This window comes from Streptosporangiales bacterium (assembly GCA_009379825.1).
In the GTDB taxonomy this organism is placed as follows: domain Bacteria; phylum Actinomycetota; class Actinomycetes; order Streptosporangiales; family WHST01; genus WHST01.
The window spans coordinates 1-49,684 of sequence record WHTA01000038.1; the positions used below are offsets into that span (position 1 = coordinate 1).

The window sequence follows — 49,684 nt, forward strand, 5'->3', positions numbered from 1 at the left end:
CCACGTGATCGTCGACCACCACATACAGTGCTGTCAGGAGGGTGTTCAGTTCTTTGGTCACACATCGATCTTGAACACCCTCCGCCCCACGTCTCCGCAGCCGCGCCGACCACACCCTTCAAGGAATCACTCATCTAGATGATCGCGTAGCTGAATATTGCTCCTCCACGGGCGGAGAAGATCATCTCTCCGGAGCCGATCGTGATCGACGCTACGATGGCCCCGGGGCCGAAGACGCGCAGTGCGCCCACGAGACCGAAACGTCGGGTGGCGACGGCGGGATCAGGCTCCGGATAGTCGACGGGCGCGTCCGGCACATCGGAAACTGCGTTGTTCCCCATGGAGTGGGCCCTTCTATGCCATCTACCCCGTCGCACGCACCTCGGCCGCTGCCTGCTGCTCCATCTCGCTGAGCTTGGCGACCCGACGACGGAACTGCTCCTCGGTGCTGAACCGGGCGTTCAGGAAGGCCCGGATGACTTCCTCGGCGATGACCGGCCCGACGATCCACGCGCCGAGGCAGAGTACGTTGACGTCGTCGTGCTCTACCGCCTGCCGCGCCGAGTACATGTCGTGGCATACGGCCGCACGAATTCCTGGGACCTTGTTCGCGGCGATGGCGGCACCGACCCCCGTGCCGCAGAGCATCAGCCCACGGTCTGCGTCGCCCGCCCGAACCGTGCCGCAGACGGCCGCCGCGATGTCCGTAGTCGACGGGCTGCTCGGTATGCGTTCCGTGGTCCAGCACCTCGGCGCCCACGTTGTCGAGCAGCTCCTGCACGTGCGGCTTCAGCGACAGCCCACAGTGGTCGTTGCCGAGCGCGATCCGCATCTCCCGCCCTTCCCTCGACCGTCACGACAGCGCAAGAATGATCGAGATCCGCTCGACCAGTCAACCCCGGATACTTACCGCCTGAGCGGCAAACTATGTCGCAGCCGATGCGTAGAACGGAGGGGACGATGCCACGCACGCCGGCCGTCGAGGTCCGGCGCGTCTACGACGAGCCGGCAGACACCGACGGCGCCCGCGTTCTCGTCGACCGGGTGTGGCCGCGCGGGCTGAGCAAGCAGCGCGCTGCACTGGACCGTTGGTGCAAGGCGGTGGCACCGACCACCGAGCTGCGCAAGTGGTACGGACACGACCCGGACCGCACGGCTGAGTTCGCGCGGCGGTACCGCGCGGAGCTCGACGACCCGGAGCGCGCTGCCGCCCTCGACGAGCTGCGCGCGCTCGCCCGGCGTCGGCGGGTCACCCTCCTCACCGCGACGAAGGACGTAGAGCGCAGCCACGCCGCCGTGCTGGCCGAGCTGCTCGACGGGTAGGACGCGCTACCGCAGGTTGGCCGCGCTGATCGCGGCGACGTGCGGGTGGTCGGTCCCGCAGCAGCCGCCGAGCACCGTCAACCGCGGCAGCGTGTGGCGCAGCTTCTGGTAGTCGGACGCAAGCTCGTCCGGGTCGCCGGCGTCGAGCTCCTCGGCCGCGTCCAGCTCGACGTGGCTGAGCTTGGACGCATTGGCCCGGACACCGTGCAGCCGCTCCGCCCACGGCGCGTCGGGTGCGCGCAGTTGACCATGTAGTAGGCCGGGTAGCCCTCGGTGTCGCGGTCCACGGCAGTGATGGCGGCGCCCAGCGTCTCGCCGCTCGGGAGCGTACCGTCGATCTCCACCGTGAAAGAGATGACCACGGGCACCCCCAGCTCCACCGCCGCGTCGACGATCCCGGTCGCCTCGGCGACGTTCGTCATGGTGATCGCCGTGACGAGGTCGGCGGTGGAGTCGGCGAAGCACTCGATCTGCGGCGCGTGGTAGGCGCGCGCCTCCGCACGGGTCATCAACGTCTCGGGCGCGTAGCCGTCACCCCGCGGGCCGACACAACCGCTGATCACGACCGGCGTTGGTGCGGTCTCGTACCGGCGCCGTACGTCGAGGAGGAGGTCCACTGCGTCGCGGTTGGCGCGCGCGAGCTGCGCGGCGTCGTACCCGCGACGGGCACCCCAGTCGGGGCTGGCCCGCCAGGTCGCCGTCTCCAGCACGATGCCTACGCCGTCGCGGTTGGCGATGTCGGCGTAGCGGTCGAAGTAACGCACCAACGCCGCGCGGCCGGCCGGGTCGGCCAGCAGCGTGAACGCGGCGAAGTCGGGCAGGTCGAGGCCGTCGGCGAAGATGAGCGTGGTCTCGATCCCGCCGTCGGCCAGGAACATGTCGGCCTCGAGCTGCGGCCACCGGTGGCGGTAGATCGACGTGGGCCGGCTCATCTGCGTCCCCATTCTTCGGCACGAGCTTCACCGCCGACGTTTCCTTGGCACGCCCTCAGCCACCAGGGACATGCCCCTGACAGTGCCCCGACAAGGTGACCTACAGGGCAGCACGCACGGTGGCCGCAAACTCGTAGTCGCGGCGGGTGTCGGTGTCGGTCGGTGCGAGGATCACGCGTTCCGCCCCGGCCGCCGCGTAGGCCGCCAACTGTGCAGCCGTGCGCGCCGGGTCGCCGTCAGGCACGGCGACGACGGTGGCCTGCGGAGCCGGCCGCCCGTGCTCGCCGGCGAGGTCGGCGAGCTCACCGAGCCCCGCGGACAGCTCCTCGGGGGACGGTGCGAGCGATATCCAGCCGTCTCCGTACCTGGCGGCGCGCCGGCGCGCGCGTACGCCGTTGCCCGCCACGAACACCGGCGGCAAGGTGGCGCCGGGGCCGAGACGCGTCTCGGTGCCGTCCGGAAGGTGACCGGCTCGCCACGCACGAGGCCGGGCAGCACGTGCAACGCTTCGTCCGTACGCGTGCCGCGGCCCTCGAACGGTACGCCCGCCGCACGCCAGCCCGCGTCCCCGTGCGCCGGGTTCCCGGTGCCGACGCCGAGCAGCAACCGGTCGCCGGAGACGTACTGCAACGTACTGATCTGCTTCGCCGCCCACGCGACCGGCCGCAGCGCCAGGATCAGCACGTTGAACCCGACGAGGATGTGTTCGGTCGCGGCTGCGGCGGACGCCAGCACCACGGTGCTGTCGAGTATCGGCGCGCTCGCCACCAGATGGTCGGTGGACCACACGGACTTCAGCCCCAGCTCCTCGGCGAAGCGTGCGCTTTCCGTGACGTCCCCGAGGATATGGCGACTCGGGTCCGGGGTGGAGGTCGGCAGGATGACTCCGATGTCGAGCATGCTCATGACAACCCGCGCGTCCGGCACCGTGTTCCCCGGAATCTCGGGTCACCCGGTGGCCGGGTACCGCTTCGGCAGCTCGAACCCACGTTCGGTCAGCACGGCGCGCAGCCGGTCCGGGTAGTCGGTGATGATGCCGTCGACACCGTCGTCGATGAGCTTGTGCATGGTGGCGGGATCGTCGACGGTCCACGGCACGACCTCGATGCCGGCGTGGTGCGCGTCGCGCACCATCCGCTTGGTGGTGTACGGCTCGTAGTCGGGATCACCTACCTCGCCGTCCTGCGGGTTGCCGTGCACCGGCGAGAGCCCGCCCGCGCCGAAGGAGTCGACGGCAGCGACCAGATCGCCGTCGAAGTCGTCGATGTCGATACCGCCCAGCCACGGCGACGCGCCGGGTTGGCCGGGCTGCAGGAACTGGTCGCCGTTGGTCAGCGCGACGATCGGCAGCTGAGGCGCGACCGCACGCATCCGCATCAGCGCGCCCCAGTCGAAGCTCTGGATCATCACCCGGTCGGCCAGTCCGGACTCGCCCACCAGCCGGGAGACGATCTGCACGAACTCCTCGCGCGGAGCGGTCTCCTCGGGTGCGCCAGCCTCGACCTTGGTCTCGATGTTCAGCCACACCTTGTCGGCGTGGCGCTCCTCGACCAGGTCGAAGACCTCGGTGAGCAACGGCATCCGCGCACCCGGGCTCGGCCGCTGGCCCGGGTGCTGCGGCAGCGTCTTCGTCCCGCAGTCCAGGGTGCGCACCTGCGCCAGGCTCAGGTTCACGACGTACTTGCCGACGTACGGATACTCCGGGTCCCCGGGGAACGCAGGGGCGGTGTCGGTGCACTTCGCGCCGGAGACCTGCCGGTCGTGCGTGACGACGGCGCGGTGGTCCTCGGTGATCTGCACGTCGAGCTCGAGGGTGCTCACGCCGACCTCGAGGGCGTTGCCGAACGACGCCAGCGTGCTCTCCACCACCAGGCCGAGCCCACCGCGGTGGGCCTGCAGGTCGAAGTCGTCCGGGCCGAGCCCGTCGTCGGGTGGTGCCGCGTGCGCCGGCGACGCGACTAGGAGGAGGAGGAGGAGGAGGAGGAGGGCGCTGCAGACGGCGGCCAGCACAGGGCGCACGGTGTCTCACCTTCGGCGTGGAACGGGACTGGTACGACGACGAGCCTGCGCCATCGACCTGAAAGCCGACCACGTCGACGGTGACCAACCGGCGACGAGTCGGTTAACCGCGGGCCGTGGTGCGGAGTCCGACGTGCCCGCCGACGTCGTCGCCGTGCGCCGCGTCGAGCACCGACTCGAGCAAGCCGGGGAACCGGGTCTCCAGGTCGTCGCGGCGGAGGGTGACGTAGCAGCGGGTGCCTTCCTGACGGGTCCGGGTCAGGCCGGCATCGCGCAGCATCCGCAGGTGGTGGCTCAGCGTCGACTTCGTCACCGGCGTACGCAGCTCGCCCCAGCCACGTTCCTCGCCGTCCGACAGCAACCGGACCAACCCCACCCGGAGCGGATCACTGAGGGCCGCCAGCACGTCGGTCAGCCGGATCTCCCCCACGTCCGGGTGGTACGCCTCTCGCATGCCGGCAATGCTACCTTGTTTGATGTTTCACGAACATCGAACAAGGGAGGCGCGATGCCGCACAGCGACCGAGTCGCCATTGTCACCGGCGCCGGCTCCGGCATCGGCCGTGCGACGGCGTTGGCGTTCGCCGCGGCCGGTGCACGCGTCCTCGGGGTCGGCCGGCGCCGCGACGCCCTGGCCGCCGTCGCGGGGGCCGACGGACGCATCGCCACCCTGCCCGCCGACCTCCGCGCGGACGGCGCACACCAGGCGGTCGTCGACGCGGCCGTCGACCGATGGGGCCGCGTCGACACCGTGGTCAACAACGCCGGCGCCACCGCGCTGATGCCGCTGAGCGAGGCGACGGCGGCACGCATCGCGGACCTGTTCTCCCTCAACGTCACCGCCCCGAGCCTGCTCGCCCGGGCGGCGCTGCCGCACCTCCGCCGCACCCGGGGCTCGATCGTCAACGTCTCGAGCACCTACGGGCACCGGCCGATCCCCGGCGCCGCGCACTACGCCGCGTCCAAGGCGGCCCTGGAACACCTCACCCGCAGCTGGGCGCTGGAGCTCGCGGCGGACCACGTCCGGGTCAACGCCGTCGCCCCCGGCCCGACGGCGAGCGAGGCGCTCGCCGCAGCCGGCCTGCCGCCCGACGCCGTCGCGGCCATCGAGCAGGACGAGACCGCCCGCATCCCGCTCGGCCGCCGCGGCGAACCCGCGGAGATCGCCCGGTGGATCCTGCATCTCGCCGACCCGGCGGCCGACTGGCTCACCGGCCAGGTGCTCACCGTCGACGGCGGGCTGGAACTGACCTGACCGCGGGTCAGCTCGCCGCGAGCAGCAGGTCGTCGCCGCTGGGGAACAGCAGGCCACGACCGGTGTCCACGTCCAGGTCGACGGTGCCGTACGAGACGTCCGCGACGGACACCTCGGTGTCGTCGTAGGCGTAGCGCGGGACGTCGAGGTACTCGGTGAGGTCGATGTCCGTACGCGACCGCTCCTGGCCGGTCGCCGCGTCGTAGACCAGCAACCTGCGCTGTGTCGCCGTCGTCGTCCTGACCGTGTAGAGCAGGTCGCCGGCGAGGTAGGCGCCGGACCACGATCCGCCGCGACCGCGCCTGATGGTCCACGCCAACTCGTCCGCGGCGAGGTCCCAGCCGGCGAGCACGACGCTGCGCGTGCCGACGCCGCCGTCGTAGCTGACCAACGTGTCCCGGGTGCCGGCGACGAACGTGCCGGCGGGCGCACGCACGCTGCCGAGCCGCTCGCCCCGCGCGGCGGAGTGCAACACGGCGGTGCCGTCGCCGCGGGCCAAGGCGACGCGTTCGTCGTCGACGGGGACGACGGCGGTGCGGCCCGCACCCCACGGCCCCCACCGCACGGCGCCGCGCCGGGTGTCGAGCGCGACCGCGCCACAGCTCATGCGCAGGACGAGGATGTGCCCCGCCCGCGCGTCGTGGCGTGCATCGGCGCCTGACCGGCACCCGCGCGGCAGGTCGGCTGCCCATTTCTCCTCCCCGGTCGCCGCGGCGAACGCCCGCGCCTCACCACTGCGCACCACGAGGACGACGTCGCCGGCGAGCCGCAGCCCCATCTCGCCAGCACCGTCGGCCAGCATCCGGTGCCAGACGACCTCGGCCGCCCGCGGGTCGAAGGCCGCGAGCAGCCCGTCGGCCCACCGCACGTAGAGCGCGCCACCGGTCTCCTGCACCTCACGCACCTGTACGTCGGGGCGCGCGTAGCTCCAGAAGCGCTCGCCCGACCGCAGGTCGTACGCGGTCACCGTGTCCGAGGTGCGCGCCGTGTTGCCGACCACGACCCGCAGGCCGTCGACCACCACGTCGGTGTCGCCGCGGGCGACCACCCGTGACGGGTGCACCGGTGAGCCGCCGCCGACCGCTTCGGGGTACGGCCCGCGCCCGCTGCGGATCCGTTCGCCGTAGTCCGGCCACAGCACGACTGCGCTGACACCGGCGGCGGCAGCCACCACCAGCGCGGCTGCCGCCGCGAGCACAACGCGTCGCCGAGGCATCGGCGTCGACCTCAGGAGCCGCTGCCGATGCGGCCGTCCGTGGCCGCCAGTGGCCGGGCCGCTCGCCCGGACTGCGCGGCGACGACCTCGGCGCAGATGCTCACCGCGGTCTCCGCCGGGGAGCGTGCGCCGATGTCCAGGCCCACCGGCGCGTGCATCGCGGCGAGGTCGGCTTCGGTCATCCCGGCGGCGAGCAGCCGCTCCCGGCGCGCCGCCTGTGTACGGCGGGAGCCGAGCGCACCGAGGAAGCCGCGGCCGTGGCGCAGCCCGTCGACGAGCAGGGCGTCGAACTCGGGCGCGTGGTCGAGCAGCACGAGCACGTCAGCGTGCGTGAACCCGGCGACGGCGGCACCTGCCTCGGCCAGTGCCGTGACGCTGCGGGCGCGCCAGCCGAGCAGCTCGGCCTGGGCGGCGAGGGCGTCGCCGATGGCGCCGGTGCCCACCACGAGCAGCGTCGGCACGGGGATCCAGAGGTCGAGCAGCACCTCGAGGTCCGCGACCTGGAGCCGCTCGGTAGCCGTGGCGCCGCGCCGCAGCAGCCGACCCGCGGCGTCGACGGCGGCGTCGTCGGCCGCCTGGTCACCGAGGGTGCCCTGGCGCTGCACCTCAGGCGTCCACGTCACGACCAGCTGGCTGGCGCCGTCGACGGTCGCCACCAGCGAGACCGGGTGACCGGTGGCCAGGGCGTCGCCCAGCGCCGCGGCCTCGCCGGCGGGCAGCGGATGGGCGAGCAGCCGCGCGTGCCCCGCGCACACCAGGCCCGCGTCCAGCGCGGCCCGCTCGGCCACCTGGGCGTCCACCGCCTGTGCCTGGTCGACCGCGGACGCGGCCAACGGGCGGGCGACGTCGTCGACCACGCCGGCGAGCAGGGTGCCCGCGACGTCGCCGTCCGCCGTGCCGGCCAGCACCTGACCGGGCGCGACCGTGCCGAACCCGTGCCGGTCGAGCAGCCGCACCACACCTACGCCGCCACCGGCCCACCGCCGGATCGCCGTGCCGAGCTCGCGCGGGAAGTCATCGTCCATGCGGTGAGGGTAACCCGCACCGCCATGGGTTAGGCTTACCTAACTCATGGCGGCATCGGACGGGTGCAAGGAGCGCCGGTGGGACGATGGCGGCTGGGTGGGCTGATCGCTCTTGCGATCGTTCTCTGCGGCTGCGTGCTGCTCGGCCTGGTACTCGGGTCGCGACCACTCCCCCTCGGTGACGTGCTCGCCGCGCTGCTCGGCAAGGACGTCGGCGACGCGACGATCATCGTCCTCGACCAACGGCTGCCGCGTACGGTGCTCGGCGTCGTCGTCGGGGCGGCGCTCGGCGTCGGTGGCGCGGTCGCCCAGGGCATCACGCGCAACCCGCTCGCCGACCCCGCACTGCTCGGGGTCTCCGCCGGCGCCGCGCTTGCGCTGGTGATCGGCTCGTTCGCGTTCGGCATCGTGACGCTGACCGCCCAGATCCCGGTGGCCAGCCTCGGCGCCGCGCTCACCGGGTGCCTGGTGCTCGGCCTCGGCACGCACGGCCGGGCGGCCATGACCCCCACCGGTCTCGCCCTCGTCGGCCTCGCGCTCTCCGCGATGATCGTGTCGGTCATCTCCACCCTCGTGCTGCTCGACGCGCAGACGCTCGACGAGTACCGGTACTGGCTCGTCGGCGCGCTCGCCGGCAAGGGCTTCCCCACGGTGACGGTGGTCGCGCCGGTCGTCGCGGTCGGTCTGGTGTTCGCCGTGCTCACCGTCCGCGGCCTGGACGCGCTCGCGCTCGGCGACGACGTGGCACGCGGACTCGGCCTGCGGCTGCGGTGGACCCGCAGCCTGGCCGGGCTCGCGGTGGTCGTCCTCACCGGCACGGCGGTGGCCGCCACCGGGCCGATCGCGTTCGTCGGGCTGGTCGTGCCGCACGCCGCGCGGGCGCTCACCGGCCCGCGGCACGGCTGGCTGCTGCCGTACGCGGCAGTGCTCGGCGGCGCGCTGCTGGTGCTGGCCGACTCGGTCGGCCGGGTGATCGCGCTGCCGAACGAGGTGCAGGTCGGGGTCATCACCGCGCTGGTCGGCGCCCCGCTGGTGCTGGTGGTCCTGCGGCATGCGCGGGTCACGGAGCTGACCACATGACGCCGCTGCTCGCCCGCTCCGGATCCGACCTGGTCGCGCGCGCCGGCCGGTTCAGCGTGCTCGTCCAGCCGCGGACCTGGCTGGTCAACCTGCTCCTGCTCGGCGTGGTGGCCGCGCTCTTCGTCGCGGCGGTCACCATCGGCACCACCTGGCTCCCGCTCGGCGACGTCGTGCGCGGCATCGTCGGCGCAGGCGACAGCGCCACCAACCTGATCGTGCAGCGGTTCCGGATGCCGCGCGCGGTCGTCGGCGTGCTCGTCGGCGCGGCACTCGCCGCCGCCGGCGCCCTCGTCCAGACGGTGACCCGCAACCCGATCGCCACCCCGGACGTCATCGGCGTCACGGCGGGCGCGAGCTTCGGCGCGGTCGCCACCTTGCTGGCGTTCGGCGGGGCGACGTTCGGCTACGGCGGCGCGGCCGCCGGGCTGTCCGCCGTCGGCCTGCCGGTGGGGGCGATCGCGGGTGCGTTCCTCGCCGCAGTGCTCGTCCTCGGGCTGGCGACCAACCGCAAGCACGGCGGTGAGCGGTTCAGCACCCGGCGCGTCGTGCTGGCCGGCATCGTGCTGCACTCCGCGTTCATCGGGCTCGTGCACTGGGGGCTGGCCAGTGGCGACGTCGACGAGGCGAGCAAGGCGCAGGTGTGGCTGGTGGGCACCCTGCACGGCCGCGGCTGGGAGCACGTCGCGGGTGTCACGCTCGCCCTCGCCGTCCTGACGCCGGTGGTCGTGCTCCTCGGGCGCAGGCTGCTCGGCCTGCAGCTCGGCGAGACGTCCGCGACGACGCTCGGCGTGCCGGTCGTGCGTACCCAGCTGCTGGTGTTCGCCGTCGCGTTCGCGCTCACCGGCACCGCGGTCGCCGCCGCAGGACCGGTCAACTTCGTGGCGCTCATCGCGCCGCAGATCGCGCGCCGGATCGCCCGCCGGGCGGCCGCGCCGCTCATCTCGTCCGCGCTCACCGGGGCGGCGCTGCTGCTCGCCGCCGACCTGGCCGCGCGGCTGCTCGTGCCCGGCCACGAACTGCCCGCAGGCTCCGTCACCGCGCTCGTCGGTGCCCCGTACCTGCTCTGGCTCGTCGTCCGCTCGGAAGGTCACCGATGATCCCCTCGCACACTGCACCGGCGCTACGCACGGAAGGGCTACGGCTGGCGTACCGCCCGGACCGGATCGTCATCGACGATCTCGACTTCACCCTGCCAGGTGGCGCCGTGACGGCGATCGTCGGCGCGAACGGCTCGGGGAAGTCCACCCTGCTGCGCGCACTCGCCCGGCTGCTCGCACCCACCGCGGGGCACGTGCTCCTCGACGGCCGGGACCTGCATAAGATGCGCACCCGCGAGGTCGCGCGCAGCCTGGGACTGCTGCCGCAGGCACCGGTGACCCCGGAGGGCATCACCGTCCGCGACCTCGTCCGCAGGGGGCGGCTGCCGCACACGTCGCTGTTCCGGCAGCTGTCCGCCGAGGACGAGACCGCAATCGCCGATGCGCTGGCCGCCACCGACCTGACCGAGCTCGCCGACGAACCCGTCGACACGCTCTCCGGCGGCCAGCGCCAGCGCGCGTGGCTCGCCCTCGTCGTCGCGCAGGGCACTCCGCTGTTGCTGCTGGACGAGCCGACGACGTTCCTCGACCTCGCGCACCAGCTCGACGTGCTCGAGCTGGTGCGCAGGCTCAACCGCGACGAGGGCCGCACGGTGCTGATGGTGCTACACGACCTCAACCAGGCCTGCCGGTTCGCCGACCACGTGGTGGCGCTGCGCGAAGGCGCGGTCGTCGCGGCGGGCCGGCCGGACGAGGTGGTGACGGACGAGCTCGTCGAGGCGACCTTCGGCGTCGAGTCACGGGTCGTCCCCGACCCGGTCACCGGCCGCCCGCTCGTCGTCCCACTCGGCCGGTCCTGACCCGCCGCGACATACGGTGCGTCAGGACCGTGCGGGATCCACGTCGAAGATCTTCGCCATCTCGTCCATGGCCAGGTGCGCGCCCTGCGGGCTCACCGACATCATCCAGGTGTCGTCGCGCACGTCGTGCACGTTGCCGGCCTTGACGCCGTCGAGCTCCTTCCACAGCGGGTTGCGCTTGAAGCGCTCCTCGGCGGGTTCGCCGCCCTCGTAGGTCGTCACGAAGATGTAGTCGCCGTCGGCCTTCCTGATCTGTTCCTCACCGATCTCCACGGCGAACTCGTCGACGTCCTGCGGCTTGGGGCGTGCGATCTCCATGTCCTTCAAGATGATGCCGATGAAGGACTCCCTCGCGTACAGCCTGGTGGGACCGTCGAGGAAGCGGACGACGGAGAAGGTCGGGTCGCCGGCCTTCTTGTTGATGGCCTTGCCGAGTGCGGCGGCGCGCTTCTCGTAGTCGCCGATCACCTGGTCGGCCTTCTTCTCCGCGCCGAGCGCGTCGGCCGTCTTGCGCACGTTCGCCTTCCACGTCGGCCCGGTCGTCTCCACGAACACGGTCGGCGCGATCGCCTTCAGCTCGTCGTAGATCGCGTCGTGCCTGATGCTCGCGGAAACGATCAGGTCGGGCTTCAGCGCGGTGATCGCCTCCAGGTCGGGCGACTCGAGCGGCCCGACGTCCTCGGTCTTCTTCACCGCGTCACCGAGGTACTTCGGGAAGCCTTGCTGGCCGACGTAGCTGGAGACGCCGCCGACGACCGGCCGGTCGAGCGCGACGACCGTCTCCACCAGGCTGGGATCCAGGGCGACGATCCGCTTGGGCTTGTGGTCAAGCTCGGCCTTCCCCTTGTGGTGCTTGACCGTACGGGGGAAACCGGCGCCCGGGTCGTCGGTCGACTCGCTGCTGGAGTCTGCTCCGCCACCGCAGGCGGTGAGAGTCACGAGCAGAGCGAGCGCGGGCGCCAACACCGCCGCTGCTCGGCGGGCCGTTCTGTACAAGGGCAACACGAGAACCTCCGAGGGGGATTTAGGTAAGCCTAACTTTAACGTGAGCCACATCGACGGTCCGCACTGGTTCGCCGTCGCCTCTTGCACCTCTGAACCGACCGACATACCGTCTGACAATCGTACGACGGCGTCGAGAGGACAGCCGATCATGCAGAGCGGCAAGGATGCGGTTCAGCAGCGGTCATCGGTCACGAAGGTGGCGACCGCCAGCCTCATCGGGACGACCATCGAGTGGTACGACTTCTTCATCTTCGGCACGGCATCGGCCCTGGTCTTCGGGAAGCTGTTCTTCCCCCAGTTCTCCGAGCTCGCCGGCACGCTCGCGGCATTCGCCTCGTTCGCCGTCGGCTTCGTCGCCCGGCCGCTCGGCGGGCTGGTGTTCGGGCACTTCGGCGACCGGATCGGCCGCAAGGCCATGCTGGTCGTCACCATCACCATGATGGGCGCGGCCACGTTCCTGATGGGCCTGATGCCGACGTACGCGACGATCGGGATCGCCGCGCCGATCGCGATGGCCGTGCTGCGCTTCACGCAGGGCCTCGCCGTCGGCGGCGAGTGGGGTGGTGCCGTCCTGATGGCGACGGAGCACGCCGGTAAGAAGCGGCGCGGCTTCTTCGGCAGCTTCGCCCAGGTCGGCAGCGCGAGCGGCGGCCTGCTGTCCACCGGCATGTTCGTCGCCCTGCAACGCCTCCCCGAGGACGACTTCCTCTCCTGGGCTGGCGGGTGCCGTTCCTCGTCAGCATCGCCCTGGTGGCGTTCGGCCTGTTCATCCGCCTGCGCATCATGGAGTCGCCGGTCTTCGCCCAGATCAAGGAGACCCGCAGCGAGGTCAAGATCCCCGTGGTGGAGCTGTTCCGCGGCGACCTGAAGAACGTGCTGCTCGCGGCCGGCCTGTACCTGGCGCACGGCGTCATCTTCTACGCGCTGACGGTCTACACCGTCGCGTACACGACCAGCCGGTTCGGCATCGCGGAGAACCGCTACCTGATCGGCGTCTCGGCCGCCGCCGCGCTGCAGATCTTCCTCGTGCCGTTCTTCGGCCGACTCTCCGACCACCTCGGCAGACGGCCGGTGATCACGTTCGGCACGATCTTCATCACCGTGTTCGCCGTGCCGCTGTACTTCATGATCAACTCGCAGGTGACGGTGCTCGCCTGGCTCGCGGTGATGATCGGCATCGGCATCGGCCACTCCGCGGTGTACGGGCCGACGGCGGCGTTCTACACCGAGCTGTTCCCGGCCCGGGTGCGCTACAGCGGTGCGTCCATCAGCTACCAGCTCGGCGGCGCGATCGCGGGGTTCGTCCCGCTCATCGCGACGTCCATGGTCGGCGCCGCCGGCGGCGCGTTCTGGCCGATCCCCATGCTGATCGCCATCGCCGCGCTCATCGGCCTGCTGTGCGTCACACTCGCCACCCGCGCCCGCGAGGAGGAGCCGGTCGCCGAGCCCGCCACCAGCTCCTGACCGCTACGAGGCCGCCTCTTCCTCGACGATCGGGGCGGCCACCGTGGCGGCGTGGATGCCGATGACGCTGACGACCTCCAGCACCTCCATGATCTCCGCAGCCGTCGCGCCCAGCCGTACCGCGTTGCGCATGTGCAGCTTCAGCCCAGGCTGGTACAGGTGCGTCGCGGCCGCGTCGAAGGCGATGTAGACGAGCTCCTTCACCTTCGGCTCCAGGGTGCCGCTCACCCACGGCACGGCGGAGAACTCCAGGTACGCCTCGAACAGCTCCGGGTCGAGCTCGAGGAAGTCGTCGAACGTCTCGTGCCAGTAGCCGCGCTTCTCGGTGAACTCGGCCTTCAGCGCCTCCTGCTCGGGTGTCAGCTTCGCCGGCCCGGTACGTACGCCCTCCTCCTCCAGCACCTCGACCAGCAGCGGGACGCCGATGTTGCAGGCATGGATGCCGAGCGTGCTGGTGAGCTCGAGCACCTCCATCACCTCCGCCGGGGTCGCACCGTGGTCGAACGCGGCGCGCACGTGCTGCCCGATGCCCGGCTCGTACAGGTGGGTCGCGGCGGCGTCCACCGCGATGAAGACGAACTCCCTGACCTTCGGCGAGAGGTGCCCCTTCTTCGCCGGCACGGTGCTGAGCTTCAGGTAGGCGGCGAGGAACTCGGCGTCGAGCCGCAGGATCGACTCCCACGACGACCCCCACGTCCCCCGAAGCCGGGTGAACTCATCCTTGATCTCCTGCTGGCGGGCGGTCAGCGACATCGCTTCTCCAGTTACGCGCGGATTGTATGACCGTCGTATAATCGCACATGAGCGCCGCGAATGCCGCCTGTAGGAGCCGCCTTCAGTACGCCGCCAGCGTCTCGGTGAGCAGGTCGAAGAACGCGGGTGCGTCGACGGTGACGGCGACCTCGGCGTTCAGCTCGCCCCTGGGACGTACGGCGGCGTCGGGCGGTGCGCCGTCGGCTGTGTGCCGGTAGTCGCACACGGTCATGCCGCGGGTGTGGGTGCCGGTCAGCTCGACGCCGACGTGCATCGCCTGCAGCTCGCACAACGCCGGGTCGACGAGCCAGGCGGCGGCGAGCGGGTCGTGCAGCGACGCGGTGGTAACGCCGAGCGCGCGTTCCAGGTTGCCGCGGTACGCGGCCAGCAGGTCGGCCACCGTACGTGCCGGCGGCGACCCGAGGGCACGGATGCGGTCGATCTCCGGGTGTCCCGCGCCCACCTGACGGGTGACGTTGAGGCCGAACATGCGGATCGGGATGCCGCTGCGGAACACCACGTCCGCCGCCTCCGGGTCGCACCAGATGTTGAACTCCGCGGCCGGCGTCGAGTTGCCGAAGGTGAGCGAGCCGCCCATCAGGCTGATGCCCGCGATCCGCTGCGCCAGGCCGGGGTCCTGGACGAGCGCCACGGCCACGTTGGTCAGCGGTCCGACCGCAAGCAGCCACAGGTCGTCGTACCTGCGGCTGGCGTCCAGGATGAACTGCACGGCGTGCTCCGGCACTACGGGCACGGTCGGCTCAGGCAGCTCCGCACCGTCCAGCCCCGACTCGCCGTGGATTTCCGGCGCATGCACCGGGTCGGCCACCATCGGACGCGACATGCCGGCGGCGACGGGTATGTCGGTCAGCCCACCGAGCTCGAGCACGGCGCGCGCGTTGTGCGTGACCTTGGCCAGCGACTGGTTCCCTGACACCGTCGTGATGCCGACGACCTCCAGGTGCTTGGCGGCCAGCAGGATGGCCACCGCGTCGTCATGGCCGGGGTCACAGTCGAGAACACAACGCATCCATCGTCTCCTTCAGATATCCGCTACGGCGCCGACCCGCTCGACCAGGTCGGACACGGTGAGCACCGGGCGCACCCAACCGAGTTCCCGGCCGAGCCGGGTGAGCTGCGGCGGGTGCACGGCCGCCTCGCGCAGCACGGCGTCGTCGAGGAACGCGTCCGCCACCGGGGTGTCGGCGAGCACCCGACCGCGCGCCATGGTGACGATCCGGTCGAAGTTCTCGGCGGCGAAGTCCATGTCGTGGGTCACGGCGATCACCGTGCGCCCCGCCTTCGCCAGCATGCCCACCACCGCACGCAGCGTCTGCATGGTGCGGTAGTCCTGCCCGGTCGTCGGCTCGTCCAGGATGACGACCGGCGTGTTCATCGCCAGCACGCAGGCCAGCGCGACCCGCTTCTGCTCGGTCTGGGTCAGCTGGTACGGGTGGTCGTCCGCGAACCGGGTCAGCGAAAGCGCACGCAGTGCTGCGTCGGTCAGCTCGGCGACGCGTTCCTGGGCGTAGCCGAGGTTCCGCGGCCCGAACTCCACCTCCCGCCGTACGGTGCGCGCGAACAGCTGTTCTGCCGGGTTCTGGAAGAGGTACGCCACCCGTTGCGCCAGCTGTGCGACCGAGTGCTCGCGGGTGTCCCAGCCGCCGACGAGCACCTGGCCGTCGCTCGGCCGGAAGATGCCGTTGAGGTGTTTGACGAGCGTCGTCTTGCCGGCGCCGTTCTCCCCGATGACGGCGACCCGCTCGCCAGGCGCGACGGTGAGGTCGACGCCGTCGAGCGCGGTCACACCGCTGGGGTAGCGGAACCGCAGCCCGGTGACCTCGAGGTCGGCGCTGCCGCCGTCGTCGGTGACCGGCCAGTCGAGGCGCACCTCGCCGGCGGCCGGCTCCCCCACCTCGACCGCCGCGGGCCGTACCGCCGCGGCACCGGTGAGCCTGCGGACCGCGTCGACCGCGTCGCCGAGCGACACGGGGATCTCCACGTCCGGTCGCCACCAACCGCGGGTGCGCAGCTCGCGGGCGGCACGGGAGAACCTGGTGCCGCCCACGCCCCACGCCTCCAGCTCGTCGTGCGCGAGCACCTCCCGCGGCCGTCCCTTCGCGCGTACGACCCCGTCGGCGAGCACGACGACCGAGTCGGCGTACTGCTCGAGCTGCTCGAGCTTGTGCTCGATCAGCACCGTGGTGAGGTCGGTGTCGCGCAACGCCCGCAGCGCGGTGAAGACCAGGTCGGTGCCGGCCGGGTCGAGCTGCGACGTCGGCTCGTCAAGCACCACGACCCGCGGCCGCATCACGAGGATGGCCGCGAGCGCGACGAGCTGTTGCTGCCCGCCGGACAGCTCGTACGGCGACCGCGACGCGAGGTGGTCGATGCGCAACGTCTCGAGCATCTCGTCCACCCGCGCACCCATCTCGCGCTCGGGCACGCCGAGGTTCTCCAGCCCGAACGCCACCTCCTCGCGGACGGTGAACCGGGCACCGGAGATCTGGTTGAACGGGTTCTGCAGCACCAGCCCGACGCGCGGGACGATGTCCTCCATCCGCGAGCTCGCGATGTCCAGACCCGCGACGTGCACCTCACCGTCGAGCTCGCCACCCTCGAAGTGCGGGCAGAAACCGGCGAGCACCTGCGCGAGCGTCGACTTGCCCGCGCCGTTGGCGCCGACAATGGCACAGATCTCGCCCTCGGCTACGTCCAGGCCGACGTCGCGCAGCGCCGGCAGCTCGCCTTCCGGATAGGTGTACGAGACGCCCCGCAGCCTGATCACGCGATCACACCCACAGCCGAGACACGACGGCACCGACCGCGAGCAGCACCAGGCCCCACCGCGCCACCTGCTGCGTCCGTGAGTCGGGTATCACCACCAGGCTGGTCTTCGGCCCGCGGACGGTGAACGCCCGCGCCTCGATCGCGACCGCACGCTCACCGACCTCGGTGAACGCGCCGAGCACCAACGGGCTGAGCAACGGGACCAACGCCTTCGCGCGCCGCCAGCGGGATCCCTCGGTGTCCAGCCCGCGGGCCCGCTGCGCCTGGACGATCGCGTCCGCGCGGCGCTGGAAGTTCGGGATGATCTGCAACGTCGCTGAGACGACGTAGCTGATCTTCGGCGACATCCCGCGTTGCACGAGCGCGGCCATCATCCTCCCCGCATGGGTGGTCAGCAGCAGCGCGGCGAAGACACCGACGAGCACGAGCAACCGGCTCGCCGTCTGCGCCGCGAACAGCACGCCTTCACGTTCCACGGTGATCGGCCCGAGGCCGAAGATGACCTCCCTGCCACCCGGGTAGAACAGGCTCTGCACGATGAACAGCATCACCAGCAGCGGCAGCAGGAATTTCGCCAGCATCGCGAAGAACCGCCGCTGCACGCCGCCGATCGCCACGGCGGGCACGAGCACCACGACGAAGAGCACCGCGGACGCCCACCACGGGCGTGACAGCGCGAACGCCATGACGATCAACGCGAGCCCGGCCACCAGCTTGGTCACCGGGTTGAGCCCGTGCAGCGGCGAGGACCGGTCGACGTAGAACGTGGTCGTCACGTCACTGTGCCTCGCTGCGCTCTTCCGTCGTGGGCGTCGCGCGCGCCTTCCGCTTGCCGAACACCCGGTGTCGCTGCACGAACGGGAACCGATAGCGGAACCTGGACGGCAGGGCGACGAGGATGAGGTACACGACGAAGAACGTCACCATCTTGTCCGCCGGGTCGGACAGGAACCCCTGCAACGTGGAGGCGCCGAGCAGGCTGGCACCGTACGCGAGGAACGCCGCGGTGATGGCCGAACGCCCCGCCGAGACGTCCACCGCGCCGAAGACGAACGCGGAGATCGGCGCGGAGATGATCGCCGACACGACGCCGACGAGCAACCCGACCAGCGGCGGCCACCACGGCCGCCGGAACGCACCGAGCCGCGCGAACAGGCCGGCGAGCAACCCGATCTCCGCCGCCGTCACGGCGAACGGCATCAGCGGCGGGTTGATGGTCAGGCCCCAGATCACGTTCGAGAGGGCACCGGTAGCTGCGCCGGCCGCCGGCCCGGCGAGCACGCCGACCGCCACCGTCCCGATGGAGTCGAGGTACAGCGGGCCGCCCAACACGGTGTTGACCTGACCGACCACGATGTTGATGGCGATCCCGACGGGAATGAGCGCAAGCGTCATGGTGGTGAGGTTGCGCATCGCGCCGGAGATGATGAGCGCCGAACCGATCAGGTAGCCGCCGAGCGCGATCAGCGAGCCTGGACCTGCACCTGCGCCCTCACCGGCCTCGGCCGGCCGCGCGAGCACGAGGTACACGTACGTGGCTACGATGACCAGCGCCCCGAGAACCAGCAACAGCACCTGGCTGACCGTCCGCGACTGTTGCGGCTGCACCTGCTGCGCCATGCCGATCACTCCCGTCATCAACCGGACGCGCGACGGCAACGACCCGTGAACGACGGTCACGGGTCGCCTGTACCCCCGCCGCCAGTCCCGCGAATCGTTCCACCACGCTACTCCGCGACCTCGGGAAACTCCATTGCCTCGCCCCGATAACACTCCCAGCCGCTGGCGCCCGCAGCCGGGGCCGAACGGCAGTACGGCAGGGCAGAACCGGCGTAAGCTGCCCTCAACCAAGTAGTTGGTTGAGAGGTCGTCTGCGATGACGACAACCGGCATCTACCGCCGCGATGCGCTGGTCACCGCTGCCCTCGACTGCCTGGCCGAGAAGGGCTTCAAGGGGTTGCGGCTGCGAGATGTCGCCACCCGCGCGGGCATCGACCACTCGACCCTGCACCACCACTTCGCGACCAAGCGAGATCTCGTCGACCGGGTCGGGGAGCACGTCGTGCGTCAGTTCTGGCCGACGATGCCGCAGACCGGCCCGCCAGCCGAACGGCTGCACGAACACCTGGCGGCACTCGCCCGGATGATCCAGGAGCAACCGACCCTGTTCGCCGTGCTGAGCGAGTTCGACCAACGTGCGCACCACGATCCGCAGGTGCGCGCGATGCTGGCGGAGCACGAACACGGCTGGCGCACGGTGCTCGGGCAGCTGTTCCGCGCAGGCACCTGGCGCACACGTGTCGATCCGGACGCCGCCGTCGAGCTCGTCATCGCGGCCGTGAAGGGCGTCAGCCGTAACCCTGACGCAGCCGCTCCGGTGCTCACCCAACTCGAGGCGCTCCTCGCCCGAAGACCGTAGCGAGGACCCGCGGGAGGCGATGTCATGTTGCGACACGACCGACCGACACCCACACTCGCCGTTGCAGCAGCCGCGGCGGCCGCAGTCTTCCTCGGCTGCACGCTGCTCGCGGTCGCTCGGCCGCGCCGGGGTGTGGACCTCGCCGTCGTCCGCTGGATCGGGCAGCACCAGCAACCCTGGCCGATCACAGCAGCCGACGGTGTCCGACTGGTCGCCGGGCAGGCTGCCGCTGCTCGCCACGCCCGTTCTCGCGCTGTTCGCCTGGCGGCGGCACTCGGCGCGCCGGGCGTACTGCCTCGTCGGCGCCGTCAGCGGCACGTTGGTGGTCAGCGTCGCCACCAAGCTGGCCGTCGCCCGGCCACGGCCGGAACCCGCGCTGCTGCGCCTCCCCACCGGGGACACCGAGTGGAGCTTCCCCAGCTCCAGCGCCGCCGTGGCCGTCACGTTCTGGGGCCTCCTGATACTTGGCTGCCCGCGCCGGCGCGACGGACGATCCAGGTCGCCGGCGTGCTCGCCGGTTACGCGCTCGGCACCGCGGCGCTCCTGGTGGCCTCGTACCTCTCGGTGGCGTACGTCAGCGGTCGGCGCGCAGGCCGAGCAGCGGCACCACCGCGCAGCCGGCGCTGACGAGCACCACGAGCGAAGGCAGGCCGACCTCGACGAACGTCAGGCCGTTGGCCCCAGGCGCGGCGACGGCCAGGCCGAGGAACAGCAACGTCGGCATCGTCAGCCAGGCCGCCGCGGCCGCGGTCAGCCGGTAGCCGTACCGACGCCGCCGCACCAGGCCGACGAAGCCCAGCGCGGCGAGGAGCGTCGGCACCAGCAGCCACAGCAACGGGATGACGGAGAAGATGGCCACGTACCCGTGCGGGTCGCGGTCGGGCGCACTGGACGACACGAGCAGCGCAAGCAACACGCCTTCGACCGCCAGGAGCACACCCCCGAGCGCCCCCGCGACGGCGAGACTCGCCCACCACAGCGGCGGCCGCTCCGCTCGGCGCGCAGCCCCCAGCTCGTGCACATTCGGGAGCCTAGCCGGCGGTTGGCCGCCTAGGTGGGCGTGACGGCGGCCGTGACGATTGGGCCGAGTAGGGCGTGTAGGGCTTGCTCGCCGTCGGGGGTGAGGCGGACGGCGCGGCTGGTGCCGATCCGGCGGATCCAGTGCTGGGCGAAGAACGCGCTGCAGAGGTGGGCGCCTGCCGCGCCGGCGAGGTGCGGGCGGCGCTCGGTCCAGTCGAGGCAGCTGCGGGAGAGCGGGCGGCGACCTGCGACCACCGGGCCGCCGAGATGCTCGGCGATCCACTCCAGCCCGTCCGGCGTGACGGCGAGCCTGGCGTCGAGCACGCCGCGGGTCCTGAGGGCCTCGCTGACGGCCACGCCGAGTCGGCCGGCCAGGTGGTCGTAACAGGTGCGGCCGCGGGCGAGCGCGTCCCGCCTCGACACTGCCTTGAGGCTGCGCAGCACCGCGGGGCGGGGCTCGGTCAGAGCAGCCAGGTCCTCCAGGCAGGCGGCCACGCGCGGCCCGGCCAGCTCGACGTACCGGCTCCGCCCGCGCCGGTGCTCCGTGCACAGGCCGGCGGCGACGAGCGCGGTCACGTGCTCGCTCGCCGTCGGCAGGGCGACGCCGGCTTCCCTCGCCAGCCGGGAGACGGACCACGCCTGGCCGTCCATGAGGGCATTGCAGAACTCGGCGCGCGTGCGGTTGGCCAACACCGACGCGACAGCGGAAAGTCCTTCGGCCGTCATGGGGAGATCGTCCCCCGCGGACGCTTCGGAGTCCACCGAAGCGTTACCCGCCTACCGTCCAGGGCATGGAGATCCTGACCGACCCCACCTACACCGTCCCCGCGGTGCCGCAGGCGGACACGGGCGTGGCCTGGCTGCGCGCGAGCGTCCCCAGGTTCGCCGAGGGCGAGCCGCACGCCAGGCGCCGCGCGCTCGCGGAGCGGCTGCTCGCCGCGGTCGACCCAGCTGCGCTGCGCCGCCCCGGCGCACCCGTCGCCAACCTCGCCGAGGCGCTCGGCCTGCCGCGCACCGTGGTGGGTGACGTGGCCGAGGTCGCCTCCTGCTACCAGCCGCACCTGCCGGTCACCACGGCCGCCGACGAGGCGGTCGCCCGGTTGGTGACCGCGGCCGGCGGCCGCTGGGACGAGCCGACCGCCGTGCGGATCGGACTCCTCGTGCAGGCGTCCGGCCCCACCGACGCGCTGCTCGCCGGCCGGCGGCCGCCGGTGCCGACCACCCGCCGGGTCGCACCCGACGGCACCGAGCTCGCCGTCGACCTCACCGACCACCCGTTCGGGGCGGGCCGGCACGCCTGTCCGGCGCAGGCCCACGCCGAGGCGATGGTGGAAGGCGCACGGCTCTTCCACCGCATGCACCAAGGACCCGAGCCGCTGGTGCTGCCGAACGCCTGGGACGTGGCGTCGGCCGCCGCACTGGTGGCCGCCGGCTTCGGTGCGGTCGCCACGACCAGCCTCGGCGTCGCGGCGGCGCACGGCCTCCCGGACGGGGCAGGCAGGACCCGCGCGGAGACCGTGGCGCTCGCCCGGCGGCTGGTGGCGCTACCGGTGCCGGTCACCGTCGACGTCGAGTACGGGCTCGGGGCCGACCCGGCCGAGCTGGCGGCCGAGCTGTCCGCCCTCGGCGTCGCCGGCATCAACCTCGAGGACGGCCGGCCGGACGGCCTCGCGCTCGCGGCGGACCACGCGCAGCTCGTCGGCCGGGTGAAGGCGGCCGCGCCCGAGCTGTTCGTCAACGCCCGGGTCGACACCCACTGGCAGGGCATCGACCTGGAGGAGACAAGGCCCCGCGCTGCGCGCTACGTGGACGCCGGCGCCGACGGCGTCTTCGTGCCCGGGCTCACCGACGAGCCCGAGATCGGCAGGCTCGTCGAGGCCCTGCCGGTGCCGCTCAACCTGCTGAGCCAGCTGCCGCTCGGCCGGCTGCGGGCGCTCGGCGTCCGCCGGGTGAGCACCGGCTCGCTGCTGTTCCGCGCGGCGCTCAAGGCGACCACCGACGCCGCCGCGGCGATCCTGGCCAGCGGCCAGGTCACGGACGTGCCCTCGTACGACGAGGTCGCCGGACGTAGCGTGCCCTAGTCGTCGTGCGGGAACGAGTGGTGCTCGTGCGTGACCTGCCAGCGGCCGTCCACCTTGCGCAGGCCGATGGTCAGCCGGAGCCGGTTCGCCGGTTTCGCGGCGAAGTCGTCCGCCGTGCCGCAGCGCAGCAGCGCGTGCGCGAACGCCACATCGCTGCCCGCGGTGACGTCCAGGCTCTCGAGGTCGAACGAGGAGCCCTGCGCCTGCCACTCGAAGAACGGCGGCCAGGTCGCGCGGTACGCGTCGATGCCGCGCACACCCTGGTACGGCGGCGGCACGTCATACATGACGATGTCGTCGGCGTGGTCGGCGAGCACGGTGACCAGGTCTCCCGCGTGGACGGCACCCGCCCACCGTTCGATCAGGGTACGGATCTCGCGCTCGTCGTCGGTGCGGCCGGCCATGGCGTCTCCCGTTCTACCCGTGGACCGTGCGGGGCATGTCGTACCACTGGTCGCCGGCCGGCTCGCCGGCGAGGTTCCAGCTCCACGAGACGGTCGGCGTGATCCGAGCGTAGAACCCGGGACCGACCATGCCCACCCGTTCCACCGGCGGCTGCGCGCGGCCGTAGATCCGGATGCCCCGCACGACGAACGGGTCGAACGAGACCAGGTCGTCGATCACGAGGGCGACCAGCTCGTTGCCGGCGGCGATGTTGCGGAACTTCCTGGTGCGCAGCACCCGGAGCCGCCGACCCAGAAGTCCGCGCCGTCGAACTCCAACGCGACCGGCACCGCGTCCGGCTGCCCGTCGGCCTGGGTGGCGATCCGCGCGAGCGGCTGCGACCGCAGGTACGCCACCTCGGCATCGGTGAATGACACGTGCACTCCCCTCGTCGTTCCGATCTCACCTCTTACCCGAACGGCTCCGGCCGGATCGACAGCCGCGCGGCATACGGTACGATCCTCTTTGAATATTGCTCGTATACCAACGCCGGGTGCGGGGGTCTGCAGCCTGCGGAGGTCGGTACGCATGACAGAACAACAGGTCACGGCGCAGGATGTCACCGCGAAGGACGCGCGCAGGGCGTTGGCGGCCGCCGGCATCGGCTGGGGGCTGGACGGCCTCACCTGGACGATGTACGCGTTCGCGCTCACCGCCGTCATGCCCGTGCTGGGCATCTCCGAGGGCGCCTCCGGCTGGATCACCGCGGTGAGCATCGGGGCCTCCGCGATCGGCGGTGTCGCCTGTGGCTCGCTCGCCGACCGGTTCGGCCGGGTGCGGGTGCTGACCTGGGTGATCGTCGGCTACTGCGTCTTCACCGCGCTTCACCGCGACGGCGCAGGACGTCACCCAGTTCGCCATCTGGCGGGTCCTCGAGGGCTTCGCCTTCGGCGGCGAGTGGGCGGTCGGCGCCGCCCTCATCGCCGAGTACGCGGCGCCGAAGCGCCGCGGCCGGGTGCTCGCGTTCGTACAGAGCTGTTACGCGATCGGCTGGGCGATCTCCACCGGGCTCTACCTGGTCGTGTTCTCGTTCGCGCCTGAGGACGTCGCCTGGCGGTACCTGTTCCTGGTGGGCGTCGTGCCGGCCGTCGCCGCGTTCGTCATCAGGCGCACCACCCGCGACCGGGTGCAGGTGACGGCCAAGCGGAAGGAGCCGTTCGGCCAGCTGTTCCAGCGGCGGAACCTGAAGACCACGCTGCTCGCGACCGGTGTCGGCCTCGGCATCCAGGGCATCTACTACTCGGTGTTCGTCTTCATGCCGCTGTTCCTGCGTACGGAGCGCGACCTGACGGTCATCGGCACCGCCACCTACACCTGGGTGGTGATCGTCGGCTCGTTCATCGGCTACGTGGCTTCCGGCTTCGTGCACGACGCGCTCGGCCGCCGACCCACGTTCACGGTGTTCTTCATCGGCTCCGCGGGCGCGATCGCGCTGTTCGTCTTCACGCCCGTCGTGCGCCCTGAGCTGGGGTACCTGATCAGCTTCCTGCTCGGCTTCTTCGCGTCCGGCCAGGCCGGCGGCATGGGCGCGTACCTGGCCGAGCTCTTCCCCACCGACGTGCGCGCGAGCGGACAGGGCTTCGCGTACAACGTCGGCCGCGGCGTCGCCGGTTTCGGACCGTTGACCATCGGGGTCCTGGCGGCAGAGACCGGTTTCGGCCACGCGATCGCGTGGGTCGGGTTCGTCGCCGCCGCACTCGGCATCGTGACGGTGTGGTCGCTGCCGGAGACCAAGAGCAGGAACATCCTGAAAGACGTCATGCCCGTCGACCAAGGAAGCAGATGACAGAAACCACTGACCAGGCAAGGGTCGCGATCGACACCGGCGGAACCTTCACCGACGTGGCGCTGCGCAGCGCCGACGGCCGGGTGACCGTGCAGAAGGTGCCGTCCCGGCCGTCCGCACCCGACGACGCGGTGCTCGCCGGGCTGCGCAAGGCGTGCACGACGACGGGCGTACCGGAGACCGCGGTCAGCAGGCTGGTGCACGGCACGACCGTCGCGACGAACGCGTTGCTCACCCGCGGCGGCGCGCGCGTCGGCCTGGTCACCACGGCCGGCTTCCGCGACGTGCTCACCATCGGCTACCAGACGCGGCCCTCGCTGTACGACCCACTGGCCAGGCACCCGGCACCGCTGGTGCCGCCGGAACGCACCTGGGAGGTGGACGAGCGGGTGCTCGCCGACGGCAGCGTGCGCACACCACTGCCGGCCACCGACGTCCACGCGCTCACCACCTCGATCAAGGCCGAGGCGCCTGACGTGGTCGTCGTCGCGCTGCTGAACAGCTACGTGAACCCGGACCACGAGCGCGAGTGCGCGCGCCTGCTCGGCGACGCCGGGGCCGCGCCGGTCGTCTTCGCCGCGACCGACGTCGCCGCCGAGATGCGCGAGTACGAGCGGATCTCCACCGCCGTACTGAACGGGTACGTCGAGCCGGTGGTCGCCGGCTACGTCGGCCGGCTGGAGTCGCGGCTGGCCGAGGACGGGCTCGCCGGCGGCCTGTGGATCATGCAGTCCAACGGTGGTCTGATGAACGCGTCTGCGGTGCGCCGGCAGAGCGTGCGCACCATCCTCTCCGGGCTCGCCGGCGGGGTGATCGGCGCCGCGCGGTGGGCGCACGACCTCGGCCTGCAGAAGGCGGTCAGCCTGGACATCGGCGGCACCAGCACGGACATCGCGTTGATCAGGGACGGCAAGCCGGACGAGGTGACGTCCGCGGAGATCGACGGCTTCCCCATGCGGATGCCCGCTGTGGACGTGCACACCATCGGCGCCGGCGGCGGCTCGATCGCGTGGCGCGACGCCGGCGGCGGGCTGCGCGTCGGGCCGCAGTCGGCCGGCGCCGATCCCGGGCCGGTGTCGTACGGCCGCGGCGGCGACCGCACGACGGTGACCGACGCGCACCTGCTGCTCGGCCGGCTGGGCACCGACCTCCTCGACGGCGAGCTGAGCCTCGATGCGGAGGCGGCGCGTACGCAGCTGGCGCTGCTCGCCGACGCTCTCGGCCTGCCGACCGAGGAGACCGCGGCCGGGGTGCTCCGGGTCGCGAACGCGACCATCGCACGCGGCATCCGCGCCGTGAGCGTGGAACGCGGCGTGGACGTCCGCGACTGCACGCTGATCGCGTTCGGCGGCGCCGGGCCGCTGCACGGCGCCGAGCTGTTGCACGAGCTGGGCATGCGTGCGGTGGTCGTACCCCCGCATCCCGGCATCGCGTCCGCCGTCGGCATGCTCGACGCGCCGATCCGGCACGACTTCGCCGCCGCAGCGACCGCGCGTTCCGCGGCCGACCTGCCCGACACCGGCAAGGTGCTCGACGCGCTGGCCGCGGACGCGCTTGCATTCATGACGGACGCGGAAGACCTCCCCGCGACCGAGGTCGACCTGTGGCGTGGCGTCGACGCGCGCTACCTCGGCCAGAGCTACGAGCTCACCATCGACTGGCGCGCCGACTTCGACGCGCTGCGCACGGCGTTCGACGCCGCACACCTGGAGCGGTACGGCTTCGCCGACGACGACGCCACGCTGGAGATCGTCGCCGTCCGCGTCACCGCGACCGCGCCGATGGCGGAGAGCACCACTCAGGAGCGCACCGCCCCATCGGCCATGCCCACCCCGGTCGCCCACCGCACCGCGTACATCGCAGGTGCGTGGCACGAGACGCCGGTCTACCGCCGCGACGCACTGCCGGCGGACCAACCGATGGCCGGCCCGCTCATCGTGGAACAACTGGACAGCACGGTCGTCGTCGCGGCCGGACAACTATGCACCGCCGACGCGGAGGGGTTCCTCCGGATCGAGGCGGAGGGAGCACGATGAACGGAGACACCCGACTGGACCCGGTGGCGCTCGAGGTCGCCAGGCACCGACTGGAGTCGGTCGCGGAAGAGGTCGGCATGGCGCTCATCCGCACCTCGTACTCGCCGAACATCAAGGACAGGCGCGACTGCTCCGCCGGCATCTACGCCCCCGACGGCGAGCTGATCGCGCAGGCCGAGCACATCCCGCTCCACCTCGGCCTGATGCCGTCGATGATCAAGGCGGCGGTCGCCGAGGTCGGCACGGCGCAGCTGCGGCCGGGTGACGTGCTCATCACGAACAACCCGTACATCGGCGGCTCGCACCTGCCGGACACCTGCGTCATCACCCCGGTGCACGACGGCGACGAGCTGGTGGCGCTGCTCGCGAACATGGCGCACCACGTCGACGTGGGCGGCAGCACGCCGGGGTCGATGGCCGCCGACGCGACGGAGATCTTCGCCGAGGGCATCAGGATCCCGCCGATGCGGCTGATCACCCGCGGCCGGCTGCGCACCGACGTGCTGCAGCTGTTGATGGCCAACGTGCGGACGCACGAGAAGACCCGCGGCGACCTGATGGCCCAGGTCGCCGCGAACGAGCTCGGCGCCCGCCGGATCCGCGAGCTGGTGGCCGAGTGGGGCGTCGACGGCCTGCAGGATGCGTGCCTCGCGCTCGTCGAGTACGCCGAGCGGCGCACCCGGGCCGCGCTCGCCGAGCTGCCAGACGGCACCGGCTCGTTCACCGACTTCCTCGAGCACACCGGCACCCGGCCGGCGGACATCCCCATCGCGGCGACCGTGCGCAAGTACGGCAGCGAGCTCGCCGTCGACCTCACCGCATCCGCCGACCAGGTCGAAGGTGCGGTGAACTGCTCGTCCGCCATCACGCAGGGCTGCATCGCGTACGTGGTGAAGATGCTGACCGACCCGACGCTGCCGTCGAACGCCGGGCTGATGCGCCCGATCAGCGTCGACACGCGCCCGGGCAGCGTGGTGTCCGCGCGGTTCCCTGCACCGGTCGCGAACGGCAACACCCAGACGGCGCAACGCATCGTGGACGCCGTGCTCGGCGCGTTCCAGACGTTCGCGCCTGAGCGGGTGCCTGCGGCGAGCAGCGGCAGCATGAGCATCGTCACGGTCGGCGGCCTGCATCCGGAGACCGGGCAGTACTTCTCGTACGTGGAGACGTACGGCGGCGGGCAGGGTGCGCATCCGTTGCTCGACGGCGCCGACGCGGTGCACACGCACATGACCAACACGAGGAACACCCCGTGCGAGGTCATCGAGCGGGAGTACCCGTTGCTCGTGCGGAGGTATGCGGTCGCCAGGGACACCGGCGGGGCGGGCCGGCACTGCGGCGGCGCGGGGCTGGTCAGGGAGCTCGAGCTCACCGCGGGTGAGGCGGTCGCCGTGGTGGCCACCGCCAGGGTGGACCGGCGCCCCTGGGGCCTGGACGGCGGCGAACCCGGCCGGCCGGCAACCGTGCGCGCCGTCCTCGCCGGCGACGAGGTGCAGCTGGAAGCCATGTCGCGGCTGAAGCTCACGGCTGGCGACCGCGTACACATCCAGACCGCCGGCGGCGGCGGGTACGGCCAACCCTAGTTGTATTGATCCGCAGGGTTGTTGACGCGGCTGATGGCTGGTTGCCCCTCGCCGGGGCGTGATCGTTCGTAGCGGCGGATGACTTGGCCGGTGGGCGGCGCGAGCAAGGTCGCTGTCTTGGGACACGCCGGCGAGGCCGTCCGTGGGACATACGAATGCCGAGGCCAGGAAGGCGGCGACCGCGGACGAAGAAGCGTCGAGCTCCTCAGCTGTTGGGGAAGGGAACCTTCGTGAGCTCTTCGGAGATCTGCCAGATGCGCTGGGCCTCCTCGGTGCTGCGAAGGCGGGAGTAGAGCTTCTGCTCTCCGGGAGGGCCGCCCATGTGCCCGAGCCCGCGCGGCCCATAGAACCCGCCACGCTGAGCGTCGGGGGAGGTAGCGGCGTAGAGGGCGGGAAGTTGCGCCGTTTGGGCTGTCCCGACGAGGATGCCGCGGGCGGACAGAGCCCGGATCATGCGCACGCTCCTGGTGTCCTGGTCCCGTCCGACCTCGGGGCGCGCGGCGAGCAGGTTCGTCGGAGCGACCCCGGGATGGGAGAGGTTGCTCGTGATGTCCCAACCCTTGGCCTGGCTGCGCCGGTCGAGTTCGAGGCCGAAGAGCCCGAAAGCGATCTTCGACTGGCTGTAGGCCTTCATGCCATCGTAGGAGCGTTCCCAGCTCAGGTCGTCCCAGTTGATGGCGCCCTGATTCGCCGCGACGCTGACCTGCGAGGTCACGCGTGCATGGCCGGCGCGCAGCAGCGGCAGCAGGTGGGCCACCAGGGCGAAGTGGCCGAGGTGGTTGGTGCCGAACTGAAGCTCGAACCCGTCGGCGGTCGTCTGCCGGTCGGGCGGGGTCATGACGCCGGCGTTGTTGATGAGGAGGTGGATCGGTCGGCCCTCCTCGCGCAGGGTCTTGCCGAGGGCCGCGACGGAGTCGAGCGAGGACAGGTCGAGCTCGCGGAGCGACACGTTCGCGTGGGGGGTCGTCTGACGGATCGTGGTGATCGCGGCCTGGCCCTTGCGTGGATTGCGAACCGGCAGGAGCACTTCGGACCCGACCGCGGCGAGCCTCGTCGCGAGGCCGAGCCCGATGCCGTCGCTTGCTCCAGTGACGACGGCGCGCCTACCGGACAGGTCGGGGACGGTGACGTCCATGGGTTTGCGTGGCATGTGCCCACTCCTGGAAGTTGTGTCGTTGCCTCCACCGTCGCGGAAGACGGCGGCGTGATTCAGGGCTGCTCGATCCACTGATCAGGAAGGCCAGACTCCGGCCGTAGCGGCCGCAACTCGGGAAGGGGGATCGACAATCCGTGGATGTCGAGATGCGCGGGCGGTAGAAATGAGCATCGAAGGAGGCACGGTGACGGAGGCGCACACGGTGATCGATCGGACCGGACTGGCGGAGTTCCTCCGGCGCCGCCGGGAGTCGCTGCAACCCGAGGACGTCGGCCTCCCGCGCGGACGACGCCGCAGGACAAGCGGGCTACGGCGGGAGGAAGTGGCTTCCCTCTGCCATATGTCGACCGACTACTACACGCGGCTGGAGCGGGAGCGCGGACCCCAGCCATCCGAGCAGATGATCGCCTCCATCGCGCAAGGACTCCACCTCTCCCTCGATGAGCGCGACCACCTGTTCCGGCTCGCCGGACACACACCACCCACGCGGGGCGCGGACAGCGAACACATCAGCCCCGGCCTGCTGCGCATCCTCGACCGCATGCACGACACTCCCGCGGAGATCGTCACCGAGCTCGGCGAGACGCTGCGGCAGACCCCGCTCGGCATCGCGCTCACCGGCGACCTGACCGCCTACAGCGGCCCGGCCCGCAGCATCGGCTACCGATGGTTCACCGACCCCGCCACGCGACAGCTCTACGCCCACGACGACCATCCGTTCCTCACCCGCATGTTCGTCTCGGGCCTCCGCGGGGTGGCCACGCTGCGGGGGCCTGATTCCCGCGCGGCCCACTACGCCGACCTGCTGCTCGCTCGAAGCGAAGAGTTCCGGCGGGTGTGGAACGACCACGAGATCGGCATTCGCCCCAACGAGGTGAAACACTTCATCCACCCCGAGCTCGGCGCATTGGAGCTGACCTGCCAGACGCTGCTCGATCCGAACCAGTCGCATTTCCTGCTCGTCTACACCGCCGTTCCCGGCAGTGCGAGCTACGAAAAGCTGCAGCTGCTGTCCGTCATAGGAGCGCAGGCGCTGCGCTAAGGGGCTCCACATGGGCGATCTGACAGCATCGTGTCGCCTGGCATCACCTCCTCGCCAGACCGCGTTCCTGCCCACAGCCACTGTCAACAACGCTCGTGGCCAGTACACCTAGGTTGCGCGGACGGCCGCCAGCAGGGCGCCGGGGTCGTCGGCGTGCAGGCGGACGGCCGTCACCTCGGCCACGCCGCCGCGGGGCAGCCGGACGGGCACCGGGCGGGTGAGGGCGAGCTCCACGGCGTACTGGCTGGTGGCCACCACGTACAGGCACTCCCCGACCACCTGCACCGAGCGGCCGTCGCGGGTGCCTCGCACGGCGCGCGCCGTGGCGATCGCGTCGCGGGGCAGGAACAGCTCGAACGTGGCGCCGTGGCGCACCCGTACGCCGGCCGGCTCCACGACGTGCGGGTACACGCTGACCGCTGCCAGCATGCCGAGCATCAGCACCGCTCCCCACACTCCGGCGCCGAGCACCAGGAAACGCAGCCAGGCCCACGGCCACGGCACGGCGACGTCCACCACCACGACCTCGAGCGTGGAGAGCACGAGGAACACGGTGATCGGCAGCACCATCGGCCCGCGGTAGCCGAGCGCGACGCCGTCCTTCGCGACGGCCGGCCGCCTGGCCAGCCACCTGGCGAGGCTGCGCCAGGTGCCGAGCTCGAACCGCCACGCCCGGAGGGCGAGGCGCCTGGCACCCTCGACGCCGTCGCGCTGCGTTGTCGTCACCATCTCCGCCCCAAAGTTTTACATTGCAACTGCAACGTAAAACACTCAAGGGCAGTTGTCAATGCAGATGCATCGTGAAACCATGCGGACGTGCCGAAACGAGTGGACCACCGCGCCCGCCGCACCCTCATCGCCGACGCGCTCATGCGGGTGGCCGCGGAGCGTGGCATCGAGGCGGTCAGCCTGCGGCACGTCGCCGCGGAGGCCGGGGTGTCCGCCGGCATGGTGCAGCACTACTTCCGCACGAAGGACGAGATGATGACGTTCGCCGTGCAGGTGGTGAGCGAGAACGTCCAGGCCCGGCTGGCCGCGGACGAGGCCGGGACGCCGGAGTCAGCGGTCGCCGCGATCCGGGTGCTGCTCGCGCAGCTGCTGCCGCTCGACGAGCAGCGGCGGATCGAAGGGCACGTCGCTCTCGGGTTCTACGCGTACGCCGCCGCCAGGCCCGCGGTGGCGGACGCGCTGCGGCGCGACCTCACGGTGCAGCGGGCCGCCCTGGCGGAACAGATCCGGGCCGCCCAGGACGCCGGCGAGCTACGTGCCGGCGTCGACGCTGCGCACATCGCGACCGGCCTGCTCGCGCTGGTGGACGGCCTCGGCGTGCAGGTGCTCACCGGCTTCTACTCCCCTGCGGAAGCACTCGCCACCTTCGACTCGCACCTGGCACTGCTGGCCGCATAGCCCGGGTGAGACTAGCGTCAGAGGCAGGCAGGTGGACGGCGCGACCAGGAGGCCCACGACCATGCCCACGCTGACGCAGTGGCCGACCACCGAGGACGACGTGCTGTTGCGGCACGGCGCGATCGCCAGCGTCCGGCTGGTGCGCGAGACCGACCGCGACGCGCTGATCGAGCTGCACCGCAGCCTCTCCGACCAAAGCAGGTACCTGCGCTTCTTCAGTCTCGGCGAGCACAGCGCCGTGGACTTCGTCGACCGGCTCATCGCCGGCACCGCCCGCCAGCAGGCGGTCGCCTTCGTGGTGTCCCTGCACGACCGGGTCGTCGGGCTCGGCAACTGCACGAGCATCGACGACAAGACGGCCGAGGTCGCGTTCGCCGTCGCCGACGACATGCACGGGCAGGGCATCGGCACGCTGCTGCTCGAACGGCTCGCCGAGTGCGCGGAGCGTTCCGGGGTTACCGAGCTCGTCGCGAACGTGCTCGCGGACAACCGGGCGATGATCGACGTCATCAAGGCGTCCGGCTTCTCCACCACGACGGTGCGCGACTACGACACCGTCGAGCTGCGCTTCCCCGTGTACCTCACCGAGCAGCTGCTCGACGCGATCGCCACCCGGGAGGGCGAGACCGACGCGGCGTCGATCCGCGCCCTGCTCGCGCCGGCGTCGGTCGCCGTCATCGGCGCGAGCAGGAAGCCCGGCGCCCCGGGACACGTCGTGATGCAGAACCTGCTGGACAGCGGTTTCCCCGGTCCGGTGCACCCGGTCAACCCCGCCGCCGGCGAGATCCTCGGGCGGCCGGCGTACGCCTCGATCCTCGACGTTCCCGAAACCGTCGACCTGGCGGTCGTCGCCGTGCCCGCACCCGCGGTGCCCGGCGTCGTCCAGGAGTGCGCCACCAAGCGGGTCAAGGGCATCGTCATCCTGTCATCCGGGTTCGCGGAGACCGACCCCGCCGGCCGGGCGCTCCAGGACGACGTGCTGCGTGCAGCGCGGCGCGGCGACATGCGGGTGATCGGCCCGAACTGCCTCGGCATCGCCAACACCGACCCCGAGGTGCGGATGGACGCGACGTTCGCGACCACGTCGGTGTTGCCCGGTTGCGTGGGCATGATGACCCAGTCGGGTGCGGTGGGGATCGCCGCGCTACGCCGTGCGACCGAGCTCGGCATCGGCCTGTCCAGCTTCGTCTCCGCGGGCAACAAGGCGGACATCAGCGGCAACGACATGCTGATGTACTACGGCAGCGACGAGCGCACCCAGGTCATCGCGCTCTACCTGGAGTCGTTCGGCAACCCGCGGAAGTTCTCCCGGCTGGCCCGGATGGTGAGCGTGCGGAAGCCGATCGTCGCGCTGGTCGGGGGTGCGAGCAAGGCCGGCCGCCGCGCCGCGAGCGGGCACACCGCGGCGGCGGTGACGTCGAGCTTCGCCGTGGACGCGCTGTTCGGCCAGTGCGGTGTGGTCCGCGCGCACTCGCTCGAACAGTTCCTGCACATCACCGGGGTGCTGAGCCACCAGCCGCTGCCACAGGGCCGCCGGGTGGCCATCGTAGGCAACGGCGGCGGCCCAGGGGTGCTCGCCGCGGACGCCTGCGCCGAGGCCGGCATCGACCTCGCCGAGCTCGACGAGGGCGTCACCTCGGCGATCCGCACCGCGGTGCCCGGCGTCGCGTCCGCGAGCAACCCGGTGGACCTGGGCGCGGGCGTCACGACGGAGCAGTTTGCCGAGGCGCTCGACGCGGTGGCACACGATCGCGGTGTGCACGTCGTGGTCGCCGTGCACACGCCGGTGGCCGGCTTCGGCGACGACGACTTCGCGGCCGTCGTGCGGGCAAGCACCGCGCTGGCCGGGAAGACCACGCTCGCGGTGATGCTCGGCGAGCGCACCGGCAGGGAGCCGATCGCGTGCGGGGACTCCATGGTGCCGGTGTTCAGCTTCCCCGAGGACGTCGCCCAGGCGCTGCAACCGATCCTGGCCTACGTCGACTGGCGCGCCGCCGCGCGCGGTGACGTGCCGCAGCTCGAGCACGTCCGTACCCAGGACGCACGTGACCTGGTGGCCGCGCAGCTCGAGGCGCATCCAGGCGGGCGCCGGCTCGACTCCGACACCACCAGCGAACTGCTCGGGCACTACGGCATCTCTGTCGTGCCGGCGACGAGCGCAGCCGGCGCGGAAGCTGCCGTGGAAGCGGCGAGCCTGGCCGGGTTCCCTGTCGTGCTCAAGCTCGCTGATCCCGACCTCGTGCACAAGAGCGACGTCGGCGGTGTGCGGCTCGACCTCGATACGACGGACGAGGTGCGGTCCGCGTACGAGGACATGGCGGCCGCGGACACCCAACGAGACGCGCCGCTGGTGCTGGTCCAGCGCCAGGTGAAGGGCGGCACCGAGCTCATCATCGGCGTCAGCCAGGACCCGATCTTCGGCCCGCTGCTGATGTTCGGGCTCGGTGGTACAGCCACCGAGCTGCTCGCCGACCGGGTGTTCCGGCTGACCCCGCTGACCGACGCGGGCGCAGCGGAGACGGTCCGCTCGCTGCGCGGCTCGCCACTGCTCTTCGGCTACCGCGGTGCAGCACCCGCGGACGTGCCCGCGCTCGAAGACCTGCTGCTGCGGCTGAGCCGGCTCGCCGACGAACTACCGCAGATCGCGGAGATCGACCTCAACCCGGTCATCGCGTACGAGCACGGGGTCGCCGTGGTGGATGCGAAGATCCGCATCCACCCGGCGCCCTATCTGCCGAGCCCGGTGCTACGCAGGCTGAGCCCTACCATGGCTGCTCACTAGCGGCCTGTCCTCGAAGTACGAGTCCACGCCGCCCGGCAACAGGTCGAGCGGGTCGACCCGTTTCATCAGCTCGTCCACGAGATACCGCCGGCCGCCGTCCTCGACGACGCGGTACGGCAGGTAGCACGGCTGGAAGTCGACGACGTCCAGCCGCTCGATCTCCGTCGGCCGGTACTTCCGCACCACGTAGTTGCGGAAGAACTCACGCCAGCGCTTGCGCACCTCGTCCTCGCCGTAGCGCTCCCCGATGACGACCTCGTCGCCGACCTCCCGTTCCTCCAGGCCGGGCAGCTTGACGTCGACGAGACCACCGCGGCCGGTCACCGCATCGACGGCACCGGCGACCCGGATGCCGTCGATGCGGCGGAACGGCAACTTGACCGAGGCTTCGCCCTTGATCATGACGATCGGCCAGTACGCGCGTCCCGTCGGCACCGGACGCGGTGGTGCGATGCGCAGCAGATGTCGCACTGCCGGCAGCACGTCGCGCCGGGCGACCAACCGGCTCACCTTCTGGTCGCCCAACGCGGCCGCGATGACCTGCACGCCCGACATCGTCAGCCCGCCTTCGCCCGGTGGGCCGCGTCGCCGGCCGCACCGTCCCGCTCGTCGCCGCTCTCCGCCTGGTCGAGCATCGCCAGGTGATCCGCGGGCAACGGCTTGCCGAGCAGGCTGATGCCCGCACACAGCACGATGCCGAGGATGCACGCGACACCGGTGGACGCGAACGGGTTCTGGTTGAACGGGTAGAACCCTTCGTACATGCCGAACTGCGGACCCAGGTGGATGAAGAAGTAGAACGCGAACGTCAACAACCCACCGGCGATGGCGCCGGTCTTGTTCGCGCGGCGACGCCAGAAGATCGCCAGGAACATCGGCCCGCTGAGGGTGGCGATGATGCCGCCGATGCCGACCCACAGCAGGATCGACAGCAGCTCGGGCGGCGAGTACACCGCGATCCCCGCGACGACACCGGCGACCACGATGCCGATCCGGCCGATCAGCAGCGCCCGCTTGTCCACCTGAGGCGACTCCGGGTCCTTGCCCCGCCACGGTATCCACGTCTTGCGGTAGAGGTCGTTGGCGGCGAGCTGCGAGATGCTCATCAACAGCCCGTCCGTCGTGGAGATGATCGCCGACAACACCGCGACACTCAGCAGCGCCGCCGTCCACGCCGGCAACAGTGCCGTCAGCATGCTCGGGATCACGGCATCGGGGTGGATGTCCTCGATGCCCATGGCCCTGCCGAGCACACCGCCGAGGAACAGAAACCCGACGGCGAGGCCGACGATGCTCGACATCAGCACGAACTTGCGCGCCTGCCCCGTGCCGCGCAGGGCGAAGAACTTGTTGCCCAGGTGCGGCAGCGTGAAGAAGCCGAAGTGCGCGATGAGCAGCAGCACGATCACCCACCACGACGAGAACGTCGGGTTGGCCGGGTCGGTGTGCACGTCCCACTGCATCTTCGCCGGCAGCGCGTCGTTGACGGCGGCCGGGCCGAAGCCCTCGACACCCGCGCCGACGAGGAACGCCACGATCACGAACGCGGCGACCACCAGCATGAACAGGCCCTGGATCGCGTCGGTGATGATGTCGCTGTGGCTGCCGCCCATGATCATGTAGACCATGACGATGCCGATCGCCACCCAGACCCCGACGTTGTACGGGATGCCGAGGATGGTCTCGAACATCTGCCCGGAGGCGGCGAGCTGCGCCATCACGTAGTAGATGAGGAACAGCGAGATGAGCGCGGCGATGGCACGCAGCACCGGGCTGCGGTAGATGTCACCGAGGAAGTCCGGCACCGTCTGCGAGTGCAGCCGGTCACCGAGCCGTTTCATGTGCCGCACGACGAGCATCGTGCCCAGGTAGATGCCGATCGGGTACAGCATCGGGTAGTACCCGGCCTTGAAGCCGGACTCGTAGGCGAGGCCGGGAATCCCGAGGAAGGTCGAGCCGCTCGCCACCATGGCCATGTAGCTCAGCCCGAGTACCAGACCCCCGTACGCTCCGCGCGCCGTCGCGAAGTCGTCGGAGCTCTTCGTCCGACGCATCCCGACCACGCCAAGCGCAAGCATCATCGCCGTGTAGCCGACGAGGAAGATCCAACCCCACACCACGACACTCATGACGTACCTCCGGTCTTGTCCTGCGCGCCGTTGTCACTCGCCGTGGGCAGGTACCGCTCCTGCCGTTTCATCCAGATCGCCACCACGATGAAGTAGCCGACGATCGCCAGGAGCCCTACCACCATGACGTTCACGTGTCTCAACTCCTCTGTCAGAGACCACGGGGCTGCGCAAGCGCAGCGGGAGGTGTGTTGCCCGCGGTCGCGCCTTCCGCGTACTGCGGCGTGACGATGTAGACGAACTCGTACACCTCGTCGTCGGCGAGTCCGTCCGAGACCATCGACTCCCCGATCCTGACCCCGTAACGCATCAACAGCTCCTGGTGCACAGGGAAGGCGGAACCGTCGTTGTTGACGTCGTTGCCGACCACCTCGAGCGCCCAGCTGTCGCTGCCGACGATCGCCGGTCGCCGCTCACCCAGCCACCTGGCTTCCCGCAGGTACGGCCCTGGCAGGCCCTTGGACGCCTCCCACCGCTCGATGTCCTTCGGGTCCCGCTCGGCCAGCAGCTGGTTCCAGCCGGTGCGGAACAGCACCACGTCGCCGGGCAGGATCTCGTCGATGCCGCCCATGTCCATGGCTGCCTTGATGTCCTCGAGGGTGATCCGGTAGTTCTCCTTGAGCAGCGGCTTGCCGTTGGACGCCGGCTCGGCCAGGTCGCCGTCGTCACCGTTCGCGATCTTCACGCCGAGGATGTCGAGCAGCACACCACGGGTGACGATCGGGCCCATGTGCTCGTTGCCGAGCTTCGTCGTGCCCCAGCCCTTCGCGATGTCGCGGCCGCGGTTGCCGTTGTAGAAGTAGTCGTCGGCACCGAGGTGGTTCAGGTTGTCGACCTGCGTGGCGATCTGGTACGTCGTGGACGTCGGCTCCGGGTGGATCTCGTACTTCTTGCCGAGGAACCGCTCCTCGTGGATGCTCACCTTGTTCTCGGCGAGCGGCTCCTCGGAGGTGACGATGCCGCCTTCGTCCCTGAAGTTCGGCGGCACCGGGTAGCCGGAGATGCTCAGCCGTTGCTCGAGGGTGCGCGGCGGGTCGGTCTTGAACGCGGGGAAGCCGTTGAACATCAGCTCGCCCATGTTGTAGGTCCTCACCGGCAGGTGCCTCTTCAGCAGACCCAGGGCCGCCGCGGTCTTCGCCGAGTCGACCTCGTTGAAGGTGCCACGCTGGTCGTCCGCACCGTACCTGCTGGGCGCCCAGTCGGACAGGTTGTCCGGGTCCGAGTAGTCGAACCACTCGTCGCTGTAGTCGTCCTTCTTCGGGCGTTCAGCCGGGCGTTCGGCGGCCCCTGCGGTGCCGGACGCGGAGAGGCCGGCCCACGCGGCGGCGCCCGCCGCACCGGCGGTGCCCGCCAGCTTCATGGCATCGCGACGGCTCACCTGATGCTTGTCGAAGTACTTGCGCAACAGCTCAGGATTCATCGGAGACTCCCTTGTTTCCTTGGCAACGGTCGTTGGTGCTTCCTGCTGTCGCGGCCGCCCGTCAGAGCTTGACGACCACCGTCTTGGTCTGCGTGTAGGCGTCCAGTGCCTCGATGCCCTTCTCCCTGCCGTAGCCGGAACGCTTGAAGCCGCCGAACGGCAGCTCCACCCCGCCCCCGGCGCCGTAGGTGTTGACGTACACCTGGCCGGCCTGGACCTGTCCGGCCAACCGGTGCGCCCGCCCCACGTCCCTGGTCCACACCGCGCCGAGCAGCGCGTAGTCGGTGCCGTTGGCGAGCGCGACGGCCTCCTCCTCGCTGTCGAACGTCATCGCGGCGAGCACCGGGCCGAACACCTCCTGCTGCGCGATCTCCGACTGCGGGTCGACGCCGTCGATGAGCGTCGCCGAGTAGTATGCGCCGCCGGCGAGGTCGTCGTCCTTCGGTACGTCGCCGCCGACGATCACCTCGCCCCGCCCGAGCCGGTCGACCATGCCGACGACGCGGCTCTGCTGCTTCGTCGAGACCAGCGGCCCCAGGTCGGGATCGTCCAGGCCGCGGCCGACGGTGACCTTGCCGAAGTTCTCCGCGACCTTCGCGATCAGCTCGTCGTGCACAGAGCGGTCGACGAGCAACCGGGAGCCCGCGGAGCACGTCTGGCCGGCGTTCTGCAGGATCGCCTTGGTCGCGAACGTGGCGACGGTGTCCAGGTCCGCGTCGCCGAAGACCACGTGCGCGCTCTTGCCGCCGAGCTCGAGCAACGCCGGTGCCACCCGGTCGGCCGCGGCGTGGGCGATCTTCGACCCCACCTCGGGCGACCCGACGAAACCGATGTGCGCGACCTGCGGGTGTGCGGCCAACGCAGCGCCGGCCTCCGCGCCGATCCCAGGCACCACGTTGAAGATCCCCGCGGGCAGCCCGGCCTCGGTGGCGAGCTTGGCGACCTCCACCGCCGTACGCGGTGTCTCGTCCGCCGGCTTGATGATGGTCGCGTTGCCGGTCGCGACCGCAGGCGCTACCGCGCGGGCGAGCAGCTGCAGCGGGTAGTTCCACGCCACCACGGACCCGACCACACCGAACGGCTCGTTGCGCGTGTACACGTGCACGTCCTGCGCCAGCGGGATGGTGTGGCTGTAGTACGAGTCGATCGCGTGGCCGTAGAACCTGAAGTACCGCGCGCAGACGGTCGCGTCGGTGCGCGCCTGCGAGATCGGCTTGCCGGTGTCCTCGCTCTCCAGCCGGGCGAGGCGTTCGGCGTCACGCTCGATCAGGTCGGCGATCGTGGTGAGCATGCGTGCCCGATGCTCGGGCAGCGTGGCGTTCCACGCCGGCTGCGCCTGCCGCGCCGCCTCGACGGCCTGGTCCACCTCTGCCGCACCACAGCGCGCGACGGCACCGAGGACCTGACCGGTCGCCGGGTCGATGTTGTCGTAGGTGTCGGCGGCGGCCACCGACGCTCCGTTGATGTAGGCCTGTGTGGTGCCCTCGGTCATCGTTCGCATCTTCCGTTCGTGGGTGTGCAGCGGTCAGTCGTCCGCGATCACGAGCGCGGCGCGGGTGACCTTCTTGTCCTCGGCGGCCTGCACGGCCGCGCGCGCCTGGCCGAGCTCGTAGTCCGCGTCCACCAGGTCCTCCCACGGGTACTGGGGGGTGGCCTCGATGAAGCGGATGGAGTCCGACAGCAGGTACGGGGCGTATCTGATCACCGCGTGCATGGTCACGCCGGAACGGGTGAACAGGCCGGGGTCGAAGTCGGTGAGCTTGTTCGGGCTGATGTTGCCGACACTGACGAACCGGCCGCCAGGCCGCACCATCCGCACGCCTTCGGCGAACGCGCTCGGCACGCCGGTCAGGTCGACCACGACGTCCCCGCCGCCACCGGTCAGGTCGCGCAGCATCTCGACCCGGCCGGGGCCGTCGGCCGCCGCCGTGAGGTCCACCGTGTGGTGCGCGCCGAACTGCTTCGCCTTCGCCAGCCTGGACGGCGCCATCTCGGCGATGAACACCTCGGCGCCCGCCTCGCGGCACATCGCCGCTCCGGCCAGCCCGAGCCCGCCGGCACCGAGCAGGATGACCTTCTCGCCGCGCCGCACCTGGCCGTGGTGGGTCGCGCTGACCATCTGCGAGATCGCGCAGTTGGCCGACGAGACCGCCTTGCTGCTCACCGAGTCAGGCACCTTGTAGACGTACTGGTCGCGACCCAGCGACCAGTACGTGCCGAAGGTGCCGTAGAAGTGCGGCGCCTGGTCCGCCGGCCTCGACCAGCGCTGGTACGCGTTACCGCAGATCTGCAGGTCCCCCCTGTTGCACTGCGGACACCGGCGGCACGCCGCGAAGTAGGTGGCGACCACCCGGTCGCCTTCGCTCAGCGGCGCGCCGGCAAAGTCGGTGGTGGCACCCTCGCCGAGCCGCGCGACCCGGCCGACGCCCTCGTGGCCGATGGCGCAGCCGGGCTGGATCAATGGGTGGTGCCCCTTGAGGATGTGGACCTCGGAACCACAGACGTTGGCGCGAATCATCTGCAGAACAACCCCGCCGACCTCCGGGTCGGAGACCGGGTACTCGCGTTGCTCCAGCTCGCCTGGTCCGGTCAGTACCGTGGTCACGCCGTTCGTCACTGTGGCCTCCTTGCCTCTGGTCCTTCGAGAAAGCGCACCTCGACCGTAGCGTGCCGAGGTTCACGTGCGGTTGCGACGCGCAGTTCGGCGCCGTCGTCCGGCTGCGGTTCACCGAGCGCCAGCAGCTGCTCGCCGGCGAACAGCGGCCGCCGCAGGCGGTACGTCAATGAATGCAGCTGCCGTTCAGGCGCGCTGCGGCGCACCAGCTCGAGCATGAGCAGCACGAGCAGCGGCCCGTGCACGACCAGCCCGGGATAGCCCTCCACCTGCTCTGTGTAGGGCGCGTCGTAGTGGATGCGGTGTGCGTTCGCGGTGAGCGCGCTGAACCGGAACAGCAGCGTCGGGTCCGGGCGACGGGCCAGCTGCCAGCTGGCGTCCGCGGCCGGCGCGTGCTCGGTGTCGATCGCGTGCATCGCCTGCCGCCGCGGGTCCTCCCCGCTGCGGTACACGAAGTCGCTCTCCTCGACCACGCACACCTGCGCGCCCTGGCTGATCTCGTGCCGTACGGTCACGAACACCATCTCGCCGCTGCTGCCCTGCTTCACCCGCACGTCGTGCAGCGTGCTCACCCGGCTGGCCGACACCCCGAGGGTCGGCGCCGCGCGCCACTCCGCCCGACCACCGGCGAACATCCGTCGCCGGTCGGGCAGCGGCGGCAAGAAGTGTCCCTCCCCCGGGTGGCCGTCGGCGCCGAGCTCGGCCTGCGCCGGCCACTCCAGGAAGTACAGCCAGTGCCACATCGGCGGCAACAGGTCGCCGTCCGGCAGCGGCCTGGGCAGGTCGAGCAGGGCGCCCAGCCGTTCGGCCGGGGCGGCCGGCAGCTCGTCGCGCACGGTGACCGGGCCGGGCACCCACGACGCGAGGTACCGGTCCAGCCCTTCCGGGCGAGCGTGCATCGCCATCTCCCCTCAGCGGCGCCCCGCTCGCCGTCGAGTGCTGCGACCAGTCGTGTCATGAATGGCCGTACAAAGGTTTCGACATTGTGGGCGTGCCGGCTGGCGGACGTCAATAGCAACTCGCAATCTCTACGAATCAACGGGAGTTGACCTCGTCAGTTTTTGGCCGTACAAATGGTTGGGTCAGGCCGCGTCGTAGGCAACGACGCCCGACGGAAGCGGAAAACACGACCATGGTCAGCATCACGGATACCCTCGCCAGCTGGGCACACGACTATGTCCCGGACACCGATGACCTGGCCCTCGCGCACCGGTCGCTCGTGGACACGGTCGGCGTCACGCTCGCTGCGCGTGACCACCCGGTACGTACGATCGCCGCGCAGCTGCCCGAGGTGGCGCGCTGGGCGGCCGTCGGTCACGTGCTCGACTTCGACGACCTGCACGTCGAGTCCACGGCGCACATCAGCGTGGTGATCACGCCGACGGTGCTCTCCGCAAGCGGCGACGCCCGGGCGTATCTGGCCGGTGCGGGTGTCATGGCCCGCCTCGGCACCATGCTCGGCTGGTCGCACTACGCGGCGGGCTGGCACGCCACCTGCACCGCAGGCGCACCGGCCGCGGCCGTCGCCGCCGGGGTCGCCTGGGGTCTGTCCGCACGGCAGCTGGCCACCGCCATGGCGCTTGCCGTACCGGGCGCGGGCGGCGTACAGACGGCGTTCGGCACCGACGGCAAGTCGCTACAGGTGGGCTTCGCGGCGGAGGCCGGCATCCGCGCTGCCCGGCTGGCCCGCGCCGGCGCGACCGCCGACCCGCGCGCGCTGGACGACTGGCTCGAGCTGGTCGGCGGCACGGCCGGGCCGGTCGACACCAGCGGACCTGCCGTGCCAGGCGGCCTCGCGATAAAGATGTTCCCCTGCTGCTACGCGATGCAGCGGCCGATCGCCGCGCTCCGCGGGCTGCGCGGCGACATCGACGACCAGGTCGCGCACGTGACGGTGTCCACGCCCGCGGCCACCCTTCAGCCGCTCATCCACAACTACCCGCGTACCGGCCTGCAGGGCAAGTTCAGCATGCAGTACGCCGTCGCGGCGACACTGCTCGACGACTACCCGGGGTTCGCCAGCTTCACCGACCCTGCGGTCGGCCGCGGCGAGGCGCAGCAGCTGCTGTCCCGCGTCGACGTCGACCGCACCCCCGGCGGCGACGGCCTGCTGGACGGCGAGGTCGACGTACGGGTGGCGCTGGCCGGCGGCCGGACGCTGCAGGCGCGGCTGGGTGACCCGCCCGGTGCTCCGCGCCGGCCGCCCACGGACGCGGAGCTGCGGGAGAAGCTCGCCGCGTGCGGCGAGGACGTCCCGAAGCTGCTCGACGGCATCACCTGGCAGTGTGCCGCTGAGCTGCTGCGCACTGAGCTGCCACTGGTCAGGGACTGATCCGATGGCGCCACTCCCCCTCGAAGGCACCACCGTCGTCAGCGTCGAACAGGCCGTGGCAGCGCCGTTCGCAACCAGGCAGCTTGCCGACCTCGGCGCCCGGGTGATAAAGATCGAGCGGCCGGGCGGCGGCGACTTCGCCCGGCGATACGACACCACCGTGCACGGCCAGGCGAGCTACTTCGTCTGGCTGAACCGGTCCAAGGAGTCGCTGACCGTCGACCTCAAGGCACCGGCCGGCCGGAAGATACTCGACCAGCTGCTCGCCGACGCCGACGTGTTCGTCCAGAACCTCGCGCCGGGAGCGGCGGCCAGGCTCGGGTGCGACGCCGCCACGCTGAACGAGCGGTTCCCTTCGCTCGTGGCGTGCACGGTCAACGGGTACGGCTCGGCCGGCTCCTGGTCCGACCGCAAGGCCTACGACCTCCTGGTGCAGTGCCAGACCGGCCTGGTGTCACTGACAGGCACGCCCGAGGAGGCCGCGAAGGTCGGCATCTCCGTCGCCGACATCGCCGCCGGCATGTACGCGTACTCCGGCATCCTCACCTCGCTGCTCACCCGCGCGACGACGGGGAACGCGCCGGCCGTCGAGGTCTCGCTGTTCGACGCACTCGCCGAGTGGATGAGCCAGCCGGCGTACTACACCAAGTACGCCGGCACCCAGCCGCCACGGGTCGGCGCACAGCACGCGACGATCGCGCCCTACGGCCCGTACACCGCCGCCGACGGCAAGGACGTGCTCCTCGCCATCCAGAACGAACGCGAGTGGGCCGAGCTGTGCCGGCAGTTCTTGGGCCAGCCGGACCTCGTGCACGACCCCCGGTTCGCCACCGGTTCTGCCCGGGTCGCCCATCGCGACGAGCTGAACGCCGTGGTGTCGGCACGGTTCGCCCAGCTCGACAGCGCCGATGCCATGGCCCGGCTCGACGCAGCGAACATCGCCAACGCCGGGGTGAACTCCGTACCGGAGTTCCTCGACCATCCGGTGCTCGCCGAGCGCGACCGCTGGCGCGACGTGGGCATCCCCGGCGGCAGCATGCAGGCGCTCGTACCGCCGACCAACCTCACCGGGATCACGGCGCGGATGGACCCGGTGCCCGCCGCAGGCGAGCACACCGACGACATCCTCGCCGCGCTCGGCCACGAACCCACCACCATCGCACGTCTCCGCGCCGACGGAGTCGTCTGAGAAGTCAACCAGCCCGACCAAGGAGCCGACCAGGTGAGCACTCTCGATCTGCTGAGCCGCGACGAACAGCTGATCGTCGCGGCAGTACGTGATTTCGTGGACAAGGAGATCAAGCCGGTCGTCCAGGAGCTCGAGCACGCCAACACCTACCCGGAAGACCTGATCGAGCAGATGAAGCAGCTCGGCATCTTCGGTCTGGCGATCCCTGAGGAGTACGAGGGCACCGAGGTGTCGGCGTCGTGCTACGTCCTCGTCACCGAGGAGCTCGCCCGCGGCTGGATGAGCCTCGCAGGTGCCATGGGCGGGCACACGGTGGTGTCGAAGCTGTTGCTGCACTTCGGCACCGAGGAACAGAAGCAGCGTTACCTGCCGCGGATGGCCACCGGCGAGGTGCGCGCCACCATGGCGCTGACCGAGCCTGGCGGCGGCTCGGACCTGCAGGCCATGCGCACCGTCGCCCGCAAGGACGACGGCAGTTACGTCATCAACGGCGGCAAGACCTGGATCACCAACGCGCGCAGGTCGCAGCTGATCGCGTTGCTGTGCAAGACGGACCCGGACGCCGAGCCGAAGCACAAGGGCATCTCCGTACTGCTCGTCGAGCAGGGGCCTGGCCTGACCGTCTCGCGGGACCTGCCGAAGCTGGGTTACAAGGGCGTGGAGAGCTGCGAGCTTGTTTTCGACGACTACCGGGCACCGGCCGACGCCGTGCTCGGCGGTGTCGAGGGCAACGGGTTCGCCCAGATGATGAAGGGCCTGGAGACCGGGCGCCTGCAGGTCGCGGCGCGTGCCCTCGGCGTAGGCCGGGCCGCGCTCGACGACTCGCTGCAGTACGCGCAGGAGCGCGAGGCGTTCGGCAAGCCGATCTGGCGGCACCAGTCGGTGGGCAACTACCTGGCCGACATGGCCACGAAGCTGTCCGCGGCGCGACACCTCACCCTGCACGCCGCACGCGAGGCCGACGCCGGCAGGCGGGTGGACATGGAGGCCGGCATGGCGAAGCTGCTCGCGTCCGAGACGGCCATGGAGGTCGCGCTGAACGCCGTACGCGTCCACGGCGGCTACGGGTACTCGACCGAGTTCGACGTGGAGCGCTACTTCCGCGACGCGCCGTTGATGATCGTCGGTGAAGGGACCAACGAGATCCAGCGCAACGTCATCGTCCGCCAGCTCGTCTCGCGCGGCGGCCTGGACGCGTGAGACGACATCGTGACCGCTGACGTCATGGAGGAGTGCTCCTACTACATTCGCAGGTGAGTTCGGGGAGGTGGCAGATGGCGCAGCGTACCGGCGCGAGCGGTCGCGACAGTGCGTACGTTCGGCTGGCGCAAGAGCTGCGTGCCGCCATCCTCAGGCACGAGTTCCCCGACGGCGTACGGCTGCCCACCGAGGCGGAGCTCGCCGAGAGCCACAAGGTCAGCAGGCAGACGGTGCGGCGCGCGTTCCAGGACCTCGTCGCCGAAGGCATGGTCTACCGGGTGCCCGGGCGCGGGACGTTCGCGGCGCCACGTGAGGGGCAGTACCTCAGGCAGTTCGGGTCGGTCGAGGACCTGATGGGCCTGTCCATCGACACCAACATGCGGCTGATCTCGCCGCTGCGGCAGCAGGTCGACCTGGACACCGCCGGCCGGCTGCGGCTGCAGTCCGACCGGGTGTACAAGCTCGCGTTCCTCCGCATCCACGACGAGGTGCCGTTCTGCCACACCACCGTGCACCTGCCGCCGGCCGTGGGCCAGCTCGTGGAGCGCGTACCGGAGTTGCTCGAACCTGGCGCCTCCAGCCACATCACGGTCATCGGCCTGCTCGACCCGCGGCTGCCCGATCCCATCTCCGAAGCGGAGCAGAGCATCACCATCGGCGTCGCGACGGCCGAGGTGGCTGAATACCTGGGCTGCTGCCCCGGCCAGCCGCTGCTGCGCGTCGACCGGCTCTACTTCAGCTCGACCAACCAGCCGGTCGAGCTGGCGATCAGCTACTTCAACCCCGAGCACTACTCCTACCGGGTACGGCTGCGCCGCAACCTCCGCTGACGGCTAGCCGCCGGCCAGGTCGCGCCGCCGGAACGCGGCGAACGCCAGCGCGCCGAGTACGGCTGCGGCGGCGAGGAGTGCGAGCACGGGCGTGAATGCGAAGTCCTCGACCGGCAACCGCGGGATGTGCTGCAACGGCGAGGTGTTCATCAGCCAGCTCGGCCACCCCAGGTTCGGCGCGAAGAACCGCACGATCCCGCCGTAGACGAGCACCGCCCACGCCACACCCACGACTCGCGGCACGGCGGCGAAGAGCAGCGCCGCCAGCGCGAGCACGAGGAGCACCTCGGGCGCCCGGACGAGGTACGCGGCGGTGAGCTCGGCGACCAGGCTCGCGTCACCGCCCGCGGCGACCGCACCCACACCGGTCGCCACGCCGGTCGCGGTCAGCAGCAGCACCGCGGCGCCCCCGGCGACGAGGATCGAGCTGCCCAACCAGGCGGACCGACCGGTCGCGGCCGCGAGCACCGGCGTGACGCGGCCACCGGTCTCGTCCTTGCGCCAGGCCTGCAACCGCGAGGATGGCGAAGGCGCCCACCACCGACGTAATCATGACCACCATCAGGCTCAGGTACCCGCGCAGCACGTCCACACCGCCGCCGAAGAAGTCGGCGTCGGCGCTCGCTGCGACCAGCGGGCCCAGCCTGCCGTAGACCAGGCCCGCGGCGAACAGCACCACGAGCCACCACAGGATCGTCCGCCGCCGCAGCCGCACCTCGAGCGCGAGCACCGACCGCACCCACCGCGGCGCCGCGGCGCGCCCCGTCCTGGACGGCAGCAGGCCGGCACCGAAGTCCCGCCGCGCCGACAGCACGTACGCGCCCGCGGTAGCCAGCACGGCGAACCCGACGGACAGCAGCAGCGGCCACCACCGCTGGTCGTCGAGCACGCGGGTCAGCAGCGGCCACGCCAACGGCGACAGCCAGGCGAGAGCACCGCCGTCCTCGTCGTTCACCACGCCGAACGCCCGCAACGCCCACGCCACACCGAGCACCATGGCCGCCAACCCACCGGCGGCCCTGGAGTGCTCGGTCAGCTGCGTGGCGCAGGCCGTGACGCCGGCGAAGACCAGGCCGGTCGCGGCAACGCCTGCGCCGAAGAGCAACGAGCTGTCGCCGGGAAAGCCCAGCCCCATGAGTGCAACCGCGATCAACCCGCCTAGACCGGCGTTCGCCAGCACCGCGAGCACGAGTGCTGCGGTCAACGACGCGTGCCGGCCGACCACGGCCGCACGCACCAGCTCCGCCCGGCCGTTCTGCTCCTCGGCACGGGTGTGCCGGGCAACGAGCAGGATGCTCATGAACGCGGCGGCGAGCAGGAACTCCATGGTGTAACCGAGGAAGTACCGCTCCAGCGTGACGTGCTCGAGGCCGAACAACGGTCCGGCGAACACCCGGCCCATCGCGTTGTTCAGCAGGTCGACCGACTCCTGCAGCTGCTGCCGCGATGTCGTCGTCATCGACAACACCGTGTAGAAGTACGGCACGAACGCCGTGACGGCGAGCAGCCAGACGGGCAGCTTGACCCGGTCGCGGCGCAGCCCGATACGCACCAGGGCGCCGGAGCCGGTCAGCGCGCCGGCCACCGAGCGGCGCGTCATCGCGCCGCTCCCGCCCCGTAGTGCCTGAGCATCAGCTCCTCGAGGGTGGGCGGGTGCGTGGTCAACGCGCGGATGCCGTACTCCCCCAGGTGTTTCATCGCCGCGTCGAGGTGTTCCGCGTCCACCGTGAACCGCGCCCGGGTGCCCGCGACGTCGGCATCGTGCACACCGGCGAGGTCGCCGAGACCGCCGACCGGCATTGCGGTCTCCGCCTCCACGGTCGTACGGGTCAGGTGCCGTAGCTCGGCCAGCGTCCCCGACTGCACGATGCTGCCCTGCCTGTCGGCCAGCCGCTCCACCTGGGCGAGGATGTGGCTGGACAGCAGCACCGTGCGCCCGGCCGCCCGCACTTCGCCGACCACCTCCTGGAACGCCGCCTCCATCAACGGGTCGAGCCCCGACGTCGGCTCGTCGAGCAGCAGCAGCTCCACCTCGGACGCCAGGGCGGCGACGAGCGCGACCTTCTGCCTGTTGCCCTTGGAGTAGGTGCGGCCCTTCTTCGTCGGGTCGAGCTCGAACCGGTCGATCAGCTCGGTGCGGCGCTTCCTGTCCAGCCCGCCGCGCAGCCGGCCGAGCACGTCGATCGCCTCACCGCCGGTGAAGTTGGGCCACAGCTCGACGTCGCCAGGCACCTACGCAAGCCGCCGGTGCAGCTCGACCGCGTCCGCCCACGGGTCGCCGCCGAGCAGGCGCGCCCGGCCGTCGTCGGCGCGCAACAGCCCGAGCAACACCCGGATGGTCGTGGACTTCCCCGCCCCGTTGGGACCGAGGAAGCCGTGGACCTCGCCGATGCGGACGGTGAGGTCCAGGCCGTCGAGTGCGCGGGTGGCGCCGTACGTCTTGACCAGCCCCTCGGTAACCACGGCGGTGTTCATCGGCTGCTCCGGTAGGTGGTGTGCCGCAGCACGTGCACGAGGTACTCCTCGATCTCCGCCGCGCTGCACGAGTCCGGGTAGGTCAGCAGGTGCGTGGCGACCGCGCCGGTGAGGATCCGCTGGATGACCGCCAGGTCGGTGTCGGGCGGGAAGTCGCCGCGGTCGCGCGCCTGCTCGAGCACGGCGGCGATCGCCCGGTCGCGCTGGTCGATGCTCGCCTCCCGGTACGCCTTGGCGAAGTCCGGATGGTCCTGCATCGACGTCATCAGCCTGCGGGTGAGCTGACGCAGCCGCGGACGCGCGAGCGTCTGCGCCCAGTACGACAGCATCTCCTCGACGTCGGCGACCTCGGGCAGCTCCGCCGGCTCCTGGTGCCCGGCCTTGATCGCGGCGATGACCAGCTGGTCCCGCTCCGCGTACCGCCGGTAGACCGTCGCCCTGGTGACCCCGGCGCGCCGGGCGACCTGCTCGACGCTGACCGCACCGATGCCGCGGTCGATCAGCAGGTCGAGCGCAGCCGCCACGATGCCGGCGTCCGCCTCGGCACTCCGCGGCCGCCCAGGCCCGCGGCTGGTGGTGACCATGGGGAAACAATACAGAGCAGCACTGTATCGAAATAAGGGCGGAAGTAGGACCGCGTAGTACGTGGGAGTCCGCGCCCCGCCTACGGCGGCACGGGGGCGCCGGCAGCGACCGCATGCCCGGCGCCGCGACCGCCGGCACAGCCGGTCGACCCGCCCCGCCCGCACCCAGTCGGCGGCCGCGGCGAGCGAGTGCAGGCGTCCGCGACACCGGGCCGCCCCGCAGTACATGGGGGTCCGGCCGCGCCTACCGCGACTCCGGCGCTCCCACGACCTCGCAGCACATGGGCCTCCTACCGCGACACCGCGGCAGCACATGGGGAGGCCACGCCTACCGCGGTACCGGGGTGCCGGCGGCGACCGCGTGGCCGGCGCCGCGGCCGTCGGCGCAGCCGAGCA

43 protein-coding genes and 6 pseudogenes are annotated in these 49,684 nt (G+C 71.2%); 19 read left to right on the top strand and 30 right to left on the bottom strand.

The features are described from left to right. Positions 1–134 precede the first annotated feature (134 nt). The gene (locus GEV07_18050; GenBank protein MQA04531.1) at positions 135–341 is read right to left on the bottom strand and encodes a hypothetical protein; all 207 of its coding nucleotides are present in this window, start codon (positions 339–341) and stop codon (positions 135–137) included. Positions 342–363: 22 nt separating this feature from the next. Next, positions 364–832: pseudogene (gene rpiB, locus GEV07_18055) on the bottom strand (ribose 5-phosphate isomerase B). Positions 833–960: 128 nt separating this feature from the next. Between rpiB and GEV07_18060 the strand changes: the two are divergent. Then, positions 961–1,323 carry a DUF488 family protein gene (locus GEV07_18060; GenBank protein ID MQA04532.1) on the top strand — a complete coding sequence of 121 codons (363 nt, stop codon included), beginning with the start codon at positions 961–963 and terminating at the stop codon, positions 1,321–1,323. 6 nt (positions 1,324–1,329) lie between these two features. Here the strand turns inward: GEV07_18060 and GEV07_18065 are convergent. From GEV07_18065 to GEV07_18080, 4 genes and pseudogenes are all read right to left on the bottom strand, one after another. Continuing rightward, positions 1,330–2,255: pseudogene (locus tag GEV07_18065) on the bottom strand (homocysteine S-methyltransferase). 100 nt (positions 2,256–2,355) lie between these two features. Next, a pseudogene (locus GEV07_18070) lies at positions 2,356–3,161 on the bottom strand (LLM class flavin-dependent oxidoreductase). Between the two features lie 42 nt (positions 3,162–3,203). After that, positions 3,204–4,262, bottom strand: coding sequence for a glycerophosphodiester phosphodiesterase (locus GEV07_18075; GenBank protein MQA04533.1), 1,059 nt, complete (start codon positions 4,260–4,262; stop codon positions 3,204–3,206). A 115-nt stretch (positions 4,263–4,377) separates the two neighbouring features. Beyond that, a complete protein-coding gene (locus GEV07_18080; protein ID MQA04534.1) occupies positions 4,378–4,737 on the bottom strand; it encodes a metalloregulator ArsR/SmtB family transcription factor in 360 nt (119 codons plus the stop codon). Between the two features lie 45 nt (positions 4,738–4,782). Here GEV07_18080 and GEV07_18085 point away from each other — a divergent pair, with 45 nt between their 5' ends. Next, on the top strand, positions 4,783–5,529 hold the full coding sequence (locus GEV07_18085; protein MQA04535.1) for an SDR family oxidoreductase: 747 nt from the start codon (positions 4,783–4,785) through the stop codon (positions 5,527–5,529). A gap of 7 nt (positions 5,530–5,536) precedes the next feature. Here the strand turns inward: GEV07_18085 and GEV07_18090 are convergent, their stop codons facing one another. Next, complete coding sequence (locus GEV07_18090) at positions 5,537–6,745, bottom strand: PQQ-binding-like beta-propeller repeat protein (GenBank protein ID MQA04536.1); 1,209 nt, start codon at positions 6,743–6,745, stop codon at positions 5,537–5,539. An 11-nt stretch (positions 6,746–6,756) separates the two neighbouring features. Next, positions 6,757–7,770 carry a hypothetical protein gene (locus GEV07_18095; GenBank protein MQA04537.1) on the bottom strand — a complete coding sequence of 338 codons (1,014 nt, stop codon included), beginning with the start codon at positions 7,768–7,770 and terminating at the stop codon, positions 6,757–6,759. A gap of 54 nt (positions 7,771–7,824) precedes the next feature. Here GEV07_18095 and GEV07_18100 point away from each other — a divergent pair, with 54 nt between their 5' ends. Genes GEV07_18100 through GEV07_18110 form a run of 3 tightly spaced genes read left to right on the top strand, consistent with a single transcriptional unit; the run spans position 7,825 to position 10,747 of the window. Continuing rightward, positions 7,825–8,850 (top strand): iron chelate uptake ABC transporter family permease subunit, encoded by a 1,026-nt coding sequence (locus GEV07_18100; protein MQA04538.1) that lies wholly within the window; start codon positions 7,825–7,827, stop codon positions 8,848–8,850. Continuing rightward, on the top strand, positions 8,847–9,947 hold the full coding sequence (locus GEV07_18105; protein ID MQA04539.1) for an iron chelate uptake ABC transporter family permease subunit: 1,101 nt from the start codon (positions 8,847–8,849) through the stop codon (positions 9,945–9,947). Before GEV07_18100 ends, GEV07_18105 begins: the two co-directional genes overlap by 4 nt. After that, positions 9,944–10,747 carry an ATP-binding cassette domain-containing protein gene (locus tag GEV07_18110; protein ID MQA04540.1) on the top strand — a complete coding sequence of 268 codons (804 nt, stop codon included), beginning with the start codon at positions 9,944–9,946 and terminating at the stop codon, positions 10,745–10,747. The genes GEV07_18105 and GEV07_18110 overlap by 4 nt, the downstream gene beginning before the upstream one ends. Positions 10,748–10,768: 21 nt before the next feature. On the opposite strand, the gene GEV07_18115 is transcribed toward GEV07_18110, so the two are convergent. Continuing rightward, on the bottom strand, positions 10,769–11,803 hold the full coding sequence (locus tag GEV07_18115) for an ABC transporter substrate-binding protein (GenBank protein MQA04541.1): 1,035 nt from the start codon (positions 11,801–11,803) through the stop codon (positions 10,769–10,771). Positions 11,804–11,900: 97 nt separating this feature from the next. Here GEV07_18115 and GEV07_18120 point away from each other — a divergent pair, with 97 nt between their 5' ends. Next, positions 11,901–12,620, top strand: coding sequence for an MFS transporter (locus tag GEV07_18120; protein MQA04542.1), 720 nt, complete (start codon positions 11,901–11,903; stop codon positions 12,618–12,620). After that, on the top strand, positions 12,464–13,216 hold the full coding sequence (locus tag GEV07_18125; GenBank protein MQA04543.1) for an MFS transporter: 753 nt from the start codon (positions 12,464–12,466) through the stop codon (positions 13,214–13,216). The genes GEV07_18120 and GEV07_18125 overlap by 157 nt, the downstream gene beginning before the upstream one ends. A 3-nt stretch (positions 13,217–13,219) precedes the next feature. On the opposite strand, the gene GEV07_18130 is transcribed toward GEV07_18125, so the two are convergent. The 5 genes from GEV07_18130 to GEV07_18150 all read right to left on the bottom strand — a co-directional run bounded on the left by GEV07_18130 (position 13,220) and on the right by GEV07_18150 (position 18,379). Next, positions 13,220–13,969, bottom strand: coding sequence for a gamma-carboxymuconolactone decarboxylase (locus tag GEV07_18130; protein MQA04544.1), 750 nt, complete (start codon positions 13,967–13,969; stop codon positions 13,220–13,222). An 82-nt stretch (positions 13,970–14,051) separates the two neighbouring features. Further along, positions 14,052–14,999 (bottom strand): nucleoside hydrolase, encoded by a 948-nt coding sequence (locus GEV07_18135; protein MQA04545.1) that lies wholly within the window; start codon positions 14,997–14,999, stop codon positions 14,052–14,054. A gap of 12 nt (positions 15,000–15,011) precedes the next feature. After that, positions 15,012–16,790, bottom strand: a complete 1,779-nt coding sequence (locus tag GEV07_18140) for an ATP-binding cassette domain-containing protein (GenBank protein MQA04546.1) — start codon at positions 16,788–16,790, stop codon at positions 15,012–15,014. Then, positions 16,762–17,628 carry an energy-coupling factor transporter transmembrane protein EcfT gene (locus GEV07_18145; GenBank protein MQA04547.1) on the bottom strand — a complete coding sequence of 289 codons (867 nt, stop codon included), beginning with the start codon at positions 17,626–17,628 and terminating at the stop codon, positions 16,762–16,764. Before GEV07_18145 ends, GEV07_18140 begins: the two co-directional genes overlap by 29 nt. Further along, positions 17,537–18,379: a histidine kinase gene (locus tag GEV07_18150; protein ID MQA04548.1), complete on the bottom strand. Its 843-nt coding sequence runs from the start codon at positions 18,377–18,379 to the stop codon at positions 17,537–17,539. Before GEV07_18150 ends, GEV07_18145 begins: the two co-directional genes overlap by 92 nt. A gap of 256 nt (positions 18,380–18,635) precedes the next feature. Between GEV07_18150 and GEV07_18155 the strand changes: the two genes are divergently transcribed. Beyond that, on the top strand, positions 18,636–19,178 hold the full coding sequence (locus GEV07_18155; GenBank protein ID MQA04549.1) for a TetR family transcriptional regulator: 543 nt from the start codon (positions 18,636–18,638) through the stop codon (positions 19,176–19,178). Between the two features lie 574 nt (positions 19,179–19,752). Here the strand turns inward: GEV07_18155 and GEV07_18160 are convergent. Then, complete coding sequence (locus GEV07_18160; GenBank protein MQA04550.1) at positions 19,753–20,199, bottom strand: hypothetical protein; 447 nt, start codon at positions 20,197–20,199, stop codon at positions 19,753–19,755. A 29-nt stretch (positions 20,200–20,228) separates the two neighbouring features. Further along, the gene (locus GEV07_18165; GenBank protein ID MQA04551.1) at positions 20,229–20,924 is read right to left on the bottom strand and encodes a helix-turn-helix domain-containing protein; all 696 of its coding nucleotides are present in this window, start codon (positions 20,922–20,924) and stop codon (positions 20,229–20,231) included. Between the two features lie 65 nt (positions 20,925–20,989). On the opposite strand from GEV07_18165, the gene GEV07_18170 reads away from it, so the two are divergent. Further along, the gene (locus tag GEV07_18170) at positions 20,990–22,279 is read left to right on the top strand and encodes an isocitrate lyase/phosphoenolpyruvate mutase family protein (protein MQA04552.1); all 1,290 of its coding nucleotides are present in this window, start codon (positions 20,990–20,992) and stop codon (positions 22,277–22,279) included. On the opposite strand, the gene GEV07_18175 is transcribed toward GEV07_18170, so the two are convergent. Together GEV07_18175 and GEV07_18180 are read right to left on the bottom strand one after the other, a co-directional pair. Further along, positions 22,276–22,683, bottom strand: coding sequence for an SgcJ/EcaC family oxidoreductase (locus GEV07_18175; GenBank protein ID MQA04553.1), 408 nt, complete (start codon positions 22,681–22,683; stop codon positions 22,276–22,278). The two genes, GEV07_18170 and GEV07_18175, sit on opposite strands and share 4 nt — an antisense overlap. Before the next feature lie 13 nt (positions 22,684–22,696). Next, positions 22,697–23,100, bottom strand: a pseudogene (locus GEV07_18180) (PPOX class F420-dependent oxidoreductase). Positions 23,101–23,582: 482 nt separating this feature from the next. Between GEV07_18180 and GEV07_18185 the strand changes: the two are divergent. From GEV07_18185 to GEV07_18195, 3 genes are read left to right on the top strand one after another with little or no spacing between them, the layout of a single operon-like run. After that, positions 23,583–24,509, top strand: coding sequence for an MFS transporter (locus tag GEV07_18185; GenBank protein MQA04554.1), 927 nt, complete (start codon positions 23,583–23,585; stop codon positions 24,507–24,509). Next, positions 24,506–26,545, top strand: a complete 2,040-nt coding sequence (locus GEV07_18190; GenBank protein MQA04555.1) for a hydantoinase/oxoprolinase family protein — start codon at positions 24,506–24,508, stop codon at positions 26,543–26,545. Before GEV07_18185 ends, GEV07_18190 begins: the two co-directional genes overlap by 4 nt. Continuing rightward, positions 26,542–28,128, top strand: a complete 1,587-nt coding sequence (locus GEV07_18195; GenBank protein MQA04556.1) for a hydantoinase B/oxoprolinase family protein — start codon at positions 26,542–26,544, stop codon at positions 28,126–28,128. Before GEV07_18190 ends, GEV07_18195 begins: the two co-directional genes overlap by 4 nt. A 205-nt stretch (positions 28,129–28,333) precedes the next feature. Here GEV07_18195 and GEV07_18200 read toward each other — a convergent pair whose 3' ends face one another. Further along, a complete protein-coding gene (locus tag GEV07_18200) occupies positions 28,334–29,278 on the bottom strand; it encodes an SDR family NAD(P)-dependent oxidoreductase (GenBank protein MQA04557.1) in 945 nt (314 codons plus the stop codon). Positions 29,279–29,486: 208 nt separating this feature from the next. Here GEV07_18200 and GEV07_18205 point away from each other — a divergent pair, with 208 nt between their 5' ends. After that, a complete protein-coding gene (locus GEV07_18205) occupies positions 29,487–30,326 on the top strand; it encodes a helix-turn-helix domain-containing protein (protein ID MQA04558.1) in 840 nt (279 codons plus the stop codon). A gap of 43 nt (positions 30,327–30,369) precedes the next feature. On the opposite strand, the gene GEV07_18210 is transcribed toward GEV07_18205, so the two are convergent. Continuing rightward, the gene (locus GEV07_18210; protein MQA04559.1) at positions 30,370–30,594 is read right to left on the bottom strand and encodes a hypothetical protein; all 225 of its coding nucleotides are present in this window, start codon (positions 30,592–30,594) and stop codon (positions 30,370–30,372) included. Positions 30,595–31,142: 548 nt separating this feature from the next. On the opposite strand from GEV07_18210, the gene GEV07_18215 reads away from it, so the two are divergent. Then, positions 31,143–31,733 carry a TetR family transcriptional regulator gene (locus tag GEV07_18215; GenBank protein MQA04560.1) on the top strand — a complete coding sequence of 197 codons (591 nt, stop codon included), beginning with the start codon at positions 31,143–31,145 and terminating at the stop codon, positions 31,731–31,733. A gap of 61 nt (positions 31,734–31,794) precedes the next feature. Continuing rightward, positions 31,795–34,515 (top strand): GNAT family N-acetyltransferase, encoded by a 2,721-nt coding sequence (locus GEV07_18220; protein MQA04561.1) that lies wholly within the window; start codon positions 31,795–31,797, stop codon positions 34,513–34,515. Here the strand turns inward: GEV07_18220 and GEV07_18225 are convergent. From GEV07_18225 to GEV07_18250, 6 genes are all read right to left on the bottom strand, one after another. Beyond that, positions 34,480–35,070 (bottom strand): hypothetical protein, encoded by a 591-nt coding sequence (locus tag GEV07_18225; protein ID MQA04562.1) that lies wholly within the window; start codon positions 35,068–35,070, stop codon positions 34,480–34,482. The two genes, GEV07_18220 and GEV07_18225, sit on opposite strands and share 36 nt — an antisense overlap. A 2-nt stretch (positions 35,071–35,072) precedes the next feature. Continuing rightward, positions 35,073–36,644 carry a sodium:solute symporter family protein gene (locus tag GEV07_18230; protein MQA04563.1) on the bottom strand — a complete coding sequence of 524 codons (1,572 nt, stop codon included), beginning with the start codon at positions 36,642–36,644 and terminating at the stop codon, positions 35,073–35,075. A gap of 151 nt (positions 36,645–36,795) precedes the next feature. Continuing rightward, positions 36,796–38,064, bottom strand: coding sequence for a cyclase family protein (locus tag GEV07_18235; protein MQA04564.1), 1,269 nt, complete (start codon positions 38,062–38,064; stop codon positions 36,796–36,798). A gap of 61 nt (positions 38,065–38,125) precedes the next feature. Beyond that, positions 38,126–39,556 (bottom strand): aldehyde dehydrogenase family protein, encoded by a 1,431-nt coding sequence (locus GEV07_18240; GenBank protein ID MQA04565.1) that lies wholly within the window; start codon positions 39,554–39,556, stop codon positions 38,126–38,128. A gap of 33 nt (positions 39,557–39,589) precedes the next feature. After that, a complete protein-coding gene (locus GEV07_18245; GenBank protein ID MQA04566.1) occupies positions 39,590–40,681 on the bottom strand; it encodes a zinc-binding dehydrogenase in 1,092 nt (363 codons plus the stop codon). Beyond that, a complete protein-coding gene (locus GEV07_18250; GenBank protein ID MQA04567.1) occupies positions 40,678–41,583 on the bottom strand; it encodes a hypothetical protein in 906 nt (301 codons plus the stop codon). Before GEV07_18250 ends, GEV07_18245 begins: the two co-directional genes overlap by 4 nt. 227 nt (positions 41,584–41,810) lie before the next feature. On the opposite strand from GEV07_18250, the gene GEV07_18255 reads away from it, so the two are divergent. From GEV07_18255 to GEV07_18270, 4 genes are all read left to right on the top strand, one after another. Beyond that, positions 41,811–43,010, top strand: a complete 1,200-nt coding sequence (locus tag GEV07_18255) for a 2-methylcitrate dehydratase (GenBank protein ID MQA04568.1) — start codon at positions 41,811–41,813, stop codon at positions 43,008–43,010. Between the two features lie 4 nt (positions 43,011–43,014). Next, positions 43,015–44,199, top strand: coding sequence for a CoA transferase (locus GEV07_18260; GenBank protein ID MQA04569.1), 1,185 nt, complete (start codon positions 43,015–43,017; stop codon positions 44,197–44,199). Between the two features lie 33 nt (positions 44,200–44,232). Further along, positions 44,233–45,399, top strand: coding sequence for an acyl-CoA dehydrogenase (locus GEV07_18265; GenBank protein ID MQA04570.1), 1,167 nt, complete (start codon positions 44,233–44,235; stop codon positions 45,397–45,399). Positions 45,400–45,473: 74 nt separating this feature from the next. Continuing rightward, positions 45,474–46,229, top strand: a complete 756-nt coding sequence (locus GEV07_18270; GenBank protein MQA04571.1) for a UTRA domain-containing protein — start codon at positions 45,474–45,476, stop codon at positions 46,227–46,229. A gap of 3 nt (positions 46,230–46,232) precedes the next feature. Here the strand turns inward: GEV07_18270 and GEV07_18275 are convergent, their stop codons facing one another. The 4 genes and pseudogenes from GEV07_18275 to GEV07_18290 form a co-directional block, all read right to left on the bottom strand. After that, entirely contained in the window at positions 46,233–46,664 is a 432-nt protein-coding gene (locus GEV07_18275; protein MQA04572.1) for an ABC transporter permease, read from the bottom strand. A gap of 246 nt (positions 46,665–46,910) precedes the next feature. Beyond that, a pseudogene (locus GEV07_18280) lies at positions 46,911–46,988 on the bottom strand (heterocycloanthracin/sonorensin family bacteriocin). 837 nt (positions 46,989–47,825) lie between these two features. Continuing rightward, positions 47,826–48,704 (bottom strand): annotated as a pseudogene (locus GEV07_18285) (ATP-binding cassette domain-containing protein). Continuing rightward, on the bottom strand, positions 48,701–49,603 hold the full coding sequence (locus tag GEV07_18290; GenBank protein ID MQA04573.1) for a TetR family transcriptional regulator: 903 nt from the start codon (positions 49,601–49,603) through the stop codon (positions 48,701–48,703). Before GEV07_18290 ends, GEV07_18285 begins: the two are co-directional and overlap by 4 nt. Positions 49,604–49,684: the final 81 nt, after the last annotated feature.

Bases quoted from the DNA above. Each gene is read 5' to 3' on its own strand.
- GEV07_18050 (MQA04531.1), bottom strand. From the start codon at position 341: ATGGGGAACAACGCAGTTTCCGATGTGCCGGACGCGCCCGTCGACTAT.
- GEV07_18060 (MQA04532.1), top strand. From the start codon at position 961: ATGCCACGCACGCCGGCCGTCGAGGTCCGGCGCGTCTACGACGAGCCG.
- GEV07_18085 (MQA04535.1), top strand. From the start codon at position 4,783: ATGCCGCACAGCGACCGAGTCGCCATTGTCACCGGCGCCGGCTCCGGC.
- GEV07_18090 (MQA04536.1), bottom strand. From the start codon at position 6,745: ATGCCTCGGCGACGCGTTGTGCTCGCGGCGGCAGCCGCGCTGGTGGTG.
- GEV07_18095 (MQA04537.1), bottom strand. From the start codon at position 7,770: ATGGACGATGACTTCCCGCGCGAGCTCGGCACGGCGATCCGGCGGTGG.
- GEV07_18105 (MQA04539.1), top strand. From the start codon at position 8,847: ATGACGCCGCTGCTCGCCCGCTCCGGATCCGACCTGGTCGCGCGCGCC.
- GEV07_18110 (MQA04540.1), top strand. From the start codon at position 9,944: ATGATCCCCTCGCACACTGCACCGGCGCTACGCACGGAAGGGCTACGG.
- GEV07_18115 (MQA04541.1), bottom strand. From the start codon at position 11,803: ATGTGGCTCACGTTAAAGTTAGGCTTACCTAAATCCCCCTCGGAGGTT.
- GEV07_18120 (MQA04542.1), top strand. From the start codon at position 11,901: ATGCAGAGCGGCAAGGATGCGGTTCAGCAGCGGTCATCGGTCACGAAG.
- GEV07_18130 (MQA04544.1), bottom strand. From the start codon at position 13,969: ATGTCGCTGACCGCCCGCCAGCAGGAGATCAAGGATGAGTTCACCCGG.
- GEV07_18135 (MQA04545.1), bottom strand. From the start codon at position 14,999: ATGCGTTGTGTTCTCGACTGTGACCCCGGCCATGACGACGCGGTGGCC.
- GEV07_18150 (MQA04548.1), bottom strand. From the start codon at position 18,379: ATGGCGCAGCAGGTGCAGCCGCAACAGTCGCGGACGGTCAGCCAGGTG.
- GEV07_18155 (MQA04549.1), top strand. From the start codon at position 18,636: ATGACGACAACCGGCATCTACCGCCGCGATGCGCTGGTCACCGCTGCC.
- GEV07_18165 (MQA04551.1), bottom strand. From the start codon at position 20,924: ATGACGGCCGAAGGACTTTCCGCTGTCGCGTCGGTGTTGGCCAACCGC.
- GEV07_18170 (MQA04552.1), top strand. From the start codon at position 20,990: ATGGAGATCCTGACCGACCCCACCTACACCGTCCCCGCGGTGCCGCAG.
- GEV07_18175 (MQA04553.1), bottom strand. From the start codon at position 22,683: ATGGCCGGCCGCACCGACGACGAGCGCGAGATCCGTACCCTGATCGAA.
- GEV07_18190 (MQA04555.1), top strand. From the start codon at position 24,506: ATGACAGAAACCACTGACCAGGCAAGGGTCGCGATCGACACCGGCGGA.
- GEV07_18195 (MQA04556.1), top strand. From the start codon at position 26,542: ATGAACGGAGACACCCGACTGGACCCGGTGGCGCTCGAGGTCGCCAGG.
- GEV07_18200 (MQA04557.1), bottom strand. From the start codon at position 29,278: ATGCCACGCAAACCCATGGACGTCACCGTCCCCGACCTGTCCGGTAGG.
- GEV07_18220 (MQA04561.1), top strand. From the start codon at position 31,795: ATGCCCACGCTGACGCAGTGGCCGACCACCGAGGACGACGTGCTGTTG.
- GEV07_18225 (MQA04562.1), bottom strand. From the start codon at position 35,070: ATGTCGGGCGTGCAGGTCATCGCGGCCGCGTTGGGCGACCAGAAGGTG.
- GEV07_18230 (MQA04563.1), bottom strand. From the start codon at position 36,644: ATGAGTGTCGTGGTGTGGGGTTGGATCTTCCTCGTCGGCTACACGGCG.
- GEV07_18235 (MQA04564.1), bottom strand. From the start codon at position 38,064: ATGAATCCTGAGCTGTTGCGCAAGTACTTCGACAAGCATCAGGTGAGC.
- GEV07_18240 (MQA04565.1), bottom strand. From the start codon at position 39,556: ATGACCGAGGGCACCACACAGGCCTACATCAACGGAGCGTCGGTGGCC.
- GEV07_18250 (MQA04567.1), bottom strand. From the start codon at position 41,583: ATGGCGATGCACGCTCGCCCGGAAGGGCTGGACCGGTACCTCGCGTCG.
- GEV07_18255 (MQA04568.1), top strand. From the start codon at position 41,811: ATGGTCAGCATCACGGATACCCTCGCCAGCTGGGCACACGACTATGTC.
- GEV07_18260 (MQA04569.1), top strand. From the start codon at position 43,015: ATGGCGCCACTCCCCCTCGAAGGCACCACCGTCGTCAGCGTCGAACAG.
- GEV07_18270 (MQA04571.1), top strand. From the start codon at position 45,474: ATGGCGCAGCGTACCGGCGCGAGCGGTCGCGACAGTGCGTACGTTCGG.
- GEV07_18290 (MQA04573.1), bottom strand. From the start codon at position 49,603: ATGTGCTGCCGCGGTGTCGCGGTAGGAGGCCCATGTGCTGCGAGGTCG.